Annotated in this window: 44 protein-coding genes and 1 tRNA gene; 20 read left to right on the forward strand and 25 right to left on the reverse strand. The window is 71.9% G+C overall.

The annotated features are described in order from the left end of the window. The 3 genes from QJS33_RS21525 to pdhA form a co-directional block, all read right to left on the reverse strand. A partial coding sequence (locus tag QJS33_RS21525) for a biotin/lipoyl-containing protein (protein WP_306369846.1) occupies window positions 1–263 on the reverse strand: 263 nt, incomplete at its 3' end. Further along, window positions 260–1,258, reverse strand: a complete 999-nt coding sequence (locus QJS33_RS21530) for an alpha-ketoacid dehydrogenase subunit beta (protein ID WP_306369847.1) — start codon at window positions 1,256–1,258, stop codon at window positions 260–262. The genes QJS33_RS21525 and QJS33_RS21530, both read right to left, overlap by 4 nt. A gap of 3 nt (window positions 1,259–1,261) precedes the next feature. After that, the gene (gene pdhA, locus QJS33_RS21535; RefSeq protein ID WP_306369848.1) at window positions 1,262–2,347 is read right to left on the reverse strand and encodes a pyruvate dehydrogenase (acetyl-transferring) E1 component subunit alpha; all 1,086 of its coding nucleotides are present in this window, start codon (window positions 2,345–2,347) and stop codon (window positions 1,262–1,264) included. A gap of 312 nt (window positions 2,348–2,659) precedes the next feature. On the opposite strand from pdhA, the gene QJS33_RS21540 reads away from it, so the two are divergent. Next, the gene (locus QJS33_RS21540) at window positions 2,660–3,157 is read left to right on the forward strand and encodes a phosphoribosyltransferase (protein ID WP_306369849.1); all 498 of its coding nucleotides are present in this window, start codon (window positions 2,660–2,662) and stop codon (window positions 3,155–3,157) included. A 167-nt stretch (window positions 3,158–3,324) separates the two neighbouring features. On the opposite strand, the gene QJS33_RS21545 is transcribed toward QJS33_RS21540, so the two are convergent. Together QJS33_RS21545 and QJS33_RS21550 are read right to left on the reverse strand one after the other, a co-directional pair. After that, window positions 3,325–5,034 (reverse strand): hypothetical protein, encoded by a 1,710-nt coding sequence (locus QJS33_RS21545; protein WP_306369850.1) that lies wholly within the window; start codon window positions 5,032–5,034, stop codon window positions 3,325–3,327. A 147-nt stretch (window positions 5,035–5,181) separates the two neighbouring features. Continuing rightward, window positions 5,182–7,890 (reverse strand): LuxR family transcriptional regulator, encoded by a 2,709-nt coding sequence (locus QJS33_RS21550; protein ID WP_306369851.1) that lies wholly within the window; start codon window positions 7,888–7,890, stop codon window positions 5,182–5,184. A gap of 121 nt (window positions 7,891–8,011) precedes the next feature. Here QJS33_RS21550 and QJS33_RS21555 point away from each other — a divergent pair, with 121 nt between their 5' ends. Beyond that, window positions 8,012–8,683, forward strand: coding sequence for a triacylglycerol lipase (locus tag QJS33_RS21555; protein WP_306369852.1), 672 nt, complete (start codon window positions 8,012–8,014; stop codon window positions 8,681–8,683). Between the two features lie 72 nt (window positions 8,684–8,755). Here QJS33_RS21555 and QJS33_RS21560 read toward each other — a convergent pair whose 3' ends face one another. Together QJS33_RS21560 and QJS33_RS21565 are read right to left on the reverse strand one after the other, a co-directional pair. Further along, the gene (locus QJS33_RS21560; RefSeq protein ID WP_306369853.1) at window positions 8,756–9,334 is read right to left on the reverse strand and encodes a DUF1349 domain-containing protein; all 579 of its coding nucleotides are present in this window, start codon (window positions 9,332–9,334) and stop codon (window positions 8,756–8,758) included. A gap of 97 nt (window positions 9,335–9,431) precedes the next feature. After that, the gene (locus QJS33_RS21565) at window positions 9,432–10,781 is read right to left on the reverse strand and encodes an MFS transporter (protein ID WP_306369854.1); all 1,350 of its coding nucleotides are present in this window, start codon (window positions 10,779–10,781) and stop codon (window positions 9,432–9,434) included. Between the two features lie 350 nt (window positions 10,782–11,131). Between QJS33_RS21565 and QJS33_RS21570 the strand changes: the two genes are divergently transcribed. From QJS33_RS21570 to QJS33_RS21585, 4 genes are all read left to right on the forward strand, one after another. After that, window positions 11,132–11,332, forward strand: a complete 201-nt coding sequence (locus tag QJS33_RS21570; protein WP_306369855.1) for a hypothetical protein — start codon at window positions 11,132–11,134, stop codon at window positions 11,330–11,332. Window positions 11,333–11,428: 96 nt separating this feature from the next. Beyond that, window positions 11,429–11,884: a MarR family winged helix-turn-helix transcriptional regulator gene (locus QJS33_RS21575; RefSeq protein WP_306369856.1), complete on the forward strand. Its 456-nt coding sequence runs from the start codon at window positions 11,429–11,431 to the stop codon at window positions 11,882–11,884. Between the two features lie 90 nt (window positions 11,885–11,974). Then, window positions 11,975–12,427: a hypothetical protein gene (locus QJS33_RS21580; protein WP_306369857.1), complete on the forward strand. Its 453-nt coding sequence runs from the start codon at window positions 11,975–11,977 to the stop codon at window positions 12,425–12,427. Between the two features lie 72 nt (window positions 12,428–12,499). Next, window positions 12,500–12,991 carry an FBP domain-containing protein gene (locus tag QJS33_RS21585; protein ID WP_306369858.1) on the forward strand — a complete coding sequence of 164 codons (492 nt, stop codon included), beginning with the start codon at window positions 12,500–12,502 and terminating at the stop codon, window positions 12,989–12,991. A 459-nt stretch (window positions 12,992–13,450) separates the two neighbouring features. Here QJS33_RS21585 and QJS33_RS21590 read toward each other — a convergent pair whose 3' ends face one another. Together QJS33_RS21590 and QJS33_RS21595 are read right to left on the reverse strand one after the other, a co-directional pair. Then, window positions 13,451–13,687, reverse strand: a complete 237-nt coding sequence (locus QJS33_RS21590) for a hypothetical protein (RefSeq protein WP_306369859.1) — start codon at window positions 13,685–13,687, stop codon at window positions 13,451–13,453. A gap of 146 nt (window positions 13,688–13,833) precedes the next feature. Beyond that, on the reverse strand, window positions 13,834–14,124 hold the full coding sequence (locus QJS33_RS21595; protein ID WP_306369860.1) for a hypothetical protein: 291 nt from the start codon (window positions 14,122–14,124) through the stop codon (window positions 13,834–13,836). 98 nt (window positions 14,125–14,222) lie between these two features. On the opposite strand from QJS33_RS21595, the gene QJS33_RS21600 reads away from it, so the two are divergent. The 4 genes from QJS33_RS21600 to QJS33_RS21615 all read left to right on the forward strand — a co-directional run bounded on the left by QJS33_RS21600 (window position 14,223) and on the right by QJS33_RS21615 (window position 16,352). Then, window positions 14,223–14,984: a Scr1 family TA system antitoxin-like transcriptional regulator gene (locus QJS33_RS21600; RefSeq protein WP_306369861.1), complete on the forward strand. Its 762-nt coding sequence runs from the start codon at window positions 14,223–14,225 to the stop codon at window positions 14,982–14,984. Beyond that, complete coding sequence (locus QJS33_RS21605; RefSeq protein ID WP_306369862.1) at window positions 14,981–15,145, forward strand: DUF397 domain-containing protein; 165 nt, start codon at window positions 14,981–14,983, stop codon at window positions 15,143–15,145. Before QJS33_RS21600 ends, QJS33_RS21605 begins: the two co-directional genes overlap by 4 nt. A 344-nt stretch (window positions 15,146–15,489) precedes the next feature. Beyond that, window positions 15,490–15,921, forward strand: coding sequence for a hypothetical protein (locus QJS33_RS21610; protein ID WP_306369863.1), 432 nt, complete (start codon window positions 15,490–15,492; stop codon window positions 15,919–15,921). After that, on the forward strand, window positions 15,918–16,352 hold the full coding sequence (locus tag QJS33_RS21615) for an ATP-binding protein (RefSeq protein WP_306369864.1): 435 nt from the start codon (window positions 15,918–15,920) through the stop codon (window positions 16,350–16,352). Before QJS33_RS21610 ends, QJS33_RS21615 begins: the two co-directional genes overlap by 4 nt. Before the next feature lie 111 nt (window positions 16,353–16,463). Here QJS33_RS21615 and QJS33_RS21620 read toward each other — a convergent pair whose 3' ends face one another. Further along, entirely contained in the window at window positions 16,464–17,129 is a 666-nt protein-coding gene (locus QJS33_RS21620; RefSeq protein WP_306369865.1) for a DUF4097 family beta strand repeat-containing protein, read from the reverse strand. 229 nt (window positions 17,130–17,358) lie between these two features. Between QJS33_RS21620 and QJS33_RS21625 the strand changes: the two genes are divergently transcribed. After that, the gene (locus tag QJS33_RS21625; RefSeq protein WP_306369866.1) at window positions 17,359–18,180 is read left to right on the forward strand and encodes a helix-turn-helix domain-containing protein; all 822 of its coding nucleotides are present in this window, start codon (window positions 17,359–17,361) and stop codon (window positions 18,178–18,180) included. A gap of 71 nt (window positions 18,181–18,251) precedes the next feature. Beyond that, window positions 18,252–19,115 carry a MerR family transcriptional regulator gene (locus tag QJS33_RS21630; RefSeq protein ID WP_306369867.1) on the forward strand — a complete coding sequence of 288 codons (864 nt, stop codon included), beginning with the start codon at window positions 18,252–18,254 and terminating at the stop codon, window positions 19,113–19,115. A 493-nt stretch (window positions 19,116–19,608) separates the two neighbouring features. Here the strand turns inward: QJS33_RS21630 and QJS33_RS21635 are convergent, their stop codons facing one another. The 7 genes from QJS33_RS21635 to QJS33_RS21665 form a co-directional block, all read right to left on the reverse strand. Beyond that, complete coding sequence (locus QJS33_RS21635) at window positions 19,609–20,043, reverse strand: hypothetical protein (RefSeq protein WP_306369889.1); 435 nt, start codon at window positions 20,041–20,043, stop codon at window positions 19,609–19,611. An 88-nt stretch (window positions 20,044–20,131) separates the two neighbouring features. Beyond that, on the reverse strand, window positions 20,132–20,800 hold the full coding sequence (locus tag QJS33_RS21640; protein WP_306369868.1) for a response regulator transcription factor: 669 nt from the start codon (window positions 20,798–20,800) through the stop codon (window positions 20,132–20,134). After that, window positions 20,797–22,140, reverse strand: coding sequence for a sensor histidine kinase (locus QJS33_RS21645; RefSeq protein ID WP_306369869.1), 1,344 nt, complete (start codon window positions 22,138–22,140; stop codon window positions 20,797–20,799). Before QJS33_RS21645 ends, QJS33_RS21640 begins: the two co-directional genes overlap by 4 nt. Window positions 22,141–22,191: 51 nt before the next feature. Then, window positions 22,192–24,177: a serine hydrolase gene (locus tag QJS33_RS21650; protein WP_306369870.1), complete on the reverse strand. Its 1,986-nt coding sequence runs from the start codon at window positions 24,175–24,177 to the stop codon at window positions 22,192–22,194. A gap of 553 nt (window positions 24,178–24,730) precedes the next feature. Beyond that, window positions 24,731–27,064 (reverse strand): excinuclease ABC subunit UvrA, encoded by a 2,334-nt coding sequence (locus tag QJS33_RS21655; protein WP_306369871.1) that lies wholly within the window; start codon window positions 27,062–27,064, stop codon window positions 24,731–24,733. Between the two features lie 184 nt (window positions 27,065–27,248). After that, entirely contained in the window at window positions 27,249–27,545 is a 297-nt protein-coding gene (locus QJS33_RS21660) for a hypothetical protein (protein WP_306369872.1), read from the reverse strand. A 50-nt stretch (window positions 27,546–27,595) separates the two neighbouring features. After that, window positions 27,596–28,360 (reverse strand): L,D-transpeptidase family protein, encoded by a 765-nt coding sequence (locus QJS33_RS21665; RefSeq protein WP_306369873.1) that lies wholly within the window; start codon window positions 28,358–28,360, stop codon window positions 27,596–27,598. Between the two features lie 227 nt (window positions 28,361–28,587). Here QJS33_RS21665 and QJS33_RS21670 point away from each other — a divergent pair, with 227 nt between their 5' ends. Both QJS33_RS21670 and QJS33_RS21675 read left to right on the forward strand, forming a co-directional pair. Beyond that, window positions 28,588–29,286, forward strand: coding sequence for a response regulator transcription factor (locus tag QJS33_RS21670; protein ID WP_306369874.1), 699 nt, complete (start codon window positions 28,588–28,590; stop codon window positions 29,284–29,286). Next, window positions 29,276–31,435, forward strand: a complete 2,160-nt coding sequence (locus tag QJS33_RS21675; RefSeq protein ID WP_306369875.1) for a cell wall metabolism sensor histidine kinase WalK — start codon at window positions 29,276–29,278, stop codon at window positions 31,433–31,435. The genes QJS33_RS21670 and QJS33_RS21675 overlap by 11 nt, the downstream gene beginning before the upstream one ends. Here QJS33_RS21675 and QJS33_RS21680 read toward each other — a convergent pair. Then, entirely contained in the window at window positions 31,432–33,399 is a 1,968-nt protein-coding gene (locus QJS33_RS21680; protein WP_306369876.1) for a M3 family metallopeptidase, read from the reverse strand. The genes QJS33_RS21675 and QJS33_RS21680 overlap by 4 nt on opposite strands. A 114-nt stretch (window positions 33,400–33,513) precedes the next feature. Between QJS33_RS21680 and QJS33_RS21685 the strand changes: the two genes are divergently transcribed. Beyond that, window positions 33,514–33,681, forward strand: coding sequence for a hypothetical protein (locus tag QJS33_RS21685; RefSeq protein ID WP_306369877.1), 168 nt, complete (start codon window positions 33,514–33,516; stop codon window positions 33,679–33,681). Window positions 33,682–33,731: 50 nt separating this feature from the next. On the opposite strand, the gene QJS33_RS21690 is transcribed toward QJS33_RS21685, so the two are convergent. After that, window positions 33,732–33,914, reverse strand: coding sequence for a hypothetical protein (locus tag QJS33_RS21690; RefSeq protein ID WP_306369878.1), 183 nt, complete (start codon window positions 33,912–33,914; stop codon window positions 33,732–33,734). 185 nt (window positions 33,915–34,099) lie between these two features. On the opposite strand from QJS33_RS21690, the gene QJS33_RS21695 reads away from it, so the two are divergent. Continuing rightward, window positions 34,100–34,780, forward strand: coding sequence for a helix-turn-helix domain-containing protein (locus QJS33_RS21695; RefSeq protein ID WP_306369879.1), 681 nt, complete (start codon window positions 34,100–34,102; stop codon window positions 34,778–34,780). Continuing rightward, window positions 34,777–35,421, forward strand: a complete 645-nt coding sequence (locus QJS33_RS21700; protein ID WP_306369880.1) for an arsenate reductase ArsC — start codon at window positions 34,777–34,779, stop codon at window positions 35,419–35,421. Before QJS33_RS21695 ends, QJS33_RS21700 begins: the two co-directional genes overlap by 4 nt. Before the next feature lie 85 nt (window positions 35,422–35,506). Here the strand turns inward: QJS33_RS21700 and QJS33_RS21705 are convergent, their stop codons facing one another. Further along, the gene (locus tag QJS33_RS21705; RefSeq protein ID WP_306369881.1) at window positions 35,507–35,920 is read right to left on the reverse strand and encodes an arsenate reductase ArsC; all 414 of its coding nucleotides are present in this window, start codon (window positions 35,918–35,920) and stop codon (window positions 35,507–35,509) included. A 75-nt stretch (window positions 35,921–35,995) separates the two neighbouring features. On the opposite strand from QJS33_RS21705, the gene QJS33_RS21710 reads away from it, so the two are divergent. The 3 genes from QJS33_RS21710 to QJS33_RS21720 all read left to right on the forward strand — a co-directional run bounded on the left by QJS33_RS21710 (window position 35,996) and on the right by QJS33_RS21720 (window position 38,596). Next, entirely contained in the window at window positions 35,996–36,307 is a 312-nt protein-coding gene (locus QJS33_RS21710; protein WP_306369882.1) for a helix-turn-helix transcriptional regulator, read from the forward strand. Beyond that, on the forward strand, window positions 36,307–37,389 hold the full coding sequence (arsB, locus tag QJS33_RS21715) for an ACR3 family arsenite efflux transporter (protein ID WP_306369883.1): 1,083 nt from the start codon (window positions 36,307–36,309) through the stop codon (window positions 37,387–37,389). Before QJS33_RS21710 ends, arsB begins: the two co-directional genes overlap by 1 nt. Window positions 37,390–37,504: 115 nt before the next feature. Continuing rightward, complete coding sequence (locus QJS33_RS21720; protein ID WP_306369884.1) at window positions 37,505–38,596, forward strand: ArsO family NAD(P)H-dependent flavin-containing monooxygenase; 1,092 nt, start codon at window positions 37,505–37,507, stop codon at window positions 38,594–38,596. A 55-nt stretch (window positions 38,597–38,651) separates the two neighbouring features. Here the strand turns inward: QJS33_RS21720 and QJS33_RS21725 are convergent. From QJS33_RS21725 to QJS33_RS21745, 5 genes are all read right to left on the reverse strand, one after another. Then, window positions 38,652–38,728 (reverse strand) — tRNA-Ile (locus tag QJS33_RS21725). 194 nt (window positions 38,729–38,922) lie between these two features. Then, window positions 38,923–39,468 (reverse strand): DUF3566 domain-containing protein, encoded by a 546-nt coding sequence (locus tag QJS33_RS21730; RefSeq protein ID WP_306369885.1) that lies wholly within the window; start codon window positions 39,466–39,468, stop codon window positions 38,923–38,925. A gap of 106 nt (window positions 39,469–39,574) precedes the next feature. Further along, window positions 39,575–42,169: a DNA gyrase subunit A gene (gyrA, locus tag QJS33_RS21735; RefSeq protein WP_306369886.1), complete on the reverse strand. Its 2,595-nt coding sequence runs from the start codon at window positions 42,167–42,169 to the stop codon at window positions 39,575–39,577. Window positions 42,170–42,241: 72 nt separating this feature from the next. Beyond that, a complete protein-coding gene (gene gyrB, locus QJS33_RS21740) occupies window positions 42,242–44,179 on the reverse strand; it encodes a DNA topoisomerase (ATP-hydrolyzing) subunit B (protein WP_306369887.1) in 1,938 nt (645 codons plus the stop codon). Between the two features lie 477 nt (window positions 44,180–44,656). Further along, a partial coding sequence (locus QJS33_RS21745) for a DUF721 domain-containing protein (RefSeq protein ID WP_306369888.1) occupies window positions 44,657–44,982 on the reverse strand: 326 nt, incomplete at its 5' end.

Below are 44,982 nucleotides of genomic sequence, written 5' to 3' on the forward strand. Positions count from 1 at the left end.
GCGGGAGCGGCCGGGGCCGCGGCCTCGTCCGCGACGCTGATCAGCGGGCTGCCCACCGCGAGCACCTCGCCCTCGGCGCCGTGCAGCCCGTGCACCACACCGCCGTAGGGGGTGGGCACCTCCACGATCGACTTCGCGGTCTCCACCTCGGCGATCGGCTGGTCGACGGCGACGGTGTCGCCCACCGCGACCAGCCACTTGACCACCTCGGCCTCGGTGAGGCCCTCACCCAGGTCGGGCAGTTCGAAGGTGCGGATCGTCACTGGTCGTCCTCCCACTGAAGGTCGTCCACCGCGTCGAGGACGCGGTCGACGCTCGGCAGCTGGTAACGCTCCAGCTTGGGCGGCGGATACGGGATGTCGAACCCGGTGACCCGGCGTACCGGGGCGGCCAGGGAATGGAAGCAGCGCTCGGTGACCCGGGCGACGACCTCCGAGGCGACACCGGCGAACCCGGTGGCCTCGGCGACCACGACGGCCCGGCCGGTGGAGCGCACCGCCGCGCACACGGTCTCGTCGTCGAAGGGGACGATCGAGCGCAGGTCCACCACCTGGAGGCTGCGGCCCTCCTGGGCGGCGGCCTCGGCGGCCTCCAGCGCGGTGGGCACCGAAGGACCGTAGGCGATGAGGGTGGCGTCGGTGCCGGGGCGGCACACCACGGCGGTGCCGATGCCCGGGCGCGAGGTGTCCCCCGGGTCGAACTCCTCCTTGGCCCAGTAGAGCTTCTTGGGCTCCATGAACACGACGGGGTCGTCGGAGGCGATGGCCTCGCGCAGCAGGTGGTAGGCGTCCGCGGGGGTGGCCGGGGTGACGACCTTCAGACCGGGGGTGTGGGCGTAGTACGCCTCGGAGGAGTCGCAGTGGTGCTCCACGCCGCCGATACCGCCCGCGTAGGGCACCCGGATGACGATGGGCAGGCGGACCCGGCCGCGGGTGCGGTTGCGCAGTTTGGCGATGTGGCTGACGATCTGCTCGAACGCCGGGTAGGCGAACGCGTCGAACTGCATCTCGATGACGGGCCGCATCCCGTTCATCGCCATGCCCACGGCCAGGCCGGCGATGCCGGACTCGGCGAGCGGGGTGTCGAAGCAGCGGTCCTCGCCGAACTCGGCGGTGAGGCCGTCGGTGATGCGGAAGACACCGCCGAGGGGTCCGACGTCCTCGCCGAAGACGTACACGGTCTCGTCCTCGGCCATGGCGTCGCGCAGCGCCCGGTTGAGCGCCTGGGCCATGCTGAGCTTGGTGGGGTCGGTCGCCATGGGTCAGTCGCTCTCTCTGCTCAGTTCGTCGGCCAGGGCGGCGGCCTGCTCCTTCAACTGCGGGGTCGGCTCGGCGTACACGTGAGCGAACAGTTCGGAGGGGTGGGGGTCGGTCTCGCGGGAGATGCCCTCGCGCATGGCGGCGGCTACGGCCTCGGCCCGCTCGGTGATCTCGTCCTGGCGCGCCCTGGTGAGCACACGCTTGCGCTTGAGCAGGGCCTCCATGCGCGTCAGCGGGTCGCGGGCGACCCACGGACCGACCTCGTCGCTGTCGCGGTAGCGGGTGTCGTCGTCGGCGTTGGTGTGCGCCTGCATGCGGTAGGTGTGCGCCTCGACCAGCTGCGGGCCCGAGCCGGAGCGGGCTGCCTCGACGGCGCCGCCCAGCACGGCCAGCACGGCGGCGGCGTCGTTGCCGTCGACGCGCTCTCCGTTGATCCCGTAGCCGATGCCCTTGTGGGCGAGGGAGGGCGCGGCGGTCTGCCGGGCGAGGGGGACGGAGATGGCGTACTCGTTGTTCTGGATGAAGAACACGACCGGGGCCTTGAGGACGGCGGCGAAGTTCAGTGCCTCGTGGAAGTCGCCTTCGCTGGTGGCCCCGTCGCCGCACAGGGCCATGACGACGGTGTCCTCACCGCGCAGGCGGGCGGCGTGGGCGACGCCGACGGCGTGCAGCAGCTGGGTGGCGAGCGGGGTGGCCTGCGGGGCGACCCTGTGCTCGTAGGGGTCGTACCCGGAGTGCCAGTCGCCCTTGAGGAGGGTGAGCACCTCGACGGGGTCGACGCCGCGGGTGACGACGGCGACGGTGTCCCGGTAGGTGGGGAAGAGCCAGTCGTTCTCGCCCAGCACGAGGGAGGCGCCGACCTGGCAGGCCTCCTGGCCGTGCGAGGAGGGGTAGACCGCCAGGCGGCCCTGGCGGACCAGGGCACCGGCCTGGTCGTTGACGCGGCGGCCGACCACCAGGGCGGTGTACGCGGCGAGGAGGCGCCCGTTGTCGGGGAGGGGGAGGGCCGGGTTCTCGACCGGCCTCCCCGACGCGTCGAGCAGCTGCACCGGCTGCTCGGAGGGGAGCAGGTCCCGGTCGTCGGCCATGCCTCTGCCTCCATGTGTCGAGAGTCGAGTGTGTCGAAGGTGACGTGTACAGACATATGGTGCGGTTTCTTGCCATCTGTTCGCCATAGGCAGGCATAAATCGAGAAAACGTCGCAGAAAGGACCAGCTCGCGTGACCGATCGTCCAGATATGTGACCCGGCACACGCCTTCGGGTGGACAGGTGGCCGCCACCCTCGGTCACCCCGGCGCGCCCGCCCCACCTGCCGGAACACCGTGCCCTCCGGGCCCCCGTCCGGGATGGGGTTCTAGCATGCGTGACAGGGTGTGACACGAGAGGAACGAGGTATCCGGTGAGCGACGACCGCGAGACACTCACGTACGAGCTGTTCGGCACCGCGATGCGGGAGCTGGCGCAGGAGATCGCCGACGACGGCTTCGAGCCCGACATCATCCTGTCGATCGCGCGCGGCGGCCTGTTCGTGGCGGGCGGCCTCGGCTACGCCCTCGGGGTCAAGAACCTCCACGTCATGAACGTGGAGTTCTACACGGGTGTGGGCACCACCCTGGAGATGCCGGTCATGCTGCCGCCCGTCCCCAACGTGGTGGACCTGAGCGACAAGAAGGTCCTGGTCGCCGACGACGTCGCCGACACGGGAAAGACCCTCAAACTCGTCCACGACTTCTGCTCCGAGCACGTCGCCGAGGTGCGCAGCGCGGTCATCTACCAGAAGTCCCATTCGCTGATCGACTGCGAGTACGTGTGGAAGCGCACCGACCGGTGGATCGACTTCCCGTGGTCGGTACTGCCCCCGGTCGTCACCCGTGAGGGTCAGGTCCTCGACTCCTAGGCACGGAGGCGGCGCACCGCCGACCGCCCGGCGAAGGTGCCGCGGCCCTCGCCCGGGGCGGCACGCGGCGGGTTCGCCATGGCCCCGTCGGAGGACGGGCGCCGGTACCCGCTCCGGTGACCGCCCCCGGCCGCAGCAGCGTCCCTCCGCCCCGCTGGCCGGCCGGGTCAGGGCGCGTCGACACGCAGCCGTTCGGCCAGCCACAGCGGGACGTTCACCGAGGAGCGGGGGAAGTACCGCAGGTCGAGGGCGTGATCGAAGGCGCGCGGCGGCAGGGAGAAGTCGGGTTCGCCGTCCCGGTCGTAGACGACCCGCCATCCGGAGGACGGTCCCACGGCGATGTCGACCGTGAACCAGGCGCCCCGGTCCTCGATGTAGGTGGCCGAGCGCAGCACCTCCAGTGCGGCGCGCAGGTCCCGTTCCACGGGCAGGTCGCGGTCGCCGTCGGGACGGACGGCGGTCAGGGTCCCGCCCGCGTAGCCTGCCAGGGCGCGGTAGGTGAGGCGCAGCCGGGACCATTCCAGCCCCTGGGCCAGGCAGCGCATCCGGTCGGCGATCTCGTCGATCAGGGCGACCCGGCGCGCCAGGGGGATCCGCAGCGGCGGAACGCTGGGGCGGTCGGGCGGACCCGGCCAGGGCGGGTCGTCGGCGACGCGCTCGGACAGCAGGTCGGCCCAGGAGGGGCGGTGGGAGGGGGTGCGGCGGGCCATCTCGGCGCGGATCTCGTCGACGTCGGCGGGCTCTCCGGTGGAGTGCGCGAAGCCCAGTTCGCGGATCTCCTCGTCCACCGGGCCGGGCATCCACTCCGGCCAGTGGTCGTAGGCGCGTTCCAGGACGGCGTCCTCCCGGGTGACGGTCAGCCGGGCGAAGAGCCACCGCCCGTCCGCGTCGCCCTCGTCCCGCCGCAGGCGCTCCAGGATCGTGTGCAGCCCGGGGCCGGTGGCGACGGGGACCAGGTCGTCGTGGACGAGGCCGTGCGGGTGGGGGGCGCGGTAGACGAGGACCCTGCGGTCGGCGTCGCCGAGCAGGTGGTCGCGGACCAGGGCCGCGGCCTGGGCCAGAGCCTCCTCGGCACGGCCGTTCGGGTCGGCGTCCGCGGCCAGGACGGTGACGCCGTCGCCGCGGCCGGGCAGTTCTCGGGCCGTGCGCATGGCGTCCCCGAGCAGCAGCATCAGGGAGTGCCCGCCGATGGCGGGGGGTGCGGCGGCGGGCCGGGATCCGCCCGGCTCCATCTCCTCGGGCCGCTGTTCGCCGGTGAGTCCGAGTTCGCGGGCCAGTGCGAGCCCGGCCGCCGGGTCGGCGTCGGCACGGGCGGCGTGGTCCAGGACCGCGGCGAGCGCGTCGGCGCCCAGGGTGCGTTCCCGGGCCCGGGCCGCCAGGTCGGCCACGGCCTTGCGGGCGGACACGGTGCCCGCGGGGTCGGTGGTGTCCAGGGCGGCGCGGACCACCCACTCGGTGAAGTCGTCCAGGTCGGCGCACCAGCCGACGGTGGCGGCCAGACCGTCGTCCGCCCAGTCGTCGGGGTAGGGGGCGCGCGCCCACTCCCCGTCCCACCAATAGACGAAGTCGGGGCGGGGCAGTTCGGCCAGCCGGTCCCAGGGCAGCGCCTCGGGTGCGCCCTGGAAGGGGTCGATGGGCCGGGTCCGGGCACGGGCGGCGGTGTTCTCGGGGTCCTCGCCGATGAGCAGGAACGTGCCGCCGGCCACCCGGGCCAGACAGAAGCGGGCCCCCAGGACCAGCTGGAAGTGGACGGCTCCGGGCCCGGGCACGCATTCGGCCAGCCCGAGTCCGGCGCAGACGGACGCGTAGGCCCCGACCCGGGCCCACAGGACCTCGGGATGGGGCAGGTCGGAGGGCAGTCCTGGCAGGTGGAACACCGTGGAGCCTTTCCTGGGGAACCGTCCCGCACATTGTTCCCCAACGGGTCCGGGGCGACCCCGTATTGCACCGCCGTGTCACGGCCGGTGTTTCACGTGAAACACCGTCCGTTCGGGTGGTATGCCCTGACGGGTGCCGGTTCCGGCTCAGTCCGCGAATGCCGGGCGGTCGATGAGGCGGCTCAGCTCCACCCGGGACCGGATGCCGAGCTTGGCGTAGATGTTGCGCAGGTGGTGGTCCACCGTCCGGGTGCTGAGGAACATGCGCGCCGCGACCTCCCGATTGGTGGCGCCGCCCGCCACGTGCCGGGCGATGCGCAGCTGCTGCGGGCTCAGGTCGGCCAGGCGCGCCTCCGCTCCGGTCACCGCCCCGCCCGCGGCGCGCAGCTCCGCGCGGGCCTGGCGGGCCCAGGGTTCGGCGCCCAGACGCTCGAAGGTCTCCAGGGCCTCGGACAGGTGCTCGCGGGCCGGTCCCGGGTGGCGTGAACGGCGCAGCCGCGTCCCCAGCAGCAGGCGGGTGCGGGCCTGCTCGAAATCGCAGTATCCGGAGGTGTGCAGTTCCAGCGCGCGCAGCAGGTGGCCGTTGGCCTCCTCGCCGTCGGCCAGCAGACCGCGGCAGCGCGCCACCAGCGCACGGGCGGTGTCGTTGCCGATGGCCTCCGCCCACGCGTGCAGGATGGCGACCCCCGCGTCGAACCGGATGTCGAGGCCGCCGCGCACCCCGGCCTCCACCAGGTGCGGGGTGAGCAGCAGGCGAACCGCCGTGTGGCTCTGCCCGGGGCCGGAGCGGGTGAGGGCGCGCAGCCGTACCGCCGCCTCGCGGGCCCGGCCCGCGCCCAGGTCGAGCAGGGCCAGCGCCCAGGACGCCAGCGCTGCGGGCAGCCCCAGGTCGTGGGCCTCGGCGGTGGCCAGGGCGGCTCCGGCCAGCTCCCGGCAGGTCGCCTCCTGACCGCGGATGGCGGCGACGAACGCCAGCGCGGCCCGGTGGTGTCCGGCGCAGTTCTCCTGGCCGGTGGCCAGGGCGGTGCGCAGGCCCTCCGCGGCGCTCTCCTCGGCCAGGGAGAGCCTCCCGAACCAGAGTTCGGCGTAGGTGAGGAACTCCAGGGCCTGGGGGACCAGGGCGGTGGCCCCGGTGCGGCGGGCGATGAGGACGGCCCGTCCGGCCAGGGCGCGGGTGCGGATGTGGTCACCGCACAGCAGTCCGGCGATGACGCCCAGGACGAGGGCGTCGGGTTCGCCGAGCCGGTCGGCGACGGCCTGGACCCGGCGCAGGGCACCGACGCCCTCGGTGTGACGGCCCTGGAACATGGCGGACTTGCCCGCCATGTAGTCGAGGAGGATCCGGTCGCGGGGCGCCGCGGACCCGCCGGCGAGGATGTGGGCGCGGGCGACGGTGGCGAAGTAGCGCTCGTGGTCCCCGGCCAGGCAGCAGGCCTCCCCGGCCTGGTGGAAGAGGTCGACCGCGCGGGAGGGGTCGTGCGCGGCCGCGTTCTCGGCGGCGGCGCGGAGGCGGTGGTAGGCGTCGATGGCCACGCCACTGCGCAGGTCCATCCGGGCGGTGAGCGGGTCGGCGGCGTCGCCCGCCCGCTGCGCGTGCCGCCGTGCCCGCCGCTGGTCCCCGGCCAGCCAGGCGTTCCGTGCGGCCGCCAGGAAGCGCTCTTCCCGTTCCCCGGCCGGGGTCAGTTCCGCGGCGCGTTCCCACAGCAGGGCAGCGGTGGCGTGGTCGGCGGTGGTGCGGGCGGTCGCGGCGAGTTCGGCGGCCAGTCCGGGGTCGGTGCCCGCGACGGCGGCGGCCCGGTGGCGGATGGCGGTGGCCGGGGTGTCGGCGTAGAGGTCGGCCAGGGCCCGGTGGGCGGCGTGGCGCTCGGCCAGCGGGGAGCGGTGGTAACAGGCGGTGCGGACCAGGGGGTGGGCGGGGACCGGACGCCCGGCCTCGTGGCGGACCAGGCCGACGGCCGCGGCGGGGTCGAGGTCCCCGGGGTCCAGACCGGCGCGTTCGGCCCGGTCGTGGTGGTCGGCGGCGTCGTCCAGCAGCATCAGCAGCAGCCGGTGCCGGGCGGTGGCGGGCAGGGTGCGCAGCAGTCGGGCACAGGTGTCGGTGATGTTCCCGTGCGAACGGGGCGGGTCGCCCGGGGGAGCGTCCCCGCGGGCCTGCGCGGGGGTGAGGGCGGCGGCCAGTTCCACCGCCGCTCCGGGGCTCCCGCCGGCGGCGGCGACCAGGTCGGCGCGGACCCCGGCGGCGAGCGGGTGCGGGGACCGCTCGTCGAGGAGGTCGGCCACCACCGGGTCGGGCAGCGGTGACAGCGGTAAGCGCTCCGGTCCGGTCAGGTCGCCCAGTGAGTGGGCGTCGGCGGTCAGCAGGGTGGCGACGCCCTCCACTGAGAACCGGCGGGCGGCGAACGCGATGGCCTGCCGGGAGGGCGCGTCCATGAGGTGGAGGTCGTCCACGCACACCAGCAGCGGGTGTTCGGCGGCGGCCTCGGTGAGCAGGGCCAGGGCGGCGGCCTCCAGCGGGAAGGGGCGGTCGGTCCGGCCCAGGGACAGCGCCTCCTCCAGGACTCCGCGCTGGGCGGCGGGCAGGCGCGGCAGGTAGCGGAGCACGGTGCGCAGGAGTTGGTGCAGACCCGCGTGGGCCAGGTCGCTCTCCTCGGGCACGGCGCGGGCGTACAGGACGGTGAGGTCGTCGGCCTCGGTGACGGCGCGGGCCAGCAGGGTGCTCTTGCCGCTGCCCGGGCCGCCGGTCAGCAGGAGTGCGTCGCTGCGCCCGGTGCGGGCGGCATGGAGGAGGCGGCGGGCGGCGGCGAGTTCGTGGTCGCGCCCGGCGGGGGTGGTGACGGTGGGGGGCACTCTGGTCACTCACCAAAAGTTACCGACGGGTTAAACAGAAGTAAAGGGACCGGCGATTCAGCCGATGCGCGCTCCGTGACCGGTGCCACACACTCACTCCAGATCCCCCCGCCGATCCGGAGGACCCCCCATGAAGCGCCTCCTGGCCGTCCTCAGCGCCCTGCTGCTGGCCGCCGTCCTCTCCTTCGCCCAGGCCGCGCCCGCCGCGGCCGCCCCGCAGACCCCCGTCGTCTTCGTCCACGGTTTCGCCGGCAAGGGCTGGCAGTGGACCACCATGCGCAACGACCTGGTCTCCTCCGGGTATCCGCAGGAGCTGCTGCACGTCTTCTCCTACGACTGGGCCCGCTCCAACAAGACCACCGCCGACCGGCTCTCCTCCTACGTGGACGGTGTCCTCGCCCAGCACGGCGCGGACAGGGTCCACCTGGTCACCCACTCCATGGGCGGCCTGTCCTCCCGCTGGTACATCAAGAACCTCGGCGGCGCCCAGAAGGTCGACCACTGGATCTCGATCGGCGGCCCCAACAACGGGACGAACGTCGCCGAGCTGTGCCCGTCGCTCCTGACCCCCTGCAAGGAGATGCGCCACGGCTCGGCGTTCCTCGACGAGCTGAACTCCGGGGACCCGACGCCCGGCCCGACGGTCTACACGACCTTCCGTTCGCCCTGCGACCTCATCATCTCCCCGACGTCGAGCACGTCCCTGCCCGGCGCGGACAACCACAGGACCGGCTGTCTGGAGCACATCTCGATGATGTGGAGTTCGGAGGTCATCGCGGGCGTGCGGGACACCATCACCTGACCACCTCCCCATCCCCCGCTCGGGCGGGTCGGCGCGCTCCCACGCCGACCCGCCCCTTCCCGTTCCGGGGTTTCAGGCGTGGGTGTCCTCGGGGATCTCCGGGGTGACCGAGTAGTCCCGGAACACCGCGCGGAACCCCTCCCGCTGCGGCGAGCAGCACATGACGCCGACCCGGCAGGTCCCTCCCAGGGGCAGGTGTGCCAGGCGCAGCAGCCGCCAGGCGCCCCAGCCGTCGAGGTACTGGACGTTGACGGTCTCGCCGGTGCGGATCGCCCGGACGGTCACCGGGTGGAAGGACCCGCCGGTCCGGGGCAGGGAGACCACCGACCAGTCGGAGTGCCCGCGGGTGACGACGGCGCTGACGTTGAGGCCGCCGTGGACGAACTCGGTGCCGGTCTTGATCCAGTTCTCCGCGTCGGCGCGGAGCATCAGACCGGCCTGGTCGTACTGCTCCAGGTAGTCGCCGTCGAACGTGACCTGGACGGTGAAGTCCCCGGTGACCCCGGCGGACAGGAAGTGGCCGTCGTCGTGCACGAACCCGTAGTGGGTGTGCCGCCAGAAGTCCTTGCGGTCCCCGGTGGTCACGGTGAGGACGTCGTCCTCGACCTGCCAGGACGGGGGCTCGTTCATCCAGGTCATGTCGGTGAACACGGTGGCGCCTTTCACTCGGGGGACGACCCGTCGACACGACCCTATGCGCCCGGGCGAGAGGGGGGGTACGGCGACAGGTCGCCGTACCCCCCGGGGGTCAGGCGGCCTCTTCGACCTTGTCGTCGTCGACGTGCAGGTCGACGCCCATCTTCTCCTTGACCAGCGAGACGCCCACGAAGGAGATCGCGGCGGCGACGATCATGTAGACGCCGATGCTCCAGGAGACACCGGTGTTCTCCAGCAGCATCTGGGCGATCATCGGGGCGAAGGCACCGCCCAGGATCGCACCCAGGGCGTAGCCGATGGAGACGCCGGAGTAGCGGATCTCGGCCGGGAACATCTCGGCGTACAGCGCGGACTGGGGTCCGTAGCTCAGGCCCAGGGTGAGGCAGAAGACGAAGACACCCGCGAAGTACATGAGGACGTTGCCGGTGTCGACCATGAACCACATCGGCACCGCCCAGACGGCGAGCAGGACGTAGCCGATCTGGAAGGTGCGCACCCGGCCCCACCGGTCGCTGACCCAGCCGCCGTACAAAGTGGAGACGAGCCAGCCGAAGGAGGCCAGGGTGGTGGCCAGCAGGACCGGACCGCGCTCCATGCCCAAAGCGGTGGAGGCGTAGGTGGCCAGGAAGGCGATGACCAGGTACCCGGCCGCGTTGTTGGCGAGGAAGATCAGCGCGGAGAGCACGACCTCGCGGGTGTTGTTGCGGAACAGGGTGCCCAGCGGGGCGGAGGACTCGGCGCGGCGCTTCTGCATCAGTTCGAAGACCGGGGACTCCTCCACGGACTTGCGGATGAGGTGGCCGATGATGATCAGCAGGAAGGACAGCAGGAACGGGATGCGCCAGCCCCAGGCGAGGAAGGCGTCCTGGCCGATGATCACGGTGATGAGCCAGACGACGAAGGTCGCCAGGATCATGCCGCAGGGCACGCCGATCTGCGGGTAGGCGCCGAAGAACCCGCGCTTGTTCACCGGCGCGTGCTCCACCGACATCAGGGCCGCGCCGCCCCACTCGCCGCCGGCCGAGAAGCCCTGGAGGATGCGCAGGGCGATGAGCAGGACCGGGGCGGCGATACCGATCTGGGCGTAGGTCGGCAGCAGGCCGATGAGGCAGGTGGCGATGCCCATCATGACCAGCGTCGCGACGAGGACCTTCTTACGGCCGATCTTGTCGCCCAGGTGGCCCGCCACGATGGCACCCAGGGGGCGGAAGAGGAAGGAGATGCCGATGGTCGCGAACGACAGGATCTGGGCGAGGCCGGGGTTGGACTGCGCCATCGGTTCGAGGAACAGGGGCGCCAGGACGAGGCCGGCGGCCTGGGCGTAGATGAAGAAGTCGTACCACTCGATGGTGGTGCCGACCATGGTCCCGGCGAGGACCTTGCGCCGTTCCCTGCCGTTCAGCGGGGCGGATGCCGAGGCCGTGGCGTCGGATGTTGCCATTGCTGCTCCGTAATGTCTGCCGACCGTGGGGGTCGGTCGCTGCCGGGGCCCGTGCCCGGCACCCGGGACAGGGGGCGCCGAATCGACGCAGGACGGTTGCATCGAGACATAGGTCACGAGCCCCAGGACACTATGCCATGTGACCTACGGCATTTTGAATATCGGAGCGAGGTTTTCGCTGATCAGAGCACATGAACTGACCGAACGGTCGGTGAGTGCGCGAACACCGTCAGGCCATCTCCGCAGGCCGTGGGCCCGCGCCGGCGCACCCCGGGGCAGGCATTGACAGGATGACGCGCGGCCGCAGGCACAGGCCGAGCACACGCGGGAGCGGGGACGGCACCACGGTGGTGGGCATCCACAACACCCACAACGAGAGCGGTGGGCCGTGCACCGACGACAACCCCTGTGAAGTGGACGGGGAGGGCGACGAGACCTCCCTGCCGGGGCGCGCGTACGGGCAGCGGGTCCACATGATCGGGGCCTGCCTGACGGCGGGGTCGGCGCTGGACCTGTCGCGTGCGGAGTGCACCCTGACCCCGGCGGCGTGACGGACCCCGGGTCGGCCCGTCCCCTTGTCGGCCTGTGTTCTCGTCGACACGGCGACAAGGGGACGGGCCGATTCGGCGATAGGGGAGACTGGAGCCGTGAGCACCGAGAACACCCGCCCCGGCCCGCCCGCACCGAGCGTCTCCGTCCTCGTGCTGACGCTGGCCCGCCGGGTGGAGAACGAACTCGGCGCCGCCCTGGCCCCGCTCGACCTCACCGTCGCCCGCCTGGGCCTGCTCGGCCACATCGCGGGGGTGCCGGGCATCTCCTTCAGCGACCTGGCCCGGATGTCGGGGATCACCGTGCAGAGCGCGCACACGGGGGTGAAGACCCTGGTCGCCGCGGGTCTGGTGCACGACCTCACCGCTCGGCCGGGTGCGGCGTCGAGCATCGAGGTCACCGCGAAGGGGCGCGAGCTGCTGGAGCGTGCGGGGCGGGAGATCGCGCGGGTGGACGAGGAGCTGTTCGGCCCGGAGGCGGACCCGCTCCAGCGGCAGGTGGGCACGGCGTTCCGCGAGGCGTTCGCCTCCCTCGCCTCCCCGCCGCGGGACTGACCCGGTCCGCAGGGCACCCCACCTTCAGCATGGCTGAAGCATGCCTTAAGCTTCAGACAATCTGAAGGTTCTGGCACCGAGGAGTCCGCCATGGAAGACCTGCTGCTCTCGATCCACGTCCTCGCGGGCATCGTGTTCGTCGGCGGCTCGGCCGTCGCCACCAGCCTGTTCCCCCGCTACGTCCCGGTCGCCGTCCCCGCCGGAGGGCCGACGGCCCAGGAGCGCAGCCGAAACACGGCCCTCGCCCTGCACCGCATCACCCGCGGCTACGCGCTCTTCGGCATCGTCGTGCCGGTGGTGGGCATCGCCCTGGCCCTGGTCCAGGGCCGGATGGCCGAACTCTGGGTCAACGTCGCGATGATCCTCACCGCCGCCGCGGGCGTGCTGCTCGCCTGGCAGATCCACCCCCGCCAGCGCGAAGCGCTGCGCGAGCCGAAAGAGAAGTCGGCACTGGGGCGGTTGTCCATGTGGAGCGGGATCTACAACCTGCTGTGGGCGGTGGTGGTCGTGCTCATGATCGTCCGCCCGGGCTCGGCCGCCTGACCAACACCGCCCCCGGGACCAGCGGGAACAAAGCCGTTGCCCGGCCGGAGGGTCGCTGTTAGCGTCGCAGGAATGATTCCCGTGACGGAGAACGAGATTCGCGGCTCGTTCATCAACTGCTCCAAGGGCGAGGCCAAGCGGCTGAACCTCCCGCGCGATCTGGACTCCCGGCGCTGGGAGGACCTGGACTTCCTGGGCTGGCGCGACCCGATGGCGCACGAGCGCGCGTACCTGGTCGTCGAGCGCGGCGACGGGCCGGTGGGCGTGGCGTTCCGGCTGACCGGTGCGGACAACGGGTCCCGGCGGGCCCTGTGCTCGGTGTGCGTGACCAGCCGCCAGGGGCCCGGCGTGGCACTCATGGTGGCGCCGCGCGTGGGCAAGGCGGGGCGCGAGGGGAACACGGTGGGTCTGCACATGTGCACGGACTTCGCGTGTTCTCTGTACGTGCGGGGGCTCAAGCAGCCGGAACCGGGCGGGCGCTTCGCGGAGACCCTGACGGTGGACGAGAAGATCAAGCGCCTGGAGGAGAACCTGCACGGGTTCCTGGACCGGCTGACCAAGTAGACGTGGCGATGAATGGGCGTGTCGACTTGCCGACACGCCCTTTTCCTATGGTTCCCGGCCACGTCCCCGGGAGTGGTGTGACTTTCGCGCTGGTGCGTCCTTGCAGGTCATCGCGATGGTCGGCCGAAGCCGGGCGGCCACCGCGTACCAGCGTCCCGCCGGCCGGGATGAAGAAGCCGCCGAAGGCGGCGGCGCACCGATCCGCCCGACACCGCTGACGCGCATCCGTGGGAACAGGGCCGGAAAAGTCACACCGCTCGGTGGGACACCATCTGATTCCCGCCGATGGCCTGCATCACCACCTGTCCGGCTTTCGGTCGCTTCGACCTGCACGAACACCAGCTCGTACCGAATATGTGGGGACGCCTGGGCCTGCTCGGAGTGGTGTGCCCGGTGACCGCCGACGGGAGAGCCGGGCACCGCCCCTGTCCGGGACCTGCGCTCGGGCGCGGTCCCGGGTCAGTGGCGGGCGTCGCGCCAGGGCTGGGGCAGGGCACCGCCGCGGGTGAGGTGGCGGTGCAGGGCCTCGAAGGCCCGGTCGGCGGCGCGGAGCAGCGCGGCGGTGTCGGCGTCGGGGTCGGCGGCCTCGCGCAGGAGTGAGGAGAGCAGGTCGAAGAGTTCGTCGGCCCGTTCCCGCTGGAGGCGGGTGGCGGGCCGACCGCACCGGGCGGGACGGGTGTCGGTGTGGGCGGGCATCGCGGTGTCCTTTCCGAGGTGTTCGGATGTGCGGGAGCGGCGGCGGGGCAGCGGGGGCGGTTGTGCCGGGCGGGGCCGCGGGACCTGTGGGGTGCGGGGCCGGGTGAGGCGGATGAACTCGGCCCAGGTGAGGGGAGCGTCGCCGGTCACAGCCGCCCCAGGAGTTCGCAGACCAACTGCCGGGCGAGCAGATCCTCGGCCCCCTGCCGGGCGACCGGGACGGTGACGTCGGGCCGACCGGGCACCGTCCGCCACCACTGCCGGTGCATCAGACGGACGGTGATCCGCCGCCCGGCGTGCTCCGCCCGCACCGAGCCGGGAAGGTCTCCGTCCGTTGCCGCCGCCCCCCGGCGGCGCAGCGCCGAACGCAACGCCGACACCGCCTCTTCGCCGTCATGCCACTGCGGAGTCGGGATCCGCCTTGCCACAGGTTCCATGGCACCAAGGTGGCCCCCACTGCCCCGATATCGCCAGCGAGTGAGATTTTCCAGAAAATCGCTGATGCCTCACGGAACCCGGAAGTAATCTGACGCACATGACGGAACCCCCTTTCCCTGAATCGTTCGCCCGGTTCCTGGAACTGCGCGGCCTCTCTCAGAAGCAGCTCGCTGTTCGCGTGGCCTCGTCGGTGGCTTCGGTTTCCCGTTGGAAAAACGGTCATTCTCTACCAAAATTGCCCATGGCGGAAACCCTTGACGCCACCTTGGACGCCAACGGGAAACTGTTGGCGTCGTGGCGCGTGGCCGCCAGCGGGGCAGCGGTTCCGGAATGGGCGAGGACGCTGTCGGGGATCGAGGAGGCCGCGCGCACCCTCCACATCGTGTCCCCCGTGCTCGTACCCGGATATCTCCAGTGCGCCTCGTACGCCGCCCAGGTCTTCCGGTCCGGGTGGCCGCTGGCCTCGGACGACGAGGTCGCAAGGCTCACCAGACTGCGGACGGAACGCCTGGGCAAACTGCCCCGGCTCCGGGTCACCGCGGTGTTCCCCGTGACCGCCCTGACCTGCTTCGACGACGAGGCGCGGAAGGAACAGGCGCAGCACCTGCTGGAACTGGTCGCCACCGGTCGGGTGTCGGTCCACCTGGTGCCGGCCGGGTCGATCCTGCTCGACCCGGCTTCAACGCTTCTCGCCTTCCGGTTGCACTCCGGGGAACTGGCTATCAGCAGCGATCACGCAGACGGTAACGTCATCCACGACGCCGCTTCGCACGAGCGGCTGCAAGCACATATCACGGGGGCGTTGGCGGTGGCCCTCCCCGCTCGGCACTCGCTCGCAGAACTGAAGGACCTCGCATGAACGACTGGCACAAGAGCAGCTACAGCTCTACGGGATCGAACTGCGTGGAGACTCGGGAGCACGCCTGTGGCGCGGATGTCCGCGACACCCAGAACCGGGACGCCGGGCACCTCAGCTTCACCTCCACCGAGTGGATCGCGGCCCTGACCGCCGCGAAATAGCCCCGGTTGCACCGAGGCCCCGGGCGATGCCCGGGGCCTTCGCCGTGCGCGGGTGTCGGGGCGTTCGCAGTCAACGGATTGCGGACGATCGCATCAAAACCAGCATATCGGACTTAAATCTCTTAACCCCAGAAATACCTTTTCCATTCACCACCGAAGGTCCTTGACCTGGGGGAACACGGGGTTGTGCATCTTCTTCGGCAATCCGTCCGAAAAATGTGCGCGCGGCCCTCGGATTGCCCTATCCTGGCCCCACAACCGAAAAACTCGTGACCCCGCGACGCTCTCTCAGCGCCCGGGGTCGTGGCCAGCAATTCACTTCCTCAAGACCAAGGATTGCCAGCGTGAGCCAGTTTACTGCCGCGCTCTTCCGGGCTGCCCTCGGGCTCCTGCGAGCGCTGTTCACCTCCCCCTGCGGCCGCCACCACCGGCGCCGCGCCAACCGGGTCCGCCGCTACGCCGCGAACCCCGCACCCGCCACCAGGCCCCTGCCGCCCGCCGCCCCGCGCCTGGCCGCACCCCGCGAAGTGTTCCCCGCCGACGACCTCCCCCTGGTCAGGCCCTACTACACCGCCCACGAACAGGCCCGCGCCCAGGCCGAGGCCACCGCACGCCTTCAGCAGTGGACCGCAGCCCGCATCCCCACGCCCCGCCTCGGGGACGGCGACCTGCTCGCCCCCACCCCGCCCCCGGTCACCTTCGACGACCTCGCCGACGCCGTGCGCCGCTGGCAGACCCAACAGGCGAACAGGCACACCGCGGGGGTGCGAGCATGACCCCCACCCGCCTGTGGACCCACCGCCTCTACCCCGGTGACCTCGCCCACCTCGCCCGGGTCCGCCGCGACCTGCGCACCGACCTGGCCGAATTCGACGACGACCTCGCCGACACCCTCATCCTCTGCGGCAGTGAGCTCTTCGCCAATTCCGTCAAGTACACCGCCTCCGGGCACACAGACGGCCGAGTGGTCCGGACCCTGTGGCTCATCGACGACAGGGCCGTGATCCTGGGGTTCACCGACGACGGGCTGTCCGGGAGCGTCCCCGCCATCCCCGAGGCGCGTACCTCCACCGAGTGGGAGACCGCCGAGGGGCAGCGCGGACTGCTCCTGGTCGAAGAGTTGTCCACAGCCTGGGGATACTCACCCGTGTGCCCCTTCGGTGACCTCGGCACCCACACCTGGGCCACCTTCACCCTCACGAGCTGAGGCGAGCGGCAGCCTCCCACCGGTGTCGGGTGTCCGGTTCGGTCGGCGCCGGGGCGGCTCGGGCACGCCGGGCGGGCGGGGCGGGCGGAACGCCCGCCCCGAATCCCTTCCTCAGAGGCTGCGCGCGGTGATGTCGCCCATGTCGGTGGTGGCGCGGATGTCGAGCACGGTGGTGCCGTCGTTCTTGAGGCCGTTGTCGATGCGGCCATGAGCGGTTCCGGCGTCCAGGGCGCAGGACACCCCGGCGGCCGCGGCCACCGAGATGTCGCCCATGCCGGTGCGGAGCACGACCGTGCCCGAGGCGGCCTCGGCGATGCTGATGTCGCCCCGGCCGGTCTCGATCTGGGCCGGACCGGTGAGGCGGCCGACCTCGATGTCGCCGTCGAGCGCGGCCAGGCGCAGGCTCGCGGCCTCGTCGACCTTGGTCCGGCGGTAGGCGCCCTCGAAGGAGACCTCGCCCAGGCGGCCGACGGCGCGCAGCTCGGCGCCGCCGGACCGGCCCTCCAGGCGGGAGCCGGAGGGCACCTGGACGGTGACCTCCAGGGCCCCGGTCGGGCCGAGGAGGCGGCTCCCGGTGTCCGCGGTGCGGATCCGCAGCACGCCGTCGCCGTAGGTGACGGAGGTCCGCTCGGCCGCCTTGACGTCGCGACCCCGGTCGGCCTTGGCGGGCCGGACCTCGACGGTGCTGTCGGCACGGTCGGCGGCGATGATCTGGACACGCCCGGCGGGGATGTCCAGGACGACGGAGACCGGGGTGGTGGTGCGGAACTGCTGCATGATGCTCTCTCCTTGCGACCTCAATGTTTCCAACAACGGAAACGCTACGTTGCATTTGCAAATCTGGCAACATTTTCGTTGCCAACACTTCGGATTTACGCAGGCAGGAGCCAAATATTCATTGCAATGAACTCTCAATTAACGCAACAACCACACCACTCCACGTTGCATTGATTGTCGCCGAACGCTACGCTGGCGCCACAGAGGAACAGACAGCGGGGGGACCACGGTGCCGGGAGGCAGGCTCACTCAGCAGGAACGCAGGCGGATCGCGCAGGGGCTGGCCGACGGCCTCGCCTACGCCGAGATCGCCCGCGACCTGGACCGTCCCACCTCGACGGTCACGCGCGAGGTGATGCGCAACGGCGGACCCACCGCCTATCACGCCGACCTGGCCCAGCGCGCCACCGAGCGCCGCGGACGCCGACGCAGGCAGCCGGAAACCGGAGGGCGCCCTCCCGGCCCGGACGGCCGCGACGATGCGGCACTGGCCGAGTACGAGGAGAAGTTCACGGCCATCTTCGTGCAGCAGGGCCTGCCCACAATGACGGCCCGGGTGCTGACCTGCCTCTTCACCGCCGAGGCCGGGAGCCTCACCGCGGCCGAGCTCGTCGAGCGCCTCCGGGTCAGCCCGGCGTCGGTCTCCAAGGCGGTCACGTTCCTGGAAAGCCAGGGCCTCCTCCGCCGGGAGCGCGACGAGGGCCGCCGCGACCGCTACTTCGTCGACGACGACGTGTGGTACCAGTCGGTGATCGCCAGCGCCCGGGGCACCGCCCAGCTCGCCGAGACCGCGCGGCAGGGAGTCGACCTCCTCGGACGCGGCACTGTGGCCGCCACCCGGCTGGAGAACATCGCCCGCTTCAGCGACTTCATCAGCGAGAGCATCTTCCGCGCCGCCGACCAGGTCCGCGACGTCCTCCACACGAAACCCCCGACGGAACCGGGCGGTCCGGCCCCGGCATCCCCGAACGATCCCGACCAGACATCCCCCGACGACCCCGACCCGGCATTCCCTGACGATCCGTCCCAGACCGGTCGGAACCGGGACTGAACGTCTCCGGAAGCCCCTGCCCGCGGCGGCGGAGTTGACCTTGTGGTTACTGGAGGGCGCACACTCGTCGCATGCTCACCATCAAGGACTTCAGCGAGATGTGCCGCCTCTCGCCGCAGACGCTCCGCTTCTACCACGCCGAAGGGCTGCTGGTCCCCGCCGAGGTGGACGAGCGGACCGGGTACCGCGGGTACGCCTTCGACCAGATCGAGACCGCGATGACGGTGATGGCCCTGCGCGGGACCGGGATGAGCGTCAAGCTCGTGCGGCGGGCCCTCGACGACCCCGCGGCCGCCGCCGACCTGCTCGGCGAGCACGTCGGGGAGCTGCACCTGAAGCGCGCGGCCGAGGACGACGCCATCGCCACCGCCCGCGAACTCCTGGCCGCGCGGCCCGAGGTGAAGCGGAGCACCGCCCCCGACCGGACCGTGGTGACCGCTGTCGTTCCCGACCCCGCGAACCCGCCCTCCGAGCCGGAGGACGACGTCTGGGGCCCGACCATGACCACCGTCGCCGACACCGTGCGCGAGCTGACCGTGCTGGCGGAAGCGCACGGAAGCCGGGTCACCGGACCGGCGTGGGCGTCCATGACCCGGGAGACCGCGGAACAGCGGCTCCGGTTCAACTCGGCCGAAGGCCCCGTGTGGCGGGTCGAGGTCCCCGTCGAGGTTCCCGTCGACGGCCCCGCCGCAACGCTCGCGGAACACGCCGAGATCCGGACCTTCGAGTCCCGCGAGGAACTGTCCGTGTTCCTCCCCGGCGCGCAGTCCATGGCCAAGTACGGCACCGCCCTGTCGATGCTGGCCTCGCACCGCGTCGAGGGCATGATGATCGACATGTCGGCCATCCGCCTGGTCCTCCACGGCGACGGCGTCGAGACCGCCGTCCGTCTGGGCCGCCTGACCGATTTCACGGAGGACGGGACCCCCGTCTAGGACGGCCGCTCCAGATCCCGCGCCCCTCCTCCCCTCCCCGGTCTCGCATACCGGCCCCGGCAGGTCGGGAACATCGGCGACCGGACCGCAGAAAACCGGGGAACTCCGCCCCTACCCGGGGTGAGAGCCGGTCCTTCCCCGGACGGAAGAGGGCCGCGGTGAGAAGGGCCATGGTGGGAGGTACCACGGTGGAGCGCCCCCCGGCCAAGGGACGTACAAGAAGGGGACCGCGCCCCACCGATCAGGCGTGCGGCCCGCCGCGTCCGCCCCCGCGCCGCGGCGAAGCCGCGGCCCGCGCCCCCGGTGCGGGCCGCGACACGGCCGAGCCCCGGCCGAGTTCCCGATCGCACCCCTGACCTCACCACCGATCGCGCCACCGACCGAGCCCCGACCGCACCCTACGGACATCGGGCCGTGCGGTCGCGCCGGAGTCCAGCACTCCTGCCGACCGGACCTGACAAGCCGACCGGACCGACCGGACCTGCCGAGCCGGTCACGCCTCGCGGCGGCTCATCCCGTACAGCGTCGCTGCGGCGACCGCGCCGTAGAGCAGGTGCCCCAGCAGGCTCATCATCGCCATCGTGTCCATCGGGAACAGCGGCATGCCGAGCATCGCCGGCATCAGGATCAGCCCGCCGAGCACCCACCAGGCGGCCCCGTAGACCAGGCCCGCCGCCAGCGTCATCCCGGCGTGGTCGGCGGTGGCCCCGGCCAGCAGCCCGAACCCCAGACCGATCACCGCGGAGATCGCCAGGTGGACGACCGCGCCGATCACGGCGTTCTCACTGCCGACGAGCATGGCGACCATCGGGAGCATCCCGGACGCGGCCATCAGGATGCCGAAGGCGACACCTCCGGCGAGCCCGGCGAGGACGCCACGCCAGGCGTGGGTGAACGCGTGCGAGCGCGCGTGGGCAAAAGTAGACATCGTGGACATGACGGGCACCTCCATGGTCGGCACCGACTCACCACATCTCCATCATGCGCCTCTTCCGTCGTCTGGGGAAGTCCCGGTATCAGGGCTTTGCGACCCCCGTCCGGTAGGCCCACACCACCGTCTGCAACCGGTCACGGGTGCCGATCTTGGCCATCGCCCGGGTCAGGTGCGACTTCACCGTGCTGGTCTCGATGAACAGCGCCTCCGCGATCTCCGCGTTCGACATCCCCTGCGCCAGCAGCCGCACGATGTCGGCCTCCCGACCGGTGAGCAGCCTCAGCGCGTCCGGGTCGGCGCCGCCCGGCGGTCTGCGGCGGGCGAACTCGGACATGACCCGGCGGGTCACCGACCGGTCCATCAGCCCCTGGCCACCGGCCAGCCGCCGGACCGCCTCCACGAGGTCGTCGGGATCGGTGTCCTTGAGGACGAACCCCGCGGCCCCCGCCTCCAGCGCCCCGAACACGTACTCGTCGAGGTCGAAGGTGGTGATCACGAGGATCTCCGGTGGCCGCTCCCCGGTCCGCCGGGCCGCCCGCTCCAGGATCTCCCGGGTCGCGGACAGTCCGTCGCCGCCCGGCATGCGCACGTCCATGCAGATCACGTCGGGTTCGAGCCGGGCCGCCAGCTCCACCGCCGTCGGCCCGTCCCCGGCCTCGCCGACGACCTCGACGCCGTCGGCCATGCCGAGGATCACCCGGAATCCGGCCCGGACGATGGCCTGGTCGTCCACCAGCAGAACCCTGATCACCGCTCGTCCCCGTTCACCGGCATCTCCCAGCGCACCCGCCATCCTCCGTCCTGCGTGGGCCCGACCTCCAGTGCCGCGCCCACCACCTGGGCGCGCTCGCGCATGCCCAGCACGCCCAGCCCCCGGTGCTCCCGCCCGGTCTCCCGGGAGCCGCCCGGGCCGTTCTCCACCTCCAGGGCGAACCGGTCCGGACCGTACCCCAGCCGCACCAGGACCCGCGCCCCGGCCGCGTGGTCGCGGGCGTTGGTCAGCGCCTCCTGCACCGCCCGGTAGGCGGTGACGTCGGCGATCGGCGCCAGTCCGTAGGGGTCGCCTTCGCGCACCACCTCGATCTCCGTGCCGAGTTCGCGTTCTGCGCCGACCAGCCGGTCCAGGGCGGACAGCCCCGGGACGGGCGCGCCCCGGTCGGCCCCGTCGCCCCGCCCGTCCTCCCCGGGGTCGCGCAGCGCGCCGACCACCGAGCGCAGGCTGGCCAGGGTCTCCTTGCCCTGGGACCGCACCCAGGCCATGGCCTCGCGGGCGGCGTCGTCGTCGCGGCCGACCAGCCGCTCGGCGGCCCCGGCCTGCACGACCATGCCGGACAGGTGGTGGGCGGCGATGTCGTGCAGTTCGCGGGCCATCCGGGTGCGCTCGGAGCGGATGGCCGACTCGGCCCGCTCCAACTGGGCGCGGATCTCCTCGTCGGCGCGGACCCGCAGCAGGTCGGTGTAGCGGCGCCGGGTGCCCACGTAGGCGCCGGCCAGGGCCGGGAGCACGAACGTCGGGATGACGGAGAACACCACCCCCAACCACGTCACGACCGGGTCGTCGGGAACCGGCGGCAGGTCCACCGACGGTGCCAGCGCACCCTGGACCAGGGCGCCGCCCAGACCGTACAGAGCGGAGGCCCCCGTCACCGCGGCGGTGAGCCGGAGCACGGGCAGCCGTGTCCCGCATGTGTACGCGGCGATGAACAGCGCGAACCCCTGGAGGCCGACCTCGGGCGGCAGTAGTGCCAGGACCAGCACCTGGCCCGCCGTCCCGCCGAGCAGACACCGGACCGGGTACCTGCGGCGCACGACCAGCAGCAGGGACTGCGCGGCGAAGGCGGCGGTGAGCGCGATCCCGGTGGCCGGAGGGAGCACGGCCCCCTCCAGGTACACCAGCAGGTCGAGCAGCGACCAGAGCAGGCCGACCGAGACCGCCGCCACGACCACCGCCAGGGCGGCGTCCCGGGAGACCTCCCCGCGCAGCCCCACCCGGTCCAGCAGTGCGTCGAACCGGTCGGCCGCCCCGGCCAGGGGTGAGACCGGCACCGGCCCCACCGCACGTGCGACGGGGTCGTGGTCGCGGTCTCCCATCGGCTGCCTCCTCTGTTCGTCCACGGACATCATCCCGGTGGTCGGACCCGGTCAGTACGACAGGTCGAGCCCGAGCAGCCCGAAGGTGACGGCGAACCACTGGACGGCGAGCAGCGCCGCCAGGACCAGTGCGCCCGCCGTGTACCGCTTCCACCCGGCGCGCCGCCGCACGTCCCCGACCACGGCCCAGGCCGCGGGCAGGATCGCCGCGCACCCCAGCAGCTGGAGCCCCTGGATCCCGCGCAGGACGGCCTCGGGGACCTCCTGCAATCCCATGACCGCGACGATCACCATGCCCCAGCCGGCCAGGGCCGCGACCGCGCAGGCCACGCCGATCCGGGTGAGCACCCGGGCGGTGCGCCCGGCCCGGTCGCGGGCGGGCCGGGACAGCAGGCGGCGCGCCACGGCTCCGACGGGCCAGGACAGCACCGCGACGACCAGGACCACCGCGGCGGACAGCAGGACCGGCAGGGCCGCGGACGTCGCGGGATCGGCGCGCAGCAAAGTGAACGCGGAGGCGAAGCCGATGGCCTCCACCCGGTCCCCCTCCACCCTCATGGTGAGGATCCGCTGCCCGCCGACCTCGCGCCACACCCACGGCTCGACCTCCTCGTAGACCGTGGGGGTCAGGGTCTCCGGTCCCGGGGTGACCAGGATCGTGCCGTCCTCGCGGGCGATCACAGCGGTCGCGGACAGAGCCCCGGCGACGGACAGGAAGGTGCTGTGCATCGTCCGCGAGGGCGTGTAGGAGCCCTCCGCCATGCGCGCGTGCTCCACGGCCGTGTCCGTGCCCGCGGCGGCCGGGGGCTCACCGGGCAGGTAGCGGTCGACGAACCCGCTGACGACGGCCTCGCGCAGGGCCATGCTGTCGGTGGCCCCGTCACCGCCGCCGTTGAGGGACACGAAGATCCCGGTCCCGTGCTCGGGCTGGATCGACAGGCGCGAGTGGAAGAAGAGCGTGTCGCCGCCGTGTCCGAGGACCCGGTGGCCGTTGCGGTCCTCCTCGAAGAAGCCGAGGGTCATCCGCGGCCCCTCGGCGAGGGCCCCCAGGGACGCGGAGTCCAGGGCGGGGGAGTGCATGAGTTCGAGGGTCTCCGGCGCGAGGGGTGCCGCCTCCGGGTCGGTCTCGCCCAGGTGGGCGAGCATGAACCGGGCCATGTCGGGGGCCGAGGCGGTCAGCGCCCCCGCGGGGGAGCCCTCGATGATCTCGAAGAACCCGGTCCCGGAATCGGCGTTCATGTACCCCTGGGAGAGCCGTCCGCTCAGCTCGTCGGGGAGCGGCTGGGAGAAGGTGGAGGAGTCCATGCCCAGGGGTTCGAGGACGGTGGCGTCCACGTACTCGTCGAAGGGGACCCCGGACTCCAGCTGGACGATGTACCCGGCCAGGGCCATGCCGTAGTTGGAGTAGGCCGGGACCGTGCCGGGCGGGTAGACCTGCTCCGGCGGGTCCTCGACCAGGGTGGAGCGCAGGTCGAACCCGTCGCCCTCGGCCTTGATCAGCCCCCGGGCGCGCTCCTCGAACCCGGGGGTGTGGGTCAGCAGGTGCCGCAGGGTGACCGGCTCGTCGAACGCGGTGGGGAGCGTGAAGTCCAGGTACTCGTTCACGTCGGTGTCCAGGTTCAGGCGGCCCTCCTCGACCAGCCGCATCACGGCCGTCGCGGTGAAGAGCTTGGACACCGAGCCCACCCGGAACAGCGTCTCCTCGGGGTCGACCGGCACCGGCTCGCCCCCGTCGGCACCGGTGTCGGCGTACCCGTAGCCGCGGCTGGTGAGGATCTCGCCGTCGTGGACGACGGACACGACGGCGCCGGGGATGCCGGTGTCGTCGAGGGCGGCGGGGAGCAGGCCGTCGAGCCAGGCGTCGACGTCCTGCGCGGTGAGTTCGGCGGCCGCGGGGACCGGGGTCGCGGGGGCGGGCGGGGCGGTCGCCGCGGGGGCGGCGCACCCCACGGCGAGTAGGGCGACGGTGCCCGCGGCGGCGGCCGCGGCGGCGAGAGGGCGTCGGCGCGGCGGTGCGGTGGTCTGTTCGGGGATCACGGTCCCCTCCCTTCCGGTGGTGTGATCCCAGCGTCGCGGAACCCGCACCCCCGGCACATCGGGCGCGGATCGGCATCACGGTTGCGACTTTGGTAGGAGGCGGCTCCGCCGCAGGGCCCGGGAGGCTCCGGACCCTCCCGGGCCCCGGACCCTCGGGGGCCTCCGGGTCGACATACCGACGGGCCGACATGGCGACCGACCGACATGGCGGTGGGCCGACACACCGACGGTGCACGGAGAGGCACCGAGCCCCGCCCCCGGCGAGCCCGGGCGGCACACCCGGGAAACCTCGAACGACATGTCGACACGACGGTACGACGACAAAGCCGACCACCCACCGGCAGCACAGGGCAGCAGCCCCACCCCCGCAGACCCCGCCCCCCGGCACACCCGGGAAACCTCGAACGACATGTCGACACGACGGTACGACGACAAAGCCGACCACCCACCGGCAGAACAGGACGGCAGCCCCACCCCCGCGGACCCCGCCGCCTCAGCGGACCGGACAGGCCGCGGGCCTCGACCCACCACCACCGGAGGTACGCGGCTCACCTCACCGGACGAGGTCCTTGAGGTAGGCGGCGGTGCGGCTCCCGGGCACGGCGGCCACCTCGGCGGGGGTCCCGGCGGCGACCACCCGGCCGCCCTCGTCACCGCCGCCCGGCCCCAGGTCGATGACGTGGTCGGCGGCGGCGACGATCCGCATCTCGTGCTCGGCGGCGACCACGGTCGCACCCGCGTCGACGAGGTCGCGCAACCGCTCCATGAGCACGTCGGCGTCGTGCGGGTGCAGCCCGGTGGTGGGCTCGTCCAGCAGGTAGACGGTGTCGGCGACGGTGCGGCGCTGGAGTTCGGTGGCGAGTTTGATCCGCTGGGCCTCCCCGCCGGACAGTTCGGTGGCGGGCTGCCCCAGCCGCAGGTAGCCCAGGCCGACCGCGCTCAGGGTGTCCAGCGAGCGCGCCACGGCCGGCGCTTCGGCGAAGAACTCCAGTGCTTCGTCCACCGACAGGTCCAGGACCTCGGCGACGGTGAGCCCCCGGTAGGCCACCCGCAGGGTGTCGGGGTTGTAACGGGCGCCCCCGCAGGTGGGGCAGGGGGCGTAGGTGCTGGGCAGGAACAGCAGCTCCACGGACACGAACCCCTCACCCTCGCAGGTGGGGCAGCGCCCCTCGGGCACGTTGAAGGAGAACCGGCCGGGTCCGTACCCGAACCCCTTGGCCTCGTCGGTGGCGGCGAACAGCCTGCGGACCGTGTCGAACAGCCCCGTGTAGGTGGCCGGGTTGGAGCGGGGGGTGCGGCCGATGGGCTTCTGGTCCACCCACACCGCCCGGCCGCGGGCGGCGGCGCGCTCCTCGATCGCGCCGAGCAGGGTGGACTTGCCCGAACCGGACACCCCGGTGACGGCGGTGAACACGCCCAGCGGCACGTCGACGTCCAGTCCGCGCAGGTTGTTGCGGTCGGCCCCGCGCACCTCCAGGGTCCCGGAGGGGGCGCGGCCCACCCGTTCGGGGGCGGGCGATCCGAAGAGGTAGCGGCGGGTGACCGACTCCCCGACCTCGGCGAGCCCGGCCACCGGGCCGCTGTAGAGCACCCGGCCCCCGTTGCCGCCGGCTCCGGGCCCCACGTCCACGACCCAGTCGGCACCGCGCACGATGTCCATGTCGTGTTCCACGAAGCACACGGTGTTGCCGCCGTCGCGCAGCCGCCGCAGGATGCCCGACAGGGCCTCGCAGTCCGCCGGGTGCAGCCCGGCCGACGGCTCGTCCAGCACGTACACCACCCCGAACAGGGCGGTGCGCACCTGGGTGGCCAGCCGGATGCGCTGGAGTTCGCCGGTGGAGAGGGTGGGCGCGGGGCGGGCGGTGCTCAGGTATCCCAGGCCCAGCTCCACCAGCACCTCGACGCGGGCGGTGATGTCCTGGACGAGGGTGCCCGCGGGTCCGGGGTCGTCGTGCCAGGCCGCGAGCAGACCGGCGAGCGCGGACAGCGGCATCCGGGCCAGTTCGTCGATGCTCCGGTCCGCGAAGGTCACGCGCAGCGCCGCCCGGTTGAGCCGCCGCCCGTCGCATTCGCGGCAGACCCGCTCGTCCATGAACGACCGGGCCCGTTCCTTGCGGGCCTCGCTGGCCGAGGACGCGTACGCCTTGAGGACCAGCCGCCGGGCACTGCTGTAGGTGCCCTGGTAGGGGCGCTGCACCCGGCCCGCCTCCCGGACGGGGTGCACGGTGACCACCGGCTGCTCGTCGGTGAACAGGATCCACTCGCGGTCCTCGCGCGGGAGTTCGCGCCAGGGGCGGTGGACGTCGTACCCGAGGGTGTCGAGGATGTCGCGCAGGTTCTTGCCCTGCCACGCGCCGGGCCAGGAGGCGACGGCGCCGTCGGCGATGCTCAGCGACGGGTCGGGGACCAGCGATTCCTCGGTGACCTCGTACTCCACGCCCTCCCCGTGACAGACCGGGCAGGCGCCGACCGCGGTGTTGGGGGAGAAGGAGTCCGAATCCAGGTGCTCGGCCCCGGGCGGGTAGGTCCCGGCCCGGGAGAAGAGCATGCGCAGCGAGTTGGAGACCGCCGTCAGGGTGCCCACCGTGGACCGCCCCGAAGGGGCCGAGCGGGCCTGGGCCAGAGCGACCGCGGGCGGCAGGCCGGTGATGGCGTCGACGTCCGGGGCGGGCAGCTGCTGGAGCAGGCGGCGCGCGTACGGGGCGACCGACTCCAGGTAGCGGTGCTGGGCCTCGGCGTACAGGGTGCCGAACGCGATCGAGGACTTGCCGGACCCGGACACCCCGGCGAACGCGACGAGCGCGTCGCGGGGCAGGGACACGTCCACGGCGCGCAGGTTGTGCACCCGCGCGCCGCGGACCCGGATGTGGGCGTCGGTGTTCTCCATGCTCCGAGGATTACCCGACGCGGGACCGTGCCCGGCCCGCGGCCCGCCCGGAGACGGCGGACCCGGACGGGCCGCGGGAGGGGGAGGGCGCCGTGTCAGGATGCCGCCCCTCCCGCGGCCCCGGCCCCGGTCCTGGCCTCCGGCGCCGCCCCGCCCCCGGCCGGGGCGGCGCCGGAGGAGGAGGTCAGCCGGTGTAGTTGGGGTCCTCGGGGATGGGCATGGCCGGGTCGGCACCGGACGGGTCGTCCGGCGCCGGGGAGGGAACGTCCGGGTCGGGGTTGGTGCCGTCGCTCGGCACCGCGGAGGGAACGTCCGGATCGGGGTTGGTGCCGTCGCCCGGGGCCGTGGCCTCGGGGCTGGGAGTCGGGGTGGCGACGCTCTCCGAGTCGGCCGGGGCGTCGTCCGACGCGAGGGCCGGGGCCGTTCCGAAGAAGGCCGCCGCCATGGCGGCGATGATGAGCACTCGGGATTTCACTCGCATGGTCGACCTCTTGTCGTGTCGTCGTTCTCGGGAATCCGCTCGGTGAGCGGTCATTCGGTGATCTCGACCGGGGTGCCCAGCGGCAGGCGTTCGGCCATCCAGGAGATGTCGTCGTTGGACACCCGGATACAGCCGTGGCTGACCTCGCCGCCCAGGCCCGAGTTGTCGTTGGTGCCGTGCACCGCGAGCTGTCCGGGCCCGCCCGCGAAGGTCTCCAGGGTGTCGGAGTGCCCGCTGAGGCCGAAGGCGTAGACGCCGTAGTCCCCCTCGGGGTCCGAGGGTTGGAGCAGCTCGGTGAAGTAGTACTCACCGGGCGGCGTCGGTGTCTCGGCCGTACCGATGCCGATCGGGCCGGTCCGCAGCTCCTCCCCGCCTTCGACGACGGTGAAGGAGAACTCCGACATGTCGATCTCCACGCGGAACGCGGTGACGGTGAGTTCGACGTCGTCGGCCTCGATCCAGCCGGTGGACCCGTTGGGCCGCACCGGCAGCAGCACCTCCAGCCAGTCGCCCCGGACCTGCCGGACGAGGAAGGTGCGGTCGGCGCCGAAGTCGTTCGGACTGGCGAGGGTGTGCACCACCTCGCCGCCGTCCGGCTCGGAGCGGACCTCGACCTCGTCGCCGACGGCCGTGGCGATGTGGGCGCCCTCGGATGCCGCGGCCTCTCCTGCCCCTCCAGCCCCTCCTACCTCTCCAGAGGGTTCCTCCGGGGCTCCGGAGGAGGACGAGCAGGCGGTGGCCGCGGTCAGGACCGCGATCGCGGCCAGTGCGGGCAGCGTCCCGGCGGTTCCGCGGGGCATCAGGGATCGGCGCATGGGGGTCCATCCGGTCGAGGAGTCCGGCGGGGCTCTCCGCACCGGACGCCATGAAGAGTGGACGAGGAATGTGAAGAACCCGTGTGGCCGCCGTGTGCGTCCCGTGTTCCGACCTGGGGCGACCCGTTCCGGCCCCCGGTAGGCCCCGGCGGGCCGCCGGGCGGCGCCCGTACGATCGTCGGTGGCGGGGGCCCGTCGCCCCCGGTCGGCGAACGGAGGTCCTCCACGTGTGCGCGCATGTCCTGGTGGCCGAGGACGATGTGAACCAGGCAGAGCTGATCCGGCGTTATCTGGAGCACGAGGGCCATACGGTCCGTGTGGTCCACAACGGGCGCGCCGTGCTGGAGGAGCACCACCGCGACCGCCCCGACCTGGTCGTGATGGACGTGATGATGCCGGTGATGAGCGGGCTGGAGGCGTGCCGGGTGCTGCGCGCCGAGTCCGACGTGGCGGTGCTGCTGCTCACCGCGCGCTCCACCGAGGAGGACCTGCTGACCGGGCTGGACCTGGGCGCCGACGACTACGTCACCAAGCCCTACAGCCCGCGCGAGCTGATGGCGCGGGTGCGCACGCTGCTGCGGCGTTCGCGCACCCCGGTCCGGGACGAGGAGCGGGTGCTGAACGCCGGCCCGATCAGCGTGGACCCGGCCCGGCACGCGGTGCGGGTGGACGGGGCGCCGGTGGAGTGCACCCCCGTGGAGTTCCAGTTGCTGCGGGCGCTGGCCGCCAGGCCGGGCCTGGTGCTGAGCCGGGCCCAGCTGCTGGAGCTCATCCACGGGATCAGCGGTTACATCACCGAGCGCACCATCGACGTGCACGTGAAGAACCTGCGCCGCAAGATCGAGCCCGATCCGCGGCGGCCGGTCCGGCTGGTCACCGTCTACGGGATCGGCTACAAGTTGGTGGGGCCCGACCGTGGCCGCTGAGCGGCGCGGATCCGAGCGTCGGGGCTCGCTCCGGCACGGCCTGCTGTTCCGGCTGCTGACGGGGTCGGTCCTGGTGGCGGTCTGCTCGATCACGGCGACGGCCTGGCTGGCGGTGCAGCGGACGTCGGAGTCCATCACCGTCCAGCAGGGCGAGACATTGGCGGTGGACACCCACATCCACGACACCCTCGTCGGCTACGCGGCGACCCACCGGGGGTGGGAGGGGGTGGAGGAGACCGTCCGGGAGCTGGCCGGAGAGACCGGCCGCCGGATCGTCCTCACCACCGAGGGCCGGTCCGTGATCGCCGACTCCGCCGTCATCGCCGAGGGGGCCGCCGGTGACGCCCCGCCGCTGCCGCCCAGGACGTCGTCGGTGGTGGACGCGCTGGCGGTGGACGTGACCCTGGCCGCCGAGAGCGGTGACCGCATCGACCCGCGGGCGGTGGGCCCGTTCGCTCTGACCGACCACGAGCGCGCGCTGGTGCGCGCCGACGCCGAGCAGGGGGCGCGCTGCCTGCGAACCCTGTACGGCGTTCCGGCGGAGGTGGTGACCGGGCCGACCGGGCGCCCCGCGGTCCAGGCAGAGCAGACGGACGTGTACATGTGGGCCGACTGCGGCCTCGACGTCCTGGAGGAACCGGTCGGGGGCGAGGAGGAGGCGCTGGCCGACCTGAACGCCCGGGTCTCCGACTGCGGGTCGGGTTCCGGGGCGCGGCCCCTCGTGTACAAGATGGACGGCCGTACCGGGGGGCTCGCCATCACGGACACCCGGCCGGAGGAGCAGCCGGAGCGGGAGAGCACGGTCGAGGCCCGGGCGCCGGCCGCCCCCGACGACCCCGAGAGCCCGTCCCCTGCCGACGAACCGGACCCCGACCCGCCCGGGGAGGAGGGGGGCGTCGAACCCCGGCCGGACGATCCGTCGGCCGGGGTGCCGCCCTCCTCCGCCCCGGATACCGGGGATTCGGGCGCCGGGGTGCCAGAGGAGCCGACGGCCCCCCAGGACTGGGGCGCCGCCCCGGCCGCCCCCACCCCCGTCCCCTCCGACTCCGACGACCCGGCGTGGTCGCAGGTCCAGGTGCCGCCGGAGACCGCGTCCTGTATGGACGCCGCCCGCCGCGCCCAGCTCGACCCCTACGTGGCCCCCGCCGCGCTGCTGTTCATCGACGACCCGGCGGAGGACGCGGGGGCGGGGCTCTCCCTGTCCCGCGAGGGTGCGCTGCGCGTGGGCGGGGTGGTGCTGCTGGTCCTGGTGCTGACCGTGGTGGTGAGCACGACCCTGGCGACCCGGCTGCTGCGTCCCGTCCACGCGCTCACCGACGCCGTCAACCGGATGCGCGAGGGCGGCGGCCCCGCCCGGGTGGAGGTCCGCGACTCCGGGGAGATCGGCCGCCTGGCGGAGGCGTTCAACGAGATGTCCGAGCACCTGGAACAGGCCGAGGAACAGCGCAAGGCCATGGTGAGCGACGTGTCGCACGAGCTGCGCACCCCGCTGAGCAATCTGCGCGGCTGGCTGGAGGCCGTCCAGGACGGTGTGGTCGCCCCCGAGCCGGACCGCATGGGGATGCTGCTGGGGGAGACCCTGCTGCTCCAGGCGGTCATCGACGACCTCCAGGACCTCGCCCTGGCCGACGCCGGGCGGCTGCGGCTGTCCCCGGAGCCGGTGGAGGTCGGCCCGCTCGTCGATCAGGTGGCCGCCGGCCACGGGCTGCGCGCGGAGGAGGCCGGGGTGCGGCTGGTCGCCGAGGTCCGCGACGTGACCCTGGTGGCCGACCGCACCCGGCTGCTCCAGGTGCTGGGGAACCTGGTCGGGAACGCGCTGCGGCACACCCCGCGGGGCGGGACCGTCACCGTGCGGGCGCACCGGGCGGGCTCGGAGGCGGTGCTCCGGGTGAGCGACACCGGGGTCGGCATCGCCGAGGGGGACCTGCCGCACGTCTTCGACCGGTTCTGGCGGGCGGACAGGTCCCGCAACCGGCGCACCGGCGGCAGCGGGCTGGGGCTGGCCATCGTGCGCGGGCTGGTGGAACTGCACGGCGGGACGGTGGCGGTGAGCAGCACGGTCGGGGAGGGCACGACCTTCACCCTCCGGCTGCCCCTGGCCGGTCCCCCGGAGGGGGGACCGGCCCAGGAGCGTGAGAGCCGCGGTTAGACCAGGCCGCGGCGGCGCAGCAGCGGCTCCAGGCGCGGCTCCCGGCCCAGGAACTCCGCGGTGGCCCGCATCGGGTCGACGCTGCCGCCCACCGAGAGCACGTACCGGCGGAAGCGGTCGCCGTTCTCCCGGGTGAGGCCGCCGTTCTCGGTGAACCACTCCACGCTGTCGGCGTCCAGGACCTCGCTCCACACATAGGAGTAGTAGCCCGCGTGGTAGTCGCCGGCGAAGCAGTGCTGGAGGTACGCGGTCCGGTAGCGGGGGCGGACCAGGTCCAGGGCCAGGCCCCACCTCTCCAGCGCCTGCGCCTCGAAGGCGTGCGGGTCCACCTCCTGCCCGGGGGCGATCCGGTGCCAGGACCAGTCCAGGAGCGCCGCCGCCAGGTACTCGACCGTCGCGAAGCCCTGGTCGTAGCGCTCGGCCGCGGCCAGCTTCTCGATGAGCTCGGCGGGCACCGGCTCCCCGGTCTCGTGGTGGCGGGCGTAGTTCGCCAGGACCTGCGGGTGGTTGGCCCACATCTCGTTCACCTGGGAGGGGAACTCCACGAAGTCGCGCGGCACCTCGGTGCCCTCCAGGCGCGGGTACCGCACCGACGACAGCAGCCCGTGCAGGGCGTGCCCGAACTCGTGGAAGGCGGTGTTGACCTCGTCGGGGGTGAGCAGGGTCGGTCCCGAGCCCGGCTTGGTGATGTTGAGGTTGTTGACCACCACCGGCTTCTGGCCCAGCAGCTCGGACTGCTCCACCAGGTTGTGCATCCACGCGCCGCCCTGCTTGGTGGGGCGGGCGTAGGGGTCGAGCAGGAACAGGCCCAGCTCGGAGCCGTCGGCGTCGAACACCTCCCACACGCGCACGTCCGGGTGGTAGCCGGACAGGTCGGTGCGCTCGGTGAAGGTGATGCCGTACAGGCCGGTGGCGGCGTGGAAGACGCCGTCGGCGTAGACCCGGTCCAGCTCGAAGTACGGGCGCAGCGCGGCCTCGTCCACCTCGTAGCGGCCGCGGCGCACCTGCTCCGCGTAGAACGGCCAGTCCCACGGCTCGATCGGGTGCCCGGCCAGCTCCGCCAGTTCCTCGGTCTGGCGTAGGACGTTGCGCACAGCGGGCTCGACCATGGCGCCCAGCCGCTCCTCGACCGCCTCGGGGGTCTTGGAGGTCTGGTCGGCGACCTTGTAGGAGGCGTGGTCGGCGTAGCCGAGCAGGGCGGCGCGCTCGGCGCGCAGCAGCGCCATGCGGGCGGCGATCTCCTTGTTCTTCGGGGCGCGCTCGACGCTGAGCCGGAAGAGGCGCTCGCGCACGGACCGGTCGGTGAGGCGGGCCATCACGGGGTGCAGGGTGGTGTTGTGCAGCGGCAGCGCGTAGGTGCCGTCCTCACGGGCGGCCACGGCGATGCGGTCCTCGTCCAGGCCGTCCAGTGCGGCGGCGTCGGCCACGACCAGTGCGGACTCGGTGGCGGCGGTCACCCCGTTCTGGCCGAACTCGGTGGACAGCCGGGCCAGTTCCCCGTTGATCTCCCGCAGCCGCTCCTGGGCGTCGCCGTCCAGCCGGGCGCCGGCCTTGACGAAGTCGGTGCGGTAGCGCTCCAGGAGCGCCTCGTCCTCGGGGCCCTCGGCGGTCACCTGCTCGATCCGCTCCCACAGGGCGCGGTCGAGGGTGATGGCGTCGGCGTGCGCGCTCAGCCGGGGCATCATCTCCGTCTCGATCTCCTGAACGCGGTCGGAGGCGTCGGAGGAGGTGAAGGTGAAGAAGACGTTCGAGACGCGGCGCAGGACGGCCCCGGAGCGCTCCAGTGCGACCAGGGTGTTCTCGAACGTGGCGGGGGCCGGGTCGTTCTTGATCGCCTCGATCTCGGCGAGCTGCTCGGCCATGCCGCGCTCGAAGGCGGGCACGAAGTGCTCCTCGCGGATTTTCGCGAAGTCGGGGAGCCCGTAGGGCAGACCGCTGGGTGCGAAGAACGGGTTGTCGGTCAAGGTCGGGACTCCTCCGGGGTCGTGCAACGGTCTCCGTGCCGTTCTACCGCGCCCGGGGCTTCCTGTCACACGGCTTTCGTCGCACGGGGCGCCTTATCGACATGTAAAGACGACTTGTCGATTTCGGGGGCTCTTGTACAGCCCCGCCCGCACGGTGGCGGCGCCGACGGGCCCGGCCTGGCCGCGGCCCGGGAGGCCCTGTGGGCCCGGGCCGCGGAGGCCGCCGAGTCCGGCTCCCGGCTCGTGCGGGCCCTGCGGTCGGAGCGGTCGACGGATCGCTGAAGGGACAAGAGGCTTTGTCGACCCGCCGAGACGTGGTCTCAGCGGCCGTACTACCGGGGGACCGGGATAGGGGCGCGCCGCTCGCGCATCGTCTCCGGGCCGCCCACCCCGGCAGGGAAGGGCACCTGGAGGGCGGCAGGATGCAGGCCGTGCGCCGGCAGGGCGCGATTGGGGCCGTCCACGTCCTTGACCCGGGCGATCAGGTAGCGGCCGTCCCGGATCACGAACTCCACGCCCCGGCCGGGGCGGCGCTCGGTGGAGTTCCCGTCGGTGCGCAGCGTGATGTCGCGCGCCCGGCACCGGCGCCGACTCCGGCGGTTTCCAGATCATTGCGAGCGGATTGACACCGAATGAACGCCGGGCGTGCGTTCACCCCAGAGGCTTGCCCGGGGAAAATCACTCAGCAATCATTGACTCAATGAACACTGAGCTTTCACTCGAACGCCGGGTCAGGCTCCACGCGGCCCTGGCGGACACCGCCCGCCTGGCCATCACCGACACGCTGTGCACCGGCGACGCCTCGCCCTCGGAGCTGGGCAGGCGCCTGGGAATGCGCTCCAACCTCGTCGCCCACCACCTGCGTGTGCTGGAGGAGGCCGACGTCATCACCCGGGTCCCCTCCGAGGCCGACCATCGCCGCACCTACATCCGACTCCGGCCCGAAGCGCTCACCGCGCTGGCCCCGGCCGCGCTCCTGCACGCGCCCCGGGTGGTGTTCGTGTGCACCCACAACACGGCCCGTTCCCAACTGGCCGCCGCCCTGTGGCAGGACCGCGGCCCCGTCCCCGCCGTCTCGGCCGGAACCCGCCCCGGCCCGCGTGTCCACGAACGCGCTCTGAGCACCGCCCGCCGCCACGGTCTGAGGTTGCACCCCCAGCGCACGGCCCACATCGACGACGTGCTGCGCGAGGACGACCTGGTCGTGGTGGTCTGCGACAGCGCCCACGAGGAGCTCTCCCCCGATCGGCCTCGACTGCACTGGTCGATCCCCGACCCCGTCCGCACGGACACCGACACCGCGTTCGAGGACGCCTTCACCCAACTCAGCGACCGCGTCGAGCGGCTCGCGACCACCGTCCAGCCCGAGGAGAGGCCATGACCCACCAGCGGCGCCAGTTCACCGTCGACCAGCAGTACGCGTTGTTGGTCGCCACACGCAACCTCGCCGACGAGTTCACGGGCGTCTTCAACGCCGAGACCATCGAGCGGTTCCTGCACACCAGCTACGACCAGTTCGCGGCCAAGGCCACCGTCGCCCAGTTCCTGCCCCTGCTCGCGGAGCGGTTCGCCCGCCAGCGCCTGCACGCGCTGGCCCGGGTCGAGAACAAGGTGGACGACGACCGCCCCGTCGTGCTCTTCCTGTGCGTGCACAACGCCGGCCGCAGTCAGATGGCGCTGGGTTTCTTCCGTCACCTGGCCGGCGACCGGGCGATCGCCTGGTCCGGCGGCTCCGAGCCGGGGCAGGAGGTCAACCGGGCGGCGGTCGCGGCGATGGCCGAGGTCGGAATCGACATCGCGGGCGAGTTCCCCAAGCCCTGGACCGACGAGGTGGTGCGCGCCGCCGACGTGGTGATCAGCATGGGCTGCGGGGACGCCTGCCCGATCTTCCCCGGCAAGCGCTACGAGGAATGGACCCTGGACGATCCGGCGGAGAAGGACGTGGCGGCGGTGCGGCCGATCCGCGACGAGGTGGAGAGCCGGGTCCGCGCTCTGCTGGCCGAACTGGAGATCCCCGTCTGACGACGGCGGAGCGGATCGCGGCACGCCGCCCGGGGGCGGAAGCGTGGACGTTCCCTACCGCCGTGGCGCGTCCGCCCCGGTGCGGTCAGAGCCGTGGCTGCCCGTTGATCTCCTCGATCAACTCCTCCACTCGCTTTCTGATCTCGTCGCGGATGGGGCGGACCGCCTCGACCCCCTGCCCGGCGGGGTCGGGCAGCTCCCAGTCGAGGTAGCGCTTGCCCGGGAAGATCGGGCAGGTGTCGCCGCACCCCATGGTGATGCACACGTCGGAGGCCTCGACGGCGTCGACGGTGAGGAGCTTGGGGTGCTGGTCGGTGATGTCGATGCCGACCTCGGCCATGGCCTCGACCACGGCCGGGTTGAGGGTGTCCGCCGGTGCGGACCCGGCCGAACGGACCTCGATCCGCCCCTCGGACAGGTGGGTCAGCCAGGCGGCGGCCATCTGGGAGCGGCCGGCGTTGTGCACGCAGACGAAGAGCACGGAGGGTGTGTCGGTCATGGCCTTCTCTCACTTCATCGATCCGGGCGAGCGGAGAACTCGCATCAGGCTCGAATGATATGGCAACATCAGTCCATGATGACATCAGTCGACACTGATCTGATTCGCGTGCTGGGAGACCCGCTGCGTCTACGGATCGTGACCCTGCTCGCCACCGAAACACTGTGCACCACGCACCTGGTCGCCGAGACCGGCGCCCGCCAGACCAACCTGTCCAACCACCTGCGCGTCCTGCGCGAGGCCGGAGTGGTCGAGACCGAGCCCTGCGGCCGGTTCACCTACTACCGGCTGGTCCCCGAGCGGCTTGAGGGACTGTCCGAGACCCTGGCCGACCTGGCGGCCACCGCACGTTCCACACAGGCCGAGCAGAACCGGAGGGCCTGCTGATGGCGCACCCCGAGAAGACGGCACCGGCGGCCGGCACCCCGGTCGTGGCGAAACTCTCGTTCCTGGACCGGTTCCTGGCGGTGTGGATCCTGCTCGCCATGGCCGTCGGGCTGGGACTGGGCCGCGTGGTCCCGGGCCTGAACGAGGCGCTGGCCGCACTGGAGATCGGCGGGATCTCCCTGCCCATCGCCCTGGGCCTGCTGGTCATGATGTACCCGGTGCTGGCCAAGGTCCGCTACGACCGCCTGGACACCGTCACCCGCGACCGGCGCCTGCTCGTCTCCTCCCTGGTGGTCAACTGGGTGATCGGCCCCGCGGTGATGTTCGCGCTGGCCTGGATCTTCCTGGCGGACCTGCCCGAGTACCGCACCGGGCTGATCATCGTGGGCCTGGCCCGGTGCATCGCGATGGTGATCATCTGGAACGACCTGGCCTGCGGTGACCGGGAGGCCGCCGCCGTCCTGGTGGCGCTGAACTCGGTGTTCCAGGTGCTGGCCTTCGGGCTGCTGGGCTGGTTCTACCTGGACCTGCTCCCCGGGTGGCTGGGCCTGGACACCGGCGACCTGGACGTCTCCCCCTGGCTGATCGCGCTCAACGTGGTCATCTTCCTCGGCGTGCCCCTGGCCGCGGGGTTCCTCACCCGCACGCTCGGCGAGAAGCGCATGGGCCGGGAGCGCTACGAGTCGGCGTTCCTGCCGCGGATCGGGCCGTGGGCGCTGTACGGGCTGCTGTTCACCATCGTCCTGCTCTTCGCCCTCCAGGGCGACCGGATCACCGACCAGCCGCTGGACGTGGCGCGCATCGCCGTCCCCCTGCTCGCCTACTTCGTCATCATGTGGTTCGGTACGTTCGTGTTCGGCAAGGCGATCGGGATGGACTACGGCCGCACCACCACGCTGGCGTTCACCGCGGCGGGCAACAACTTCGAGCTGGCCATCGCGGTGGCCATCGCGACCTTCGGCGTCACCTCCGGGCAGGCGCTGGCGGGTGTGGTGGGGCCGCTGATCGAGGTGCCCGTGCTGGTGGGCCTGGTGTACGTGTCCCTGGCCTGGCGCAAGAGGTTCGGCGCCCGAAGCGAGTAGCGCCCCCGCGGGTCGGGGCCCGCCGCGGAGCGCGCGGCCCCGACCCGCCCGGCGTCCCCCGCCGCCGGTGGAACACCGGGCGGCAGAGCACCCGACACATGCGGAAAGGCCGAGGATGCACACGCAGGAGCGCACGGTCGACGTCGCGGTCATCGGAGGCGGACAGGCCGGACTCGCGGCCGGGTACCACCTGCGCCGGGCCAAGGCCGACCACGTCATCCTGGACGGCGGCGCCGTGCCGGGCGGATCCTGGACCGAGTACTGGCACTCGCTGCGGCTGTTCTCGCCCGCCGGGCACAGCATGCTGCCGGGCTGGTGGATGCCGGCCGAGGAAGGGCACGAATACCCGAGTGCGGCGCATGTGGCCTGGTACCTGAAGGAGTACGAACGCCGCTACGACCTGCCCGTGCACCGTCCGGTCCGGGTGACAGGCGTGGAGCGAACGGATGGGGCGGCCTTGCGGGTGCTCACCGACCGGGGACGATGGAAGGCGCGTTATGTCATCAGCGCCACCGGCACCTGGGGCAATCCGTACATCCCCGACGTTCCCGGGCGTGCGGAGTTCCAGGGCGGGCAACTGCACACCGTCGGCTACCGGGAACCCGACGGGTTCGCCGGGCAGCGGGTCGTCGTGGTCGGCGGGGGCAACTCGGCGGCACAGATCCTCGCCGAACTCTCCCGGGTCGCCGAGACCACGTGGGCCACGGCGCGTCCTCCCCGGTTCCTCCCCGACGATGTGGACGGCCGCGCCCTGTTCGACATCGCCACCCGGCGGCAGCGGGCCGCGCAGAACGGCGACCGGGCGGCGCGGGGGGTCGGTGACCTGGGGGACATCGTGATGGTGCCATCGGTCAGACAGGCCCGCGACCGGGGAGCGCTCAAGGCCGAGCCGATGTTCGACCGCCTCACCCGCACCGGCCCGGTGTGGGCGGACGGCACCGAATCGGCGTGCGACGCCATCGTGTGGTGCACGGGCTTCCGGCCCGTCCTGGACCACCTGGCCCCGCTGGGGGTGGCCGACGCGCGGGGGCGGGTCCCGGTGGCGGGCACCCGCTCACTCGCCGAACCGCGGCTGCACCTGCTGGGCTACGGCGACTGGACCGGCACGGCCTCGGCCACGCTCATCGGCGCCGGTCGCACGGCCAAGGCGGCCGTGGCCGAGATCACCGAGGCCCTGGCCCGGGAGAAGGCGACCGGACCCCGGTAGCCGTACTTTTAGCAGTACGCAAAAGACCCGCCGGTGTTCCGGCGGGTCTTTTCGCTGGTGGGCGTACCAGGACTTGAACCTGGGGCCTCATCCTTATCAGGGATGCGCTCTAACCGACTGAGCTATACGCCCGTGTTCCGTGTGGAACTCTACCGCATCCGATCGGCCGGGGCGAACCGGTTCTCGAAGGCGGACAGGAGTCGGGGCGCGGCACGCGCGCCCCTCTTCACCTTCGATTTTACCGGTTGCGGAGAGTGCTCCGAACACCCGCCGGAACGCCGGTGGGCCCGGTCCCCGAAGGGTCCGGGCCCACCGGGGCACGGCCGCTACTCGGCCTCGGAGAGGGTGATGTCCAGGCCGCCCACCAGGTCGGCGACCAGGTTGTAGACCATGGCGCCCACCGTGGACAGGGCGGTGATGAGCACGATGTTCAGCGCGCCGACCACACCCGTGTAGCCGAGCACCCGGCCGGGGGAGAACCACGCCGCGGGGTTGAGGCCCAGCTCGTCCTCGCCGCCGCCGTCGCCCTCCAGCAGGGCGTTGATCATGTTCGTCAGCTCGTCGAACACGCCCAGCATCGACAGGGTCGCGTAGATCACGGCGATCGCGACGAACAGGATGATGAAGCACACCAGCGACACGACGAAGCTGAACTTCATCACCGACCACGGCTCCACGCGGGACACGGTCAGGTGCGCCTTGCGGCTGCTGAGGGTCGCCTTGCCCGCGGCCGCCTGCTGGGGCTCGGATCCGTCCGGGGTCTCCGTCATGGTGGCCGCCTCTCCGCCGCCCGCCGGGGCCGTATCGGTCGTCTCCACGTCCCCTGCGGGAGCGGCGTCGTTCGTGGTGGTGTTCCGCTGGTTGTCAGACATAGAAACGTTACCGCTGGACTTTCCTTGAGAGCGGGTGGTTGAAGCGACCTGGACCCGCGGGGGTGGTCCGTACCCCCACGGGTCCTATCGGGACTTAACGCGCAGTCTAGGCCTCGGGTTCACCTTCGGACGCGACCGTCTCGTCGACCGTGTCGCCTGCGGCGACCTCAAGCTCCTCCTCGGCGTCACCGGCCTCGGCGTTGCGGGCGATGGCGACGATCTTGTTGCCCTTGTCGAGGTTCATCAGCCGGACGCCCATGGTGGTGCGGCCCGACTGCTTGACCTCGGCGGCGCCGGTGCGGATGACCCCGCCGGCGGAGGTGATCGCGAAGACCTCGTCGATCTCCGGGTCCACCATGAGCGCGCCCACCAGCTTGCCGCGGGCCTCGACCACCTTGGCGGTCAGCACGCCCTTGCCGCCCCGGTTCTGCACCGGGTACTGGTCGGAGGGGGTGCGCTTGGCGTAGCCGTTCTCGGTGGCGACCAGGACGTCGGTGGACCCGTCGCCGGGCCGGATGACGTCCATGCTGAGCAGGTAGTCGCCCTCCAGGAACCGCATGCCGATCACACCGCTGGTCGCCCGGCCCATGGGGCGCAGCGACTCGTCGGAGGCGGGGAAGCGGATCGCCTGGGCGTCGCTGGAGATCAGCAGCAGGTCGTCGTCGCCGAAGACCAGGCGGGCGGCGATCAGCTCGTCGCCCTCGCGCAGGTTGATCGCGATGATGCCGGCCGAGCGCGCCGAGTCGAAGTCCTCCAGGCGGGACTTCTTGACCAGGCCCTCGCGGGTGGCCAGGACCATGTACGGCGCGGCCTCGTAGTCGCGCAGCGCCATGATCTGGGCGATCTCCTCGCCCGGCTGGAACGGCAGCAGGTTGGCGACGTGCTGACCGCGCGCGTCGCGGGCGGCCTCGGGCAGCTCGTAGGCCTTCGTCCGGTACACCCGGCCCTGGTTCGTGAAGCACAGGATCCAGTGGTGGGTGGTGGTGACGAAGAAGTGCTGGACGATGTCGTCCTGCTTGAGTTGGGCCCCGCGCACGCCCTTGCCGCCGCGCTTCTGCGCCCGGTAGTTGTCGATGCGCGTGCGCTTGGCGTATCCACCGCGGGTGATCGTGACGACCACGTCCTCCTCCGCGATGAAGTCCTCCATGCGCATGTCACCCTCGAACGGGATGATGTGCGTGCGCCGCTCGTCGCCGTACTTGTCGACGATCTCGCCCAGTTCCTCGCGGATGATGCTCCGCTGGCGGACGTCCGACTCCAGGATGTCGTTGTAGTCGGCGATCTGCGCCATGAGCTCGTCGTACTCGGACGTGAGCTGGTTGCGCTCCAGGGCGGCCAGCTTGCGCAGCTGCATGTCCAGGATGGCGCGGGCCTGGACGTCGTCGATGTCCAGCAGGCCCATGAGGCCGGTGCGGGCGTCGTCGGCGGAGGCGCTGGAGCGGATGAGGGCGATGACCTCGTCGATCCGGTCCATGGCCTTGAGCAGCGCGCGCAGGATGTGGGCGCGCTCCTCGGCCTTGCGGAGCAGGTACCGGGTGCGCCGGACGATGACCTCGACCTGGTGCTTGACCCAGTGCCGGATCATCTGGTCCAGGCGCAGGGTGCGCGGCACCCCGTCGACCAGCGCCAGCATGTTGGCGCCGAAGGTCTCCTGGAGCTGGGTGTGCTTGTACAGGTTGTTGAGCACGACCTTGGCGACGGCGTCGCGCTTGAGCACGATGACCAGGCGCCGGCCGGTGCGGCCGCTGCTCTCGTCGCGCACGTCGGCGATGCCGTTGACCTTGCCGTCCTTGACCAGCTCGGCGATCTTCAGCGCGAGGTTGTCCGGGTTGACCTGGTAGGGCAGCTCGGTGACGACCAGGGCCTGGCGGCCCCGCTGGTCCTCCTCGACCTCGACCACGGCACGCATGGTGATGGAGCCGCGCCCGGTCCGGTACGCCTCCTCGATACCGCGCTTGCCGACGATGAGGCCGCGGGTCGGGAAGTCGGGGCCCTTGATCCGCGCGATGAGCGCGTCGAGCAGGTCCTCGTCCGCGGCCTCGGGGTTGTCGAGGAACCAGTTGACGCCCTCGGCGACCTCGCGCAGGTTGTGCGGCGGGATGTTGGTGGCCATGCCGACCGCGATGCCCGAGGAGCCGTTGACCAGCAGGTTCGGGAAGCGGGCGGGCAGCACGACGGGCTCGGAGGAGCGGCCGTCGTAGTTGGGCCGGAAGTCGACGGTCTCCTTGTCGATGTCCCGGAGCATCTCCATGGCCAGCGGGGCGAGCTTGCACTCGGTGTACCGCATGGCGGCCGCCGGGTCGTTGCCCGGGGAGCCGAAGTTGCCGTTGGGGTCGACCAGCGGCATGCGCATGGACCACCACTGGGCCAGCCGGACCAGGGTGTCGTAGATGGCGCTGTCACCGTGGGGGTGGTAGTTGCCCATCACGTCGCCGACGACGCGGGCGCACTTGAAGAACCCGCGGTCGGGGCGGTAGCCGCCGTCGTACATCGCGTACAGCACGCGCTGGTGGACGGGCTTGAGCCCGTCGCGGACGTCGGGCAGGGCGCGGCCGACGATGACCGACATCGCGTAGTCGAGGTAGCTGCGCTGCATCTCGACCTGGATGTCGACCGGCTCGATGCGGTCGGTGACGCGTTCCAGCTCCTCCACGGAGGATTCCGCTCCCTCAGGGGCGTCCGGGTTGTTCGCATCCGTCACGGATGTCGATCCCTTCTACGAAGCTTCGTTGAGCTCGGTTCACTGCCCGGGACACGGCCCCGGGCCCGGTCCCTAGATGTCCAGGAAGCGGACGTCCTTGGCGTTGCGCTGGATGAAGGCGCGTCGGGACTCGACGTCCTCGCCCATGAGCACGCTGAACATCTCGTCGGCCTGGGCGGCGTCCTCCAGGCTGACCTGGAGGAGGATCCGCTGGTCGGGGTCCATGGTGGTGTCCCACAGCTCGTTGGCGTTCATCTCGCCCAGACCCTTGAAGCGCTGGACCATGTCGCGCGGGCGCGGGTCCCTCTTGCCGGCGGCGATGCCCGCCTCGATCACGCGGTCGCGCTCGGCGTCGGAGAAGGCGTAGCTCGCGTCGGAGCCGCGCTGGTCCCACTTGATCTTGTACAGCGGCGGCTGGGCCAGGTAGACGTGGCCCAGCTCCACCAGCGGCTTCATGAAGCGGAACAGCAGGGTGAGCAGCAGGGTCCGGATGTGCTGGCCGTCGACGTCGGCGTCGGCCATCAGGATGATCTTGTGGTACCGCAGCTTCTCGACATCGAACTCCTCGTGGATGCCGGTGCCCAGGGCGGTGATGATCGCCTGGACCTCGTTGTTCTTGAGGATGCGGTCGATGCGGGACTTCTCGACGTTCAGGATCTTGCCGCGGATGGGCAGGATGGCCTGGTTGTTCGGGTTGCGGCCGCCCTTGGCGGAGCCGCCCGCGGAGTCGCCCTCCACGATGTAGACCTCGCACTCCTCCGGGTTGGTCGACTGGCAGTCGGACAGCTTGCCGGGGAGGGAGGTGGATTCCAGGAGGGTCTTGCGGCGGGTGAGGTCGCGGGCCTGGCGGGCGGCGATGCGGGCGCGGGCCGCCTGGCTGGCCTTGGACACGATGTCCTTGGCCTCGCCGGGGTTGCGCTCGAACCAGTCGCGCAGGTGCTCGTTGGTGACCTTCTGGACGAAGGACTTGGCCTCGGTGTTGCCGAGCTTGGTCTTGGTCTGGCCCTCGAACTGCGGTTCGGCGAGCTTGACCGAGATGATGGCGGTGAGGCCCTCGCGGATGTCGTCGCCGGTGAGGTTGTCCTCCTTCTCCCGCAGCAGCTTCTGGTCGCGGGCGTACCGGTTGACGATGGTGGTGAGCGCCGAGCGGAAGCCCTCCTCGTGGGTGCCGCCCTCGGTCGTGTTGATCACGTTCGCGAAGGTGTGCACCGACGAGGTGTAGGAGTGGTTCCACTGCATGGCGATCTCCGCCGACATCCCCTCGCCCTCTTCCTCGAAGGAGATGATCGACGCGTGCGCCGGCTCCTTCTTGGCGTTGATGTAGCTGACGAAGTCGGACAGGCCGTTCTCGTAGTGGAACGTGTTGACCGTCGGCCCGCCGTCGGTGTGGTCGGGCCGCTCGTCGCGGATGGTGATGGCGAGCCCCTTGTTGAGGAACGCCGTCTCCTGGAGGCGACGGGACAGGGTCTCGTACGAGAACGTGGTGGTCTCGAAGATCGAGCCGTCGGCCCAGAAGGTGATCTGGGTGCCGGTCTCGTCGGTGGCCTCGCCCTTGACGAGCTCGCCCGTGGGGGCGGTCATCTCGTAGTGCTGGCGCCAGACGTGGCCCTCACGGCGGATCTCGACGTCCAGTGCGGTGGACAGCGCGTTGACGACGGAGACGCCGACACCGTGCAGACCGCCGGAGACCGCGTAGGACTTGCCGTCGAACTTGCCGCCCGCGTGCAGCGTGGTCAGGACGACCTCGACCGCCGGACGCTTCTCCACCGGGTGGAGGTCGACGGGGATGCCGCGGCCGTTGTCGGCCACCCGCACGCCGCCGTCGGCCAGCAGGGTCACCTCGATCGCGTCGGCGTGGCCCGCCATCGCCTCATCGACGGAGTTGTCGACCACCTCGTAGACGAGGTGGTGAAGGCCGCGCTCCCCGGTGGAACCGATGTACATTCCGGGGCGCTTGCGAACCGCTTCAAGCCCCTCCAGAACCGTGATTGATCGAGCGTCGTAGGCCAAGTGGGTACACCCTCCTGCTGGGGACGCCTGTCGACCGCGGCCGAGCGGATGACGACGGACCGACGGCATGGAGATCACAGGGGTCGGGATGCCGCGACACCTGGGGGATCACCGTTCGCCGCACGGTTCGTCCGCCCACCCTCTCTTGGGGGCGTGATACCGGCTACAGGCGTCTGAAGAACCACCTCCATGATACCCCGCGCGGTACGACAAAGTGGCATTGGCGGCCCTGTGCCGCATCACAACGAACGCTCGGGGAGGGAGACGACTCCCCACACACGGGAGGGGCTCCTCGGAGTTCCGGGGGCGCTTCAGATGCGTTGGGGGAGGGTTCGGTTCCGATTCTCCCCCGCCCGCCCCGTCACACCGGTGGACACCACCGAGCACCTACCCCGTGCGTCCCAGCGCAACCATCCCCACCTGCGGCTATCCACAGCCTGTGGACGACCGGCCCCGTCGCGCGGACCGCCGGGGGACTCAACGCCGGCGGGTACCGGGGCCCTTGATCTTGATGGAGACGACGGTTCCGTCGCCCAGTTCCTCATTGAGCCGACGCATCAGATCCCGCACCATCGAACGCGCGTGCGCCACCATCGTCGGCGAATCGGCCACCAGGACCAATTCGCCCTCCGAATAGCTCTCCGGCCGCAGCCTGCGGGCGTTGAACTCGCCGACGATCTCCGACCAGCGCCCGAAAACCCCGCCGATGGCGACCTGTTCCTGCCATCCGTGTTCGATCAGCCAGGTCTTCACCGCGTCCCCGAACATCTGCGGCTCGTTGCGTGACCGCAACCGGCCACGGC

The organism is Nocardiopsis sp. CC223A, assembly GCF_030766825.1.
Lineage (GTDB): Bacteria > Actinomycetota > Actinomycetes > Streptosporangiales > Streptosporangiaceae > Nocardiopsis.

Coding starts and splice junctions, on each gene's coding strand:
- QJS33_RS21530 (WP_306369847.1), bottom strand. CDS start 1,258: ATGGCGACCGACCCCACCAAGCTCAGCATGGCCCAGGCGCTCAACCGG.
- pdhA (WP_306369848.1), bottom strand. CDS start 2,347: ATGGCCGACGACCGGGACCTGCTCCCCTCCGAGCAGCCGGTGCAGCTG.
- QJS33_RS21555 (WP_306369852.1), top strand. CDS start 8,012: ATGAAGCGCCTCCTGGCCGTCCTCAGCGCCCTGCTGCTGGCCGCCGTC.
- QJS33_RS21565 (WP_306369854.1), bottom strand. CDS start 10,781: ATGGCAACATCCGACGCCACGGCCTCGGCATCCGCCCCGCTGAACGGC.
- QJS33_RS21580 (WP_306369857.1), top strand. CDS start 11,975: ATGGAAGACCTGCTGCTCTCGATCCACGTCCTCGCGGGCATCGTGTTC.
- QJS33_RS21585 (WP_306369858.1), top strand. CDS start 12,500: ATGATTCCCGTGACGGAGAACGAGATTCGCGGCTCGTTCATCAACTGC.
- QJS33_RS21590 (WP_306369859.1), bottom strand. CDS start 13,687: ATGCCCGCCCACACCGACACCCGTCCCGCCCGGTGCGGTCGGCCCGCC.
- QJS33_RS21595 (WP_306369860.1), bottom strand. CDS start 14,124: ATGGAACCTGTGGCAAGGCGGATCCCGACTCCGCAGTGGCATGACGGC.
- QJS33_RS21600 (WP_306369861.1), top strand. CDS start 14,223: ATGACGGAACCCCCTTTCCCTGAATCGTTCGCCCGGTTCCTGGAACTG.
- QJS33_RS21605 (WP_306369862.1), top strand. CDS start 14,981: ATGAACGACTGGCACAAGAGCAGCTACAGCTCTACGGGATCGAACTGC.
- QJS33_RS21615 (WP_306369864.1), top strand. CDS start 15,918: ATGACCCCCACCCGCCTGTGGACCCACCGCCTCTACCCCGGTGACCTC.
- QJS33_RS21620 (WP_306369865.1), bottom strand. CDS start 17,129: ATGCAGCAGTTCCGCACCACCACCCCGGTCTCCGTCGTCCTGGACATC.
- QJS33_RS21630 (WP_306369867.1), top strand. CDS start 18,252: ATGCTCACCATCAAGGACTTCAGCGAGATGTGCCGCCTCTCGCCGCAG.
- QJS33_RS21635 (WP_306369889.1), bottom strand. CDS start 20,043: ATGTCTACTTTTGCCCACGCGCGCTCGCACGCGTTCACCCACGCCTGG.
- QJS33_RS21645 (WP_306369869.1), bottom strand. CDS start 22,140: ATGGGAGACCGCGACCACGACCCCGTCGCACGTGCGGTGGGGCCGGTG.
- QJS33_RS21655 (WP_306369871.1), bottom strand. CDS start 27,064: ATGGAGAACACCGACGCCCACATCCGGGTCCGCGGCGCGCGGGTGCAC.
- QJS33_RS21660 (WP_306369872.1), bottom strand. CDS start 27,545: ATGCGAGTGAAATCCCGAGTGCTCATCATCGCCGCCATGGCGGCGGCC.
- QJS33_RS21665 (WP_306369873.1), bottom strand. CDS start 28,360: ATGCGCCGATCCCTGATGCCCCGCGGAACCGCCGGGACGCTGCCCGCA.
- QJS33_RS21695 (WP_306369879.1), top strand. CDS start 34,100: ATGAACACTGAGCTTTCACTCGAACGCCGGGTCAGGCTCCACGCGGCC.
- QJS33_RS21700 (WP_306369880.1), top strand. CDS start 34,777: ATGACCCACCAGCGGCGCCAGTTCACCGTCGACCAGCAGTACGCGTTG.
- QJS33_RS21705 (WP_306369881.1), bottom strand. CDS start 35,920: ATGACCGACACACCCTCCGTGCTCTTCGTCTGCGTGCACAACGCCGGC.
- QJS33_RS21710 (WP_306369882.1), top strand. CDS start 35,996: ATGATGACATCAGTCGACACTGATCTGATTCGCGTGCTGGGAGACCCG.
- arsB (WP_306369883.1), top strand. CDS start 36,307: ATGGCGCACCCCGAGAAGACGGCACCGGCGGCCGGCACCCCGGTCGTG.
- QJS33_RS21720 (WP_306369884.1), top strand. CDS start 37,505: ATGCACACGCAGGAGCGCACGGTCGACGTCGCGGTCATCGGAGGCGGA.
- QJS33_RS21730 (WP_306369885.1), bottom strand. CDS start 39,468: ATGTCTGACAACCAGCGGAACACCACCACGAACGACGCCGCTCCCGCA.